We start from the raw sequence: 56,535 nt of genomic DNA, 5'->3' as shown, positions 1-56,535 counted from the left end.
CCCGAAACACTGGAATTCGTCCGCCGCCGCGCGAACGAGGCGGCACCCGTCCACGTCCTGCCGATGGCCGCTTTGACCAAAGGCCGCGATGGGCGCGAGATGACCGAGATCGGGTTCCTGATGGATGCCGGAGCCGTCGCCTTCACCGATTGCGACCGCGTGGTGCGGGATACCAAGGTGCTCAGCCGCGCGATGACCTATGCCCGCGCGCTTGGCGCGTTGGTCGTCGGTCACCCGCAGGAGCCTAACCTGTCCGCAGGTGCCGCGACCACATCCGGCAAATTCGCATCGCTGCGCGGTCTGCCCAGTGTCACGCCGATGGCGGAACGCATGGGTCTCGACCGGGATATCGCTTTGGTGGAAATGACCGGTGTGCGCTACCACGCAGACCAGATCACCACGACCCGCGCCCTGCCCGCGCTGGAACGGGCCAAGCGCAACGGGTTCGACGTGACCGCTGGCGTGTCGATGCACCACCTGACGCTGAATGAATACGACGTCGCCGACTACCGCACCTTCTTCAAGGTCAAGCCGCCATTGCGGTCAGAGGATGACCGACAGGCGGTGGTCGAAGCAGTGAAGTCCGGCCTGATCGACGTGATCGGATCGTTCCACACACCGCAGGACGAGGAAAGCAAGCGCCTGCCTTTCGAGGAAGCCGCAAGCGGGGCTGTGGGTCTTGAAACCATGCTGCCAGTGCTGATGCGGCTCTATCATTCGGGCGATCTGGACCTGCCAACACTGTTCCGCGCGCTGTCACTGAACCCGGCAAAGCGGCTTGGGCTGGACTGCGGTCGCCTGACCAAAGGCGCACCCGCCGATCTGGTTCTCTTCGATCCGGACAAGCCCATCGTGCTCGACCGGTTCAAGCTGCTGTCGAAGTCGAAAAACACGCCCTTTGACGGCGCGCGCTTGCAGGGTAAGGTTCTTGAAACCTTTGTCAGCGGAACCTCGGTCTACCGGAGCACATGATGCCAACGCTTGAGACAGGACTGGCCCTCTATGCGCTTTGGGCGCTGATCGGCTACCTGCTTGGGTCGATCCCGTTCGGCCTGATACTGACCAAAGCGATGGGCCTTGGCAATCTGCGCGAGATCGGATCCGGCAATATCGGCGCGACCAACGTCCTGCGCACCGGCAACAAGGGGGCCGCCGCAGCGACCCTTTTGCTCGACGGGGCAAAGGGCGCGGTTGCGGTGCTTCTGGCGCGCGAGTTCGCCGGTGAAGGTGCCGCACAGATCGCAGCTCTGGCCGCGTTCCTGGGTCATTGCTTCCCGGTCTGGCTGGGCTTCAAGGGAGGCAAAGGCGTTGCGACCTTTCTTGGCCTGATGCTGGCCCTCGCATGGCCCGTGGGCCTTCTGGCCTGCGCCACATGGCTGGCAACTGCCGTAATCAGCCGGATTTCGAGCCTGTCAGCCTTGGTGGCGGCGTCATGGTCGACGCTGTGGTGTCTGGTCGTCGGTCAGGGACAGGTGTTTTTCCTGACCTTGGCGCTTGCCCTGCTCATCATCTGGCGGCACCGCGAAAACCTGGCCCGCCTCAAGGCAGGGACAGAGCCGAGGATCGGCGGCAAGAAGACCTGACCCCGGAAAACAAAAAGGCCCGCGAACGGGCCTTTCCGTAGTCTCTCAGCAACCTTCACTCGGCCGCGTCGCGCTTGGGCAGGACCCAGTTGGCGCGCGGGAAGTGGCAGGTATAGCCGTTCGGGAACCGCTCCAGGTAATCCTGATGCTCGGGCTCCGCCTCCCAGAAATCCCCCACAGGCTCCACTTCGGTCACAACCTTCCCCGGCCAGATGCCGCTGGCGTTCACATCGGCGATGGTGTCCAGCGCGCAGTCTTTCTGCGCCTCGTCCACATAGTAGATCGCCGAGCGGTAGCTCAGACCACGGTCATTGCCCTGACGGTTCAACGTGGTCGGATCGTGGATCTGAAAGAAGAATTCCAAGAGCTTGCGATACGAGATCACCGACGGATCAAAAATGATCTCGATCCCCTCGGCATGGGTGCCGTGATTGCGATAGGTCGCGTTGGGCACATCGCCACCGGTATAGCCCACGCGGGTGTCCAGAACACCGGGCAGCTTGCGGATCAGATCCTGCATCCCCCAGAAACAGCCACCGGCCAAAACAGCACGTTCAGTCATGCCACATCCTCCACTTGATCCAGATAGTCGCCATAGCCTTCAGCCTCCATATCGTCACGATGGATGAACCGCAGGCTGGCGGAATTGATGCAATAGCGCAAACCACCCCGGTCGCGCGGACCGTCCGGGAACACGTGCCCCAGATGGCTGTCGCCATGGGCCGAGCGCACCTCGGTGCGGATCATCCCGTGGGACATGTCGCGCAGTTCATTGATATGCGCAGGTTCGATCGGCTTGGTAAAGCTTGGCCAGCCGCAACCGGACTCGTACTTGTCGGCACTCGCAAACAGCGGCTCACCGCTGACGATGTCCACGTAAATGCCGGGTTCCTTGTTGTGCAGGTATTCCCCGGTGCCGGGCCGTTCCGTTCCGCTTTCCTGCGTGACGTAGAACTGTTCCGGCGACAATGTCGCGATCACGTCCGGGTTCTTTTCGTATTTGGCCATGCGGGCACCTCCATGCGTCGAGTTGAGACTATAGATGGCGCGCATCGTGCCAAGTCCAACACTTGTTACAGCGCGGTCTCCACGTCGTGAGCCGTGATCCGTGGCCGACCGGTCGCTTCGACCACGATGCGTGCCTCGACAAACATCTCGCGCGCTTCGATCTCGGCCCGTTTGACCTCGCGCCAGACCTGCACATGGACCGATGCCGCACCTGCCGCTTCGGCGTCTTGGGTGGCCGCCGCACTCAGCCGCGCCTCCAGCATTGCCATAGCCGCATCTGCATCGCGGAAATCCTGCGGCGTATCGGGCAGATGCGCCCGGAAAACACCCTCGGACGGACTGCTCACCAAGCCTTCGCGCAGCATCCGGATCCGGCCCGTGACGGCACCAATGGCGTTGGCCACATCTCCATGGTCGGGCAAAAGCATCTCGGCATTCAGGTATTGCCCGACAGCAGGATAGGTCGTCTGCGCCGATGCACCCAACCCCACGACGGGAACGGAGAGCCCAGCCGTCAGATGCACCAAGCCCGGCGTCTGCCGCAACCCACGCGCCATCAGCGGATGTTGGGCAAGCGCGGTCGGGTCTTCCATTCCGTCCTCCGCAAACGCCGCTTCCAGCAGCACAGTGCCGGTGGCGCGGGTCAGCGCATCGACGATCTGTTCAGCCATCTCCTGCGCGGTTTGGGCGTGCCTCTCCCCCGATCCGGTGCGGTTGCGGGCCAGCAAGGCCAGCGCCTTTTCCGACGCGGTGGCATCCCAATGGGCGAACCGCCCCAGCACGTGCAGCGCATCCGTCGGTGTTGGCCCCGCGACCTGCACCAACCCACGCGACACGAGAAGCCGCAGCGACTGCGCCTCCAGCCGCGACTGCACCACAGCGCCCAAAGGCTGCGGCGCGACGGTGATCCGGTCGAGCACCGCCTGTGCACGCTCCGGCAGACCAACCGCATCCTGCCCCTCGACCCGACGCACAAACCGCGCGTCGTATTCGCCGGGAACGGGCCGGTTCATCTGCTCATCCAGCGCCTTATGGACAACCTCGGGCGCGTCCTGCGCCACAAGCGCCACCGGCAGCACGCGCCTTGGCCCAAGCGTCACACCCCCGGTCAAACCGCCACTTGCCAAATGCACCTCGCTGTCGCCGCCCAGCCCGTGCGTGCGCATCGCCACCGCCTCGACCATGGTGCGATGCGGCCCAACCCGCGCGCCATCGGGGTCGATCACCGGCTGACCGTTGCGCAGCACGGCGATGTCGGTTGTCGTCCCGCCAATATCCGACACCAGTGCCTGATCCGCCCCTGTCAACCAACGCGCGCCGACGATCGAGGCGGCAGGCCCGCTCAGAATGGTCTCGATGGGCCGCTCCTGCGCTTGCGCCGCTGACATGAGCGCCCCATCGCCGCGCACCACCATCAGCGGTGCGTCGATCCCCAAGTCGCGCAACGCCCCCTCGGCCCGCCCGATCAACCGATGGGTCAACCCGATCAGCCGAGCGTTCAGCACGGCGGTCAACGCGCGCTTCGGCCCACCAAGCTTGGCCGACAATTCATGCGAACAGGTCACCGGCCGCCCCGTCGCCGCCCGCACCGCGTCGCGCGCTGCCACTTCGTGCGCCGGATTACGTGTGCCGAACTGTGCCGCGATGGCAAAGGCCGACACGTCCTGCGCAGCCGCCCAATCTGCGATCTCCGCCACATCCAAGGGTGCCACCTCGGCCCCGCTGTGGCTGTGCCCGCCTGAGGTCACCAGCACAGGGTCACCCACCAAAGCCTCGGCCAGTCCCTGCGCCGCCAGATCGCGTTCGGAAAAGCCGATATAGATCAGCGCAACCCGTGCGCCCTGCCCTTCGACCAGCGCATTGGTGGCCAAGGTGGTCGACAGGGACGCCAAAGCGATATCCGCCGGAGACACAAAGGATTGCGCCAGCACCGCCTTGACCGCTTCGCTGACACCAATGGCCAGATCCTGCCGCGTCGTCAGCGCCTTGGCGCTTGCGATCACCGCGTCTTCGTCGCGCATGAGCACCGCGTCGGTATAGGTGCCGCCGGTGTCCACACCGAGTAGAATTGCCATAAACCCGCCTCCTGCGACTGACCTAGACTAGTCGCCAGCCCCGGCCCGCGTGTTTGCGACATCCGCAAGTCGCATCACGGCCCAGCGCGCCGCATCTGCCACGGTTTCGTCGGGATCCTCCACCAAGGCTTGCGCGACAGCCCGCAGGCGTGGCGACCCCGAATTGCCGATGGCATAGAGCACGTTGCGCACAAACCGATTGCGCCCGATCCGCTTGATCGGAGAGCCCGAGAACCGCTCCCGAAACCCCGCATCGTCCAGCCGCGCCAACTCCGCCAGATCAGGCGCAAGCAGATCCTCCCGCGCGTGATATTTCACCTCAGCCGCACGGCTGGCAAACTTGTTCCAAGGACAGACCGCCAGACAATCGTCGCAACCATAGATGCGATTGCCCATCAAGCCGCGCAGGTCTTCGTCCACCGGCCCATGATGCTCGATCGTGAGGTAGGAAATGCAACGCCGTGCGTCCAACTGATACGGCGCTGGGAACGCATCAGTCGGGCAGACATCCAGACAGGCCCGACACGATCCGCAATGGTCCACCTCCGCCGCGTCGGGTGTCAGATCGAGCGTCGTGAACACCGACCCGATAAAGAACCAAGACCCCAACTCGCGCGACACGAGGTTCGTGTGCTTGCCTTGCCAGCCCAGTCCCGCCGCCTGCCCCAAAGGCTTTTCCGGCACGGGTGCCGTGTCGACAAACAGCTTCACCTCACCCCCGGCCTCAGAAATCAGCCACCGCGCCAGTCGCTTGAGCCGCTTCTTCACCACATCATGGTAATCGCGGTTCTGCGCGTAGACCGAGATCGCCGCCTGCTCGGGATGCTCAAGCACGTCCAACGGATCATGCTCTGGCCCGTAATTCTCGGCCAACATGATGACCGACTGCGCCTCTGGCCAGAGCACTTGCGGCGCGCCGCGCCAATGCGCGCGGTCTTCCAACCACCCCATCTGGCCTTGATACCCTGAATCCAGAAACGCTTGCAGTCGCTCTGGAACCTCCGAAACATCCCACGGGCGACAGATGCGGCAGGCCGAGAACCCTTCGTTCAACGCCTGCGCTTTCAGTCGGGCCGTGAGGTCCATGCATGTCCCCATGTTCCGATTTTTCGGACGAAAAATCGGGTCCGCCTCAGAAATCCAGATCGGCATAATGCGGCGGTTGCGGGAAGCCCGGAACCTGATCAGCCAGGATCGACCGGAAAGCCGGGCGCGATTTGATCTTGGCGTACCAATCCTTGACCACGGCGCTGCGATTCCAGTCGACATCCCGGATGTAGTCCAGCGACGACAGATGCGCGGCAGCGGCGAAATCGGCAAGCGTCATGGTATCCCCCGCAAGCCAGCGGCGATGATCCAGAAGCCACGCCATGTAATCAAGGTGATACTTGATCGCCTTGGCCCCCGACTTGACGTTCGCGCTGTCTGGAAAACCCTGCTTGGTGACCTTCTTGTTCACCCTCTCATAAAGCAGCTTCGACGTCACTTCATTGTGGAACTTGTCGTCGAACCACCCCACCAGACGCCGCACTTCATAGCGCGCATCCAGCGACCGGGGCATCAGCGGTGGTTCGGGATATTTCTCTTCGAGATATTCGCAGATGGCCGCACTTTCCGCCATCGTCCGCCCATCGATCTTGAGAACAGGCACCTTCGCAGCGGGATTGCGGCGCAGGAAATCCGGGTCTTTCTCCCAGTATTTCTCTTCCACCAACTCGCACTCGATCTTCTTTTCCGCAAGGCTCAGCCGAACCTTGCGGCAGAACGGCGACAACGGAACATGATAGAGTTTGGCCATGCGAAACGAGTCTCGAAAATTGGGTGATCGGTCCCTTCTAATTGCCGCGAAGCGCCCCGCAATACAATGGGCCGGAGCCGGATTAATCCCCGACGCGCGGTTTTCGTCTCACCCAAGCAGGCTCAATTCTGGAAACATGCGGCCCGACCGTCCTGATTGATGGTCTCTGCCCCACCCCGGATCGAACGGGCGCGGCGGTCTACGAAATTGCTCGGGTTCGAGGCGGATCGTGTCTTGGGCGACGGCAGAACCGCGGCCAGCCGCGCCGCCTGAAGCGGGCTGAGATCGGCCGCATCAACGCCGAAATAATGCTGGGCGGCAGCCTGCACGCCAAACACACCCTCGTCGAATTCGGCAACGTTCAGATACAGCTCAAGAATACGCCGCTTCGACCACATCGCCTCGGAAACCGGCGTCAGCACCGCCTCCATGCCCTTGCGCACCCAGGACCGGTCCTGCCAGAGAAAGACGTTCTTCACGACCTGCTGCGAAATCGTCGAGGCGCCCCGCGCGCCGCCTGCTTCGATGGCGGCCTGAATGGCGTCTACATCAAAGCCCCAGTGCAGACAGAAATTTGCGTCTTCCGCCGCCACGGCAGAGCGGAACATCACTGGTGCGATCTGCTCGGCATCGACCCAGACCTGATCCACGGGCACCCCCAAACGGCGCCCCTCGGACCACATCGTGTGGGTCGTCGGCGGATTCACAATGCCAAAGAGGCCAACAATCCCCAAAACCAGAACGATCAGCGCCAGACCCGTGCGGAAACCCCATTTTACCAGCCAGCGATACGGGGCGAGGATCTTGTCGACCACGCCGGGTTCCTTGCGGGCACGCGTCCGCTTGGACTTCGGCTTGTCCAGCCGAGGCCCCTGTTGCGGTGTGGGTTTGGGTTTTCCGCCTGCCATCGCAGGCACATTAGGCGCAACTGCCATGCAAGAAAACATCCCCTCTGGTCTTGTCCGTCATCGCGGGTAATCGCAGAATCCGGTGCAAGCTGGGCCACAGAATGGCAACTTGGTGAAACTGGTTTACTTTTGCCCGATATCGCACAAGACCCAGAGCATGCTTCTCGTTCTCGCGCTTCTTGGCTTCTATTTGTGCAGCCTTTGGTTGGCCTCCGCCTTTACGCTTGCACAACAAGCTTTGGTGCAGGGCGTCGGTCTGTGTGCCGTGGCCGCTGTTGCCGCGCTGACGCTATGGCTTCTGGTTCAGACAGGTCTCGTTGAGCCTTGGCTCTCAATCGCGCTGGGGGGCGCGATCGCCCTTCCGGCGCTCATGATCGGTCTTGGCCTTGCGATGGGTGGACTGCTGCGGATCACCGGTCAGAACCGAGACTGGAAATATGGGCTGACCTGCCTTGGCGCGGGCGCACCCGCCGTTCTGGGCGTTCTTGCAGCCTTTGCAACTTGAATCGCTCATGACACGGACCTCCGATTCATCACTGGGACATGCGGTGCGAGACGCTCCCACGTTCTGACAAGAATCGCGCGATACTGGCGGATGGGACGTTCAAAGAGCGCGGCAAATCCGAAACAAATCGACAGCGTCAGCAGCAGGAACACGAGGTTATAGGCCGGCAAGGTTTCCGGCAGCGTTGCATCGAGCAGATGCAGCGTCGGGTAATGCACCAGGTAGAGCGAGAAACTGCCGCCCGCGACCCAACGCACCGTTTTGGCAATACCGCCTTCGGTCCGTTCCGGCCACGTGTCGGCCAGATACCGCACGCCCACCAGATGCAGCGCGAGGCACAGCGCGATCACCGTGTTCCAAAGCACCTCGTTCGAATAGACAAGAATCGCGTGGTGGTCATGCGGCGCAAGCAAGCGCGCGGTAAAGCTTTCCAGATCGGCAGGGATCGATGACATCTTCATCATCACCAGCGCGACAACGCTGCCCACTGCAAGCACCCAAGCGCGCCCGCGCCCGTGGCCATCGGTCAGCACCGTCGCATGCCGCCAGACCCAGACGCCGACCCACCACGCGGGCAGCAACGCCAAGGCTGGCACGCCCACCAGAAGAACCAGCAGCAGCAAGACCGCGATGCGCTGAACACCTTTCAAGAACAGCACCGCGCCGAAGATCAGATAGAACGCCACCTCGTAACTCAGCGACCAGATCGGACCGTTGCTGCCAAGGCGCACCCAGTCTCCGGTTCCGGTCCAAAGATTGGTGAGCGTCAGGCCGCGCCAGAAGAATTCGCCCAGCGGCACGTCCTGATAATAGGGCGCTTGATAGGCCGATATATCCTTGGCTGTGCCAACCGCATCAAAGACCAGCGTCAGCATCAAAGCCGGGATCAACACCGACATGATCCGTGTGATCCGGTTGAACGCATAGCGTCCCAATGTTCCGTCGCGCTGCGCAGCATAGGCAATGACCACACCCGACAGGACAAAGAACACGGCAACCGCATCGCTGGCCACGTTCCAATCGCGCAGGAACTGATAATCGCCGCCGGTAAAGCGCGTATGCGCCATATGTCCGAACAGCACCGTCAACGCGGCCCCGGCCCGCAGAGCATCCAGCCAAAGCGAAAACCCTTGGCTCATGCGTGCGGTACCCACGGTTTCGGTTGCGGCTGGCCGTCCCTTCCGCACCATGCCAAGAACGTTCTGTGCGCTTTCCACAAAAGGTTTGAACAAGGCGGCGCCAAGGGTCTCATAAGGTTGCTCGCGGCGTTGGCCCTTGGCATCGGACACGCCAAAGGTCAGGTCCTCGTAGCTTTCGGGAACGTAAAGCGTGCCAAACATCCAGTCCCAGACCGCAAAGATCGACCCGTAGTTCTTGTCATGGTGTTTGACGGCAACCGAGTGGTGAATCTGGTGCTGGGCAGGCGAGATCAGGATGTGCTCCATCACCCGGCCATAGCTGATCCAGATATGGCTGTGACGGAAGTTCGACCCGAGCGTATGGAACAGGAAATAGACAGCGTTGGCGCCGCCAATGGTGACCATGCTCAACTCACCAACAAGGAAGTAGAGCGCCAAACCCTGCGCGATGCCGACGAAAAGCGTCATCAACAGCGAATTGATCATTGGCTCCAGCGGATGAACCCGCTGCACCGTCAAAGGCGTCAGCACATCCGCCGAATGATGTACCGCATGGAACGGCCAAAGCGCGCGCCATTCATGATGCGCGCGGTGTGCCCAGTATTTGCAGAAGTCGCTGACGACCACGACGATCAGGGTAACGGCAGCGATGCGCATCCATGTGGTTTCAGGCGGCGCGTAATCGGCACCACCGAATTGCGCCAGAAGCCCGTAGGCGACCGTTGTCGGAAAGAACACCGCACCAAACACGCCCAATACGGCGAAAAAGCGCGATGCGAAAAACAGCTTGATATCCAGCAGGTTGGAGCGGTGCCGGTACACCTCTTTCGGCAACAGCCAAGAGGTGAACGTGCCCGGACTGCCCCGGTATTTCCAGATGCCAAAGGCGATCAGAACCGTGCAGGTCAGGTAGAAAATGGAGTACCGAACATTGAAATCGAAGGGCGCATCAAGCGTCGCTGCGATAAAGTTCTGCAGTGTTTCCATGTCCCGAACTCCGTACTGGGTCGGGATCGGCATAGAGGGGCAATTGGGCCGTATTGAGGCTCGTTTTTGTCGCCAATACGTAATCAATCCCCAAAAACGCAAACGACCCGGCCACAGGGCCGGGTCGCTGAATTTTGCGAAAGTCCGCCCTTATTCGGCAGGAACCGCTTTCTTTTCGATGCCCAGAGGATGGCTGATCTTGTCCAGCATCTCTTTCGGGCAGACCTGCATGAAGTTGCCCAGTTCAAGGTCCCAATGCTGCAGGATGTCCTGCGCCTTGCGGCTCATGGTTTCCTCGGCATGACGCTCGATCAGGCCCTTCAACTGGTCGATCCAGTGATCCACCGTCACCGGGCAGGTCACAATGCTCTCAGGGTTCATAAGCGCCTGCGCTTTGCCTTCGGGATCGTAGAGATAGGCCATGCCACCGGTCATACCCGCACCGAAGTTGGCACCGATATCGCCAAGGATCACTGCAACACCGCCGGTCATGTATTCACAGCCGTTCGACCCGCAGCCCTCAACCACCACTTTCGCACCCGAGTTCCGCACCGCGAAACGCTCGCCCGCGCGACCTGCGGCAAAGAGGTAGCCATCGGTGGCACCGTAAAGCACCGTGTTGCCAATGATCGTGTTCTGAGCAGCCACAAGCGGCGACATCATCGGCGGACGCACCACGATGGTGCCGCCTGACAGGCCCTTACCGACGTAGTCGTTGGCATCGCCCGACACTTCGAGCTTGAGGCCCGGAGCAGCAAACGCGCCCAGCGACTGGCCCGCAGAGCCGGTCAGCTTGACGGTCAGGTGGTTCGGTTGCAGCGCGTTGCGCATGCCGAACTTGCGGACGATATGCGATGAGGTGCGTGTGCCCACGGTCCGGTGCGTGTTCTGCACCGCGTAGGACAGCTGCATCTTCTCACCATCCTCAAGGAACCGCGCCGCATCGCGCACGATTTCCGCGTCGAGCGTATCCGGCACCGGATTGCGCGGGCGGTTGCGGTCATAGACGATGTCGTCCGACCCATCGACGCGGATCAGCAGCGGGTTGAGGTCGAGATCGTCAAGGTGATCCGACCCACGGCTGACCTGGCTCAGCAGATCGGCCCGGCCGATCACCTCTTCCAGCGACCGCGCACCAATCGACGCCAGCACATCCCGTACTTCCTGCGCGTAGAAGGTAATCAGGTTCACCACCTTGTCCGCGTTGCCGGTGAACTTGGCCCGCAGGGATTCGTCCTGCGTACAGACACCGACCGGGCAGGTGTTCGACTGGCACTGCCGCACCATGATACAGCCCATCGCGATCAGCGCCGCAGTGCCGATGCCGTATTCCTCAGCACCCAGCATCGCCGCCATGACAATGTCACGCCCAGTGCGCAGGCCACCATCGGTCCGCAGGGTCACACGATCCCGCAGCTTGTTCATCGACAGAACCTGATGCGCCTCGGTCAGACCCATCTCCCACGGCAGACCCGCGTACTTGATCGAGGTCGCGGGCGACGCACCGGTGCCACCGTTGTGACCGGAAATCAGGATCACGTCCGCCTTGGCTTTCGCAACACCGGCCGCAATCGTGCCAACACCAGAGGACGCCACCAGCTTGACCGTCACCTTGCAGCGCGGGTTGATCTGCTTGAGGTCGTAGATCAGCTGCGCAAGGTCTTCGATCGAATAGATGTCATGGTGCGGCGGCGGTGAAATCAGCGTCACGCCCTTGGTCGAATGGCGCAGACGGGCGATCAGGTCGGTGACCTTCATGCCCGGAAGCTGACCACCCTCACCGGGCTTGGCCCCCTGCGCGACCTTGATTTCAAGCTCTTCGCACTGGTTCAGATATTCGGCAGTCACACCAAACCGGCCCGACGCCACCTGCTTGATCTTCGCAGACGGGTTGTCGCCGTTCGGCTCCGGTACGAAATGCGCCGGGTCTTCGCCGCCCTCGCCGCTATCGGACTTCGCGCCGATCCGGTTCATTGCCACGTTCAGCGTCTTGTGCGCCTCGGGCGACAACGCGCCCAGCGACATGCCCGGAGTCACGAACCGCTTGCGGATGCTGGTGATGCTTTCCACCTGCTCCAGCGGGATCGGCTCGCCCAGCGGCTTGATTGCCAAGAGGTCACGCAGATGGATTGGCGGGTTCGCCTGCATCGCCTTGGAATAGGTCTTCCAGATCTCGTAGGACGCCTTGTTGCAGGCCATCTGCATGAGGTGCATCGTCTGCGCGCCCCAGGCATGGGTCTCGCCCGATTTACGCGCCTTGTAGAAGCCGCCGATGGGCAGAACATCCTGACCACCCCGGAAGCCCAACGCGTGGATTTCCTCGGCCTTGCGCTGCAGCCCGTTCAGTCCAATGCCCGAAATCCGGCTCAGCATACCGGGGAAGTATTCGGCGCACATGGCACGGCTCAGGCCCACAGCCTCGAAGTTCAGACCACCGCGATAGGACGAGATGACCGAGATGCCCATCTTTGACATGATCTTGAGCAAGCCCTGATCCACCGCTTCACGGTACTTGGCCACCGCCTCGGTCAAGGTCAGGTCCAGCAGACCGCGCTTGATGCGGTCGGCAAGGGAATCCTCGGCCAGATAGGCGTTGACCACGGTCGCACCCGCACCGATCAGAACGGCAAAGTAATGCGGATCGATACATTCCGCCGACCGCACGTTGATCGAACAGAAGGTCCGCAGACCCTTGCGGGTCAGGTGGCTGTGCACCGCGCTGGTGGCAAGGATCATCGGCATCGCCACCTTGCCTTCACCGCAATATTCGTCGGTCAGGGTGATGTGACCGGCACCAGACCGCACCGCGTCTTCCGCCTCGGAGCGGATCCGCTCCAACGCAACCTGCAAGGCACCCTGTTCGCCGTTTGCCGGGAAGGTACAGTCGATCTCGCAGAGACCGGCGTTGAAGTGGTTGGCCAATTCCTTGAACTGTGCATTGCCGACAAACGGGCTGTCCAGCACGAGGATCTCGGTCTGTGCGCTCGACTCGTCGAGCACGTTCTTCAGGTTGCCGAACCGTGTCTTGAGGCTCATCACACGATATTCGCGAAGCGAGTCGATCGGCGGGTTGGTCACCTGGCTGAAGTTCTGGCGGAAGTAATGCGACAAAGGCCGGTACTTCTTGGACAGAACGGCCGACGGCGTGTCGTCACCCATGGAGGCCACAACCTCTTTGCCATCCTCGGCCATCGGCGCAAGCACCTGCTCCAGCTCTTCGATGGTGTAGCCAGCGGCGATCTGACGACGGCGCAGTTCCGCGCCTTCGAACATCGGGGTCTCGGTGACCTTGGCCAGTTCCTCGTCCAGTTCGTTGATCTTGCCGACCCATTCGCCGAACGGCTGGCTGGCCGCGAGTTTGTTCTTGATCTCGACGTCGTGGTAGAGCTTGCCTTCCTGCATATCGACAGCCAGCAATTGCCCCGGCCCCAACGCGCCCTTTTCGCGCACGGTGCCTTCATCAATCGGAACCATGCCGGCCTCGGAACCCGCGATCAGCAGGCCATCACCCGTCACGACATAGCGCATCGGACGAAGGCCGTTCCGGTCCAGACCGGCGCAGACCCAGCGACCGTCGGTCATGGCAAGGGCAGCAGGGCCGTCCCACGGCTCCATTACCGAGTTGCAGTAGGAATACATGTCGCGCCACGCCTCGGGCAGTTCGATGGCTTGCTTTGACCACGATTCCGGCACCAGCATGGTTTTCGCCATAGGAGCATTCCGGCCCGCGCGCACCAGCACTTCGAACACCGCGTCCAAAGCGGCGGAGTCAGACGCGCCATTGGCGATGATCGGCTTGATGTCTTCCGCCATGTCACCAAAGGCAGACGACGCCATGCGAATCTCGTGGCTCTTCATCCAGTTGACGTTGCCCTTGAGCGTGTTGATCTCGCCGTTATGCGCCAGCATGCGGAACGGCTGCGCCAACCACCATTGCGGGAAGGTGTTGGTCGAATAGCGCTGGTGATAGATCGCGAACGCGCTCTCGAACCGGGTATACTGCAGGTCGGGATAGAATTCTGCCACCTGTTCGGCCAGCATCATGCCCTTGTAGATGATCGACCGGCAGGACAGCGACGCAATGTAAAGCTGGCCAATACCAACAGCCGCAGCCGCCTTTTCGATCCGGCGACGGATCACATAAAGCTCGCGCTCGAATGTTTCCTCGTCGACACCCTTGGAGTTCGAAATCAGGATCTGCTCGATCTCGGGGCGTGTTGCGTTGGCCTTTTCGCCAAGGCAGTCCACGCTGACCGGCACATGCCGCCAGCCGTAGATATAATAGCCCATGCGCAGGACTTCAGTTTCCACGATGGTCCGGCAGGTCTCCTGCGCACCGAAATCGGTCCGCGGCAGGAACACCTGACCCACAGCCATAAGCTCGTCCTTGCGTGGCTTGTGGCCGGTGCGTTCGATCTGGTCGTAGAAGAACGGTGCCGGAATCTGCACGTGGATGCCCGCGCCATCGCCTGTCTTGCCATCGGCATCCACAGCACCCCGGTGCCAAATCGCCTTGAGCGCATCAATGCCCGCCTCGACCACCTTGCGCGACGGTTTGCCATCCAGGCTGACCACAAGGCCCACGCCACAGGACGAATGCTCGTCCTCTTCCGAGTAGAGACCATTCTCGGCCATCCACTTGCGCTTGGCTTCCTCGGCGGCAACCCAATCTGCATCATACTTGGTCATGGCATGTCTCCTCAGTTAGCGGACAGAAGGGCGCGAACCTCTTCCGACGTCAGTGTTTCGTGGGGCTGGCTCAGATCGAACTGCGGCGGTCTCTGATCCGCGTAATATTCGACACCCAGCCGTAAATCGGTTCCGGCCGGGAACAACCCGGCAGAGAGTTTCAGCAATCCGTGGTTCGGCCCGTCTGCCGTGATCCGGTAGAACACGCCCGACCCGCAGTCGGCGCAAAAGCCCCGTTCGGCCCAGTCTACCACGGAAACGGTCTTCACAGGCCCGGTGATCTGCGCCGTGGTTTCATCCACCGCGAAGGTATAGTTCACACCCCCGGTCCAGCGGCGGCAATTCTCGCAATTGCAGGCGGTCATGAAATCCTTGGACGGCGTCGCCGCGACCCTGACAGCACCGCACATGCACTGACCCTGCAACGTCATGGCGCACGCCCTTCGACATGAAGGTTCTTGGCCTCGTATTCGGCTTGCGTCGCCCGCTTGTGATCGCCCTTGAGCTGCCCGTAGGCAGGCGCGCGGTCACAATAGATCTCGGAAATCACCGGGAACGTGTCTGCATCCCTGAACAGGGCCGGCACAAATTCATACTCATCGTCCGGCCCGTTGTTCCGCAGCCAGAGGTTGGTGCCGCAGACCTCGCAAAAGGCGCGCGACGCGAACGGCGTCGAGGCATAGGTCTTGACCGGTCCTTCCACTGTCACCGCGTCATGCGACGCCACGAAATAGCCGGTGATCGTGCCGGACCAGACCCGGCAAATGCGGCAATGGCAGATACCGACAGCAGCAACATAGTCGCCATCGACGCGAATGCGCGTGGCACCGCACACACAGGCCCCGTCCAGCGCGCCCGTGCGACGATACGGGGCGGCCAGATCGCTCATTCTGCCGCGACGGCGCTGGCACCGTTCAACTGCCGAAGCACCGCCTCTGCACAATCGCGCCCGTCCCGGATCGCCCAGACAACAAGCGACGCACCGCGCACGATGTCACCCACGGCATACACACCCGGCAGCGCGGTTGCACCCGTGGTGAATTCGGCCTTGATCGTGCCCCAGCGGGTCACTTCCAGTTCCGGCACACCCCAAAGCGTCGGGAGCTCTTCCGGCTCAAAGCCCAGTGCCTTGATCACCAGATCGGCGGGTTCGACATAATCGGACCCCTCGATCACTTCCGGCATCTGGCGTCCGGTCGCATCGGGCAGACCCAGACGCATCCGCTCTACGATCACGCCAGTCACCGGATCGCCGGTAAAGCCCTTGGGCGCGGTCAACCATTCGAACTGCACGCCTTCTTCCTCAGCATTCTGCACTTCGCGCTGCGAGCCCGGCATGTTGGCGCGGTCACGGCGATAGAGACATTTGACCGACTCTGCGCCCTGACGGATCGCGGTGCGCACGCAGTCCATCGCGGTGTCGCCACCACCGATCACGACAACCTTCTTGCCTTCCGCATTCAGCTTGCCGCTGTCGAACTCGGCAACCTCGTCGCCGAAACTCTTGCGGTTCGACGCGGTCAGGTAATCCAGCGCCTTGACGATGCCATCCGCCCCCGATCCCGGACCACCCAGATCGCGCGATTTGTAAACGCCTGTCGCAATGATCACCGCGTCATGCTGCGCGCGGATCTCTTCGAACGACATGTCCTCGCCAATGTTGCAGTTCAGGACAAAGCGAACACCGCCCTTTTCCAGCTGCTCGTTCCGGCGCATGACGACGGGCTTTTCCAGCTTGAAGCCGGGAATACCATACGTCAGCAGACCACCCGCGCGGTCGTAACGGTCATAAACGGTGACCTGCACACCCTGACGGCGCAGCACGTCGGCCGCAGCCAAGCCACCGGGGCCAGCGCCGATGATCGCAACGCTTTCCTTGCGCTCCCGTGCGGGCTTGATCGGCAGAACCCAACCTTCTTCCCACGCGGTATCTGTGATGTATTTTTCGACCGACCCGATGGTCACGGTGCCGTGGCCGGACTGCTCGATCACGCAATTGCCTTCGCACAGACGGTCCTGCGGGCAGATGCGGCCACAGATTTCCGGGAAGGTGTTGGTCGCCTGGCTGACCTCATAGGCCTCCTGCAACCGGCCTTCGGCGGTCAGGCGCAGCCAATCGGGAATATTGTTGTGCAGCGGGCAATGCGACTGGCAATACGGCACACCGCACTGGGAACAGCGGCTGGCCTGTTCCTTGGCCTTAGCATCGGCATATTCCGCGTAAATTTCGTGGAAGTCCTCGCGCCGCTCTTCGGCAGCACGCTTTGTGGGCATGTCGCGTTCAACTTTAACGAACTTCAACATCGGCTGCTTTGCCATAGCGCATGTCCTTCCCTTCATGTGGTCGCGCCTGATTACAGAAGACTAAAGAGAAAGAAAAGTCACTTATGCTGACCTATTTTTCCGAATTTCACCTGCGCCAATGCAATTTCATGCTGCAATGCAGCTATTTTAGGTCCGAACCGGACTTAAATTTATCCTTCCTATTGGTTTTAAAGGCTTTATACCCAAGCCAGAATTTGCACTCGGACATCACACCATGGCCTTGACCCATCTGCTTATCCTCGCGTTGATTCAGGGCATTACAGAATTTTTGCCGATTTCCTCGTCTGGCCACCTGATTCTCCTGCCGAATCTGACAGGTATGGCTGATCAAGGGCAGGCGCTCGATGTGGCTGTGCATGTCGGAACGCTGCTGGCGGTGATCCTCTATTTCTGGTCCGACGTGAAAATCGTGACACTTGGCGGAGGGCGTCTGATCCGGGGCAAGATCGACACCCAAGGCGCGTTTTGGGCGCTCTGCCTGATCATCGCCACCATCCCGGTCATCCTGGTGGGTCTGGCGCTCAAGCTGTCGGGCCTCAACGATCTGTTGCGTTCCACCGCCGTGATCGGCTGGACCATGCTGCTCTTCGGCATCGTCCTCTATTGGGCTGACCAGACCGGTCCGACAACCAAATGCGCCGAAAGCTGGAGCCTGAAAGACGCCACCATCATGGGCCTGTGGCAAGCGCTGGCGCTGATCCCCGGCACCTCACGCTCGGGCATCACCATCACCGCAGGGCGGCAACTCGGCTATGATCGCGAAAGCGCGGCACGGCTGTCCATGCTGATGTCGATCCCGACAATCCTCGCCTCAGGCGCGTTGCTCAGCATCGAAGTCGCGCAAGACGCGGATATGGGCATCATGCGCGACGCCGGTATCGCCGCGGTCTTTGCCTTCCTCGCCGCATTGGCTGCGCTGAAACTGATGTTCAAACTGCTGAAGTCCGTCAGCTTCACGCCTTACGTGATCTACCGCGTGATCCTTGGCGTGATCCTTCTGGTCATCGCCTACACCTGACCACAGGCGCTGGCTTTCGGTTGACCGAAAGCCGCGATGCGTCGTCGCATCGTGCCCCTAATCCCGATGATACGGCGTCCCCGCGATGATCGACGCCGCCCGATAAAGCTGCTCTGCAACCATCACCCGCACCAACTTGTGCGGCCAGACCATCTTGCCAAAGGACAGCAGCATATCCGCCTCGGCCCTGAGCGACGGGTCGATCCCATCTGCCCCGCCAATGACGAAACAGACATCCGACCGCCCCTGATCGGCCCAGCCCTGCAGCTTTTTGGCAAAGTCCGGCGAGGACATCAGCACGCCCCGCTCATCCAGACAGACCAGAAGAGACCCGGCAGGGATTGCGGCCCGCAGCAATGCCGCCTCCGCCACCATCCCACCGTTCTTCTTGTCTTCAACCTCGGTTTCGCCCTCGAAGCGCCAGCCAAGGCCGCGCCCCGTCTGGCCAAAGCGCGACAGGTAGTCGTCGGTTAGGGCGCGTTCCTCCGAGCGGCCCGCAAGCCGCCCGACCGCGCGAAGATACACACGCATCCTAGTTGGTCAGCGCGGTCCCTGCCGGGAGCCACATTTTTTCCAACTGGTAAAATTCACGCACTTCCGGCCGGAAGATATGAACGATCACATCACCCGTATCGATCAGCACCCAATCGCCGGTTTCCTTGCCCTCGACCTTGCACAGGATACCACGGTCGGCCTTGAGCTTTTCGACCAGCTTTTCGGCCAGTGCCGACACCTGGCGGGTCGACCGCCCCGAGCACACGACCATGTAATCGCCAATAGACGTTTTTCCGCGCAGGTCGATCTGCACGATGTCTTCGGCTTTGTTTTCGTCGAGTTCAGAAAGAATCACCGCGAGCGTCGCTTCGCTGGCTGATCCGGTTCCGGGTGTGCCGGTCATGGGCAGACCCCCGTCAGTGGCACGCGCCACATCCGTTTGAAAAGACAGGACATCGTCCTCCTAAGTATAAACGCCGTTCCGCCCCGGCGCTGGGTGATGCGAAAATAGCATTGCATTGCCGAATTCTCAATGACCCGCACGAAAATTGGCGGTCATGCGCCATAAGGAACCCACACAGTCTTGGTTTCCGTCGCCGCATCAAGGAATGCGTGCCCCTCGCCCTCGGCCCCAAGCCAGTCGCGAGTGCGCCCGTTATTGACCCATGTCCGCTTGAGGTTGAGCGCCGCACCGCGTTCAATCTCGGCCGACAGGTCCGTCGATGAGAACGACCAGACCGCTTCCACATCCATGTACTGCGCCAGTGTCGGCGCCAGCTCGGTGTGCCGCCCGGTGAGGATATTGACCACTCCGCCCGGCACATCCGACGTGTCCAGCACCTGATAGAAATCCGTCGCCGCCAGCGGGAAAGGTTCCGACGCGACCAGCACCACCCGGTTGCCCATCGCCATGGCCGGGGCCATCACCGACACCAGACCCAGAAGCGGATGATCGTCCGGACAGAATGCCCCGATCACGCCACAGGGTTCGCGCATGGCAAGCGCGACGCCCCGCAATGGCACCTGCGCCACGCGCCCGTCGAATTTGTCGGCCCAGGCGGCATAGGTGAAGAGCCGGTTCACCGACGCATCCACCTCTGTCGCGCCGGTCTTTGCGCCGGTCATCTGGTTGAGACGTGTGGCGAACTCGTCTTTCCGCGCCGCAAGGTTCTCTGCGATGTAGTACAGGATCTGCGCCCGCAGATGCGCCGTTGTCCCGGCCCAGCCGGCCGCCCCGCGCGCCGCCTCGACCGCATTGCGCACATCCTTGCGGTTGGCCAGCGGCGCCTGACCAATCAGCTTGCCCGCTTTGGTGTAGACCTCGTAGGCGTAGCCGCCATCAGGCCGCGCCTGCTTTCCCCCGACGTACAGCTTGGCTGTCCGGTCCACCGCCTGCGGCTCCGCATCCGGCCCGCTGCTGAACCCGGCAATCTTGCCCAGCGCCTTGCCGCTGCCCGACGGCTTGGTGTAGGCCATCATCCCTTCCGGCCCACCTTCGCGCCCGAACCCGCTTTCCCGAATGCCACCGAACGGTGCCGCAGCGTCGAACATATTGGTCCCGTTGATCCAGACCACCCCCGCCGCCAGCTTCGGCGCGATGTCCAACGCGACGTTGATGTTCTCGCTCCACAGCGTCGCCGCAAGCCCGTAGCGCGTGTTGTTCGCCAGATCGACCGCCTCGGACGGCGTGCGGAAGGTCGTGCCTACCAGCACCGGCCCAAAGATTTCTTCCTGCATCAGCGGATCAGCCGTGCTCAGCCCGGTGATAAGCGTCGGCGGGTAGAAACACCCGCTCTCCGGCATCTCGCAAGTCGCGCGATAGGTCTCACCCGCCGTGTTGCTGTCCACCAAACGTGTGATGGTCTCCAACTGCTTCGGATCGACAATCGCCCCCACGTCGATCGACTTGTCCAAAGGCGATCCGACACGCAGCTTGTCCATCCGCGCCTTCAGCTTGGCATAGAAGCGATCCGCCACACCTTCCTGCACCAGAAGCCGCGACCCAGCACAACAGACCTGCCCCTGATTGAACCAGATCGCATCGACGAGGCCCTCAACCGCAGAATCCAGATCCGCATCCTCGAACACGATGTAGGGCGACTTGCCGCCCAACTCCAAGGTCAGCGCCTTACCCGATCCTGCCGTCGTCTCGCGGATACGACGCCCCACGGCGGTCGATCCGGTAAACGCCACCTTGTCCACATCCGGGTGCGTGACAATCATTTCTCCGACAGAACCGTCACCCGTGACGATATTCACCACACCTTTTGGCAGCCCGGCCTGACGGCAGATATCCGCGAACAAAAGCGCGGTCAGTGACGTGTATTCCGCAGGCTTGAGAACGACCGTGTTCCCAGCCGCCAAAGCAGGCGCAACCTTCCACGCCAGCATGAGCAAAGGAAAGTTCCACGGGATCACCTGACCACAGACGCCATGCGCCTCGCGCCCGGCAAATTCGCTGTCGAACAACTGCGCTTGCCCGGCGTGATAATAGAAATGCCGCTGCGCCAAAGGCACATCGATGTCCCGGCTTTCGCGGATCGGCTTGCCGTTGTCCAAGGTCTCAAGCACCGCAAAGAGCCGCGCATGTTTCTGCATCAGCCGCGCCAGCGCATAGAGATACCGCGCCCGCCCCGCGCCACCCAACTTGGCCCAAGCCTTCTGCGCCTTGCGTGCCGCCGAAACCGCCGCATCCACATCCGCCTGCGTGCCTTGCGTCAGATGCGCCAACACCTCGCCATTAGCCGGATTGCGGCTTTCGAACACCTCACCGGGATCGGTCATCGCGCCATTGATGAAATGGCCGAACCGATCTCCCTGATCGACCAGCCACGCCAGCGCGTCGCCTGCCAATTCCGGCGCAGTCCCGTAGTCCATACTGTCGAAAATCTCTTGTACGGTCATTGGAAGGTGCCTTTCAAAAGCAGGAAAACAACATAAGCCAGCCAGATCAGCGCAGCCCCGCGGATGACCCATTCAACTTGCCGTGTCCGGCTGTGCAGATGCGCAAATCGCTGCAGGGCTTCGGGTGGGTCTGCAGGCGGGTCAAAGGCCGGTTCCGGCCCTAGCATCCGCTGCATCAGCGTCGGCAAATCGCGCGCAGCGCGCTTGAGCCTGCGCCGTCGCCAGTTCTGCGCCCCCAGCCACATCAGCGCAGAAAGGCCGAACAGCAGGACCATCGGGTTATTGCCCATCGTTTCGCCTCACCCGGCCGCGTGCCGCCACGAGGCCGAATAGGCACCCGTCAGATGATGCTCCAACTGCCGTTCGATATCGCCCAGCAGCGACGACGCGCCAAAGCGGAACAGATCATTCTGCACCCAACGGTCACCCAGCTCTTCCTTCATCAGCGCAAGGTACACCAGCGCATCCTTGGCCTTGGAAATCCCGCCCGCAGGCTTGTAGCCCACGCGGTAGCCGGTTTCCTCGAAATAGTCACGGATCGCCCGGATCATCACCAGCGACACCGGCAGCGTGGCGTTCACGCTTTCCTTGCCGGTCGAGGTCTTGATAAAATCCGCCCCCGCCATCATGCAAACGAGCGACGCCCGCGCGACGTTCTGCAAGGTGCCCAATTCACCCGTCGCCAGAATGGCCTTCACATGCGCCTCACCGCAGGCAGCGCGGAAGGCCCGCATCTCGTCATAAAGCGCCTGCCAATTGCCCGTCAGCACATGCCGACGCGAGATCACGATGTCGATCTCGGCAGCACCCGCTTTCACGCTCTCTTCGATCTCCGCCACCCGCAGGTGAAACGGCGACAGACCCGCCGGAAACCCCGTGCTGACCGCAGCAACGGGAATCCCTGTTCCCGCCAGTGCCTCCACCGCTGCCTCGACCATGTCGTGATAGACGCAGACCGCACCGACCTTGAGCCCGTCCATGCCCAGCGCCGCCAGCAGATCCGCCCGCACCGGCTGCCGCGCCTTGGCGCAAAGGCGCGCCACACGCCCCACCGTGTCATCGCCCGCCAGAGTGGTCAGGTCGATACATGTGATCGCGCGACACAGCCACGCCGCCTGATAGTCCTTCTTGACCGACCGCCGCCCCGGCAGCGTCGCCGCCCGCCGCTCAATCGCCGAGCGGTTTGCGTTCGCGCGCATCACCCAGTCCAGATCCAGCGCCATCCCCGGATTGCGCGGCTCAAGCGTCTGCGGCAAATGCACCGTCTCACGTGTCGTCGTCTGCATGGATCACTTACTCCTTGAACGCGAATGCTGACACGGCCACACGGCGCAGACAAGACACGACGCCGCGTAGCGCGTCCCTACCGGATCAGGTTCGAGAACCGCCTCTTCAGCGCATTCTTCTGTGGCCGCAGGATTGGCAAGTGCAGGATGCGCGGCTTCGGCTGGTCCGACCAGATCAACTCCGACGCCTCGAAGATCCGCTTGTTGAATTGCGGCGGGAACACGTAGAACCGCAGATCAGACTTCCACAACGTCTCGCGGAACGTTGGCTGATCGATCTTGAACCCTGCCGCATCATAGGCCGCCTGCCAGTCATCGAAGAACGCATCGGTCGCGGCATTCTTGCGATACAAAAGCACTCCGCAATTGATCTCGGGAAAAGTCTCCGGCACCTCGGTCTGCCACACCCGCTTGTGCCGGGGCCGATGCCACAGCATCACATGTGCCCCGCACAGATCGAACTTCTGCAAGAGGTCGAACAAAGACGACAGATCCGCCCGGATCATCGTGTCATTGTCCAGATACAGTGTCTCGTCGAACGGGCTGAACTTCAGCGCCCCCACCTTGGGCCGGGTCATCTCGGGCGGAATGACAAAGCTCTGGTCAAACCCGCTGGTGTCATCGCCCGCCGCACACCAGATCGCCGCCTGCAGTCCCGGATTGTGCCGTTTCACCGACGCCGCCGACCGCCGCGCGACATCCACATGCGCCTTGCCCCAGGCCACATACATCACGCCGCGTGTGCGGATTTCGCCTTGCATCGCACCACCTCCAGTTGACGCGCCAAGGACTAGTGCCGCCGGGACCCCAAGTAAATGCAACCTGATGGTTTTTTGCTTGACCAGATGCAGCGTTACAGGGATTGCAAACAGCCATGACCCATGCCCCCCTCATCGATATTCACACCCGGTCCGAGGGCTTCCTGTCGAAGATCGACATCGAGGACAGCCGCAGTCCCGGCGCCGTGCTGGTCACTGCATCCTTCCACCCCGGTGCCTTCGCAAAGTCCCTGTTCGACAGTCTGGACATCGTTTGCCCGACGCATCTGCTGGGCGCGGTTGAAAAACGCCGTGCCGAATATCTCGCAGGCCGGGCCATGGCACGGGCTGCGATGGCGCTTCTGGATCATCCACCGGCCCGCGTGACCACCGAACCCGGACGCGCACCGCTCTGGCCCAAGGGCTTGTCCGGCTCGATCAGCCATGCGCGAGGCCGCTGCGCCTGCCTGCTGTCCCGTGACACGACCCACAGCTACGGCGTCGACACCGAAGCCATCGCGTCGGGGCGCAGTCTGAACGCGATCCTTTCCGAAACCCTGAACGCAACCGAACGCGACAGGATCACTCAGGGCCCGTTTCCCTCGGCCACCAACGCCACGCTCACCTTCTCGGCCAAGGAAACGCTGTTCAAGGCGCTCTTCCCACAGGTCGGCCACCATTTCGGTTTCGACGCCGCCGAACTGACCGAAGCCCCCGGCCATTCCAGCCTGACCCTCGCCCTGACCACCGACCTGACGGAAATCCTGCCAACGGGACGCCGCTTCGAGATCCAGCACCGCCTGACGGGCACCCATGTGCTGACATGGCTTTCCGTGCCCATCGCCTGAACTTCTTCTCTTTCCAAATACGCAAACGCACCGCCTGCCAGGATGCAGGCCGCCTGACTGACTCGAATCACTGGAAAAAGAACAAAATAAGAACATAAAAGAGAGGTATGTTCGCAGAGCTGTCGATCACCTCCAATTTCACCTTCCTCACCGGGGCCTCCCACCCCGAGGAGTATATGGAGCGTGCCGCCACGCTGGGCCTCTCGGCCATCGCCATCACCGACACCAATTCGGTGGCTGGCATCGTCCGCGCCTGGACGGAAGGGAAAACCCTCCAACGTCTCATCCGCGAACGCACCGAGCTTAAATCGCGCAATGGCCCCATCGGCCCGCCCGTGCCCGCCCACATCGACCATCGGCGCAGCCACATCCTCACCCATGTGCCCCGGCTGATCCCCGGCGCGAAGGTCGTCACCGACACCGGCTTCACCGCCACCGCATTGGCCAGCACACGGCAAGGCTGGGCGCAGCTCTGCCGCCTGATCACCACCGGCCGCCGCCGCGCGCCCAAAGGCAACTGCCACCTGACACTCGACGATCTGGTCCAATGCACAGGCGGTCTCATCTGGCTCCTACACCCGCCAACACAGGTCCCAACGTCCAAAAGCGGCGCGGGCGACTGGCACTCACAGGCGGAACGGCTGTCGCGCCGCTTCCCCGGACAGACCCATCTCCTGCTCAGCCCGCTCTATGACGGGCAGGACAGCCCCCGCTTCGACCGGATCGCAGCGCTGGCACGCAGCTTGGGCCTGCCCACCGTGGCTTCGGCCAATCCGATCATGCATCACGGCCGCCGCCGCAAGCTCGCGGATGTGGTCACCGCCATCCGCCAGGGCTGCCGCGTCGACGAACTGGGCACCAAGGCGCTCGCCAATGGCGAACAGCGCCTGCGGTCTGTGGCCGAAATGCGCCGCATCCTCGGCCCCCATGCCGATGCGGTGGACCGCGCCGCAGAACTGGCCGAGACCTGCACCTTCGATCTCGGCCAGTTGCGCTACGAATATCCCAGCGAAATCACCGGAACCGAGACCGCGCCGCAACGCTTGTCCCGCCTCGCCCATGAGGGGCTGAAATGGCGCTACCCGCATGGCGCGTCCGAAAAGGTGAAAAAGCTGCTCGCCCATGAACTCACCCTGATCGGCAAGCTGAAATACGAACCTTACTTTCTCACCGTGCGCGACATCGTGGCCTTCGCCCGCGAACGTGGCATCCTGTGTCAGGGACGCGGGTCCGCCGCCAACTCGGTGGTCTGCTACTGCCTCGGCGTGACATCGGTCAGCCCCGAAATCGGCACCATGGTGTTCGAACGCTTCGTGTCAGAGGCCCGTGACGAACCGCCCGATATCGACGTCGATTTCGAACATGAACGCCGCGAAGAGGTGATCCAGCACATCTACGACCGCTATGGCCGCCACCGCGCCGGCCTCTGTGCCACCGTGATCCATTATCGCGGCAAACGCGCCATCCGCGAAGTTGGCAGCGCGATGGGCCTGTCCCAAGACACAATCGGCGCGCTCTCTTCCCAGCTCTGGGGCTTCTTCTCGACCAATGGCCTCGAAGAGCATCGCATGCGTGAAATCGGCCTCGATCCGAACGACCACCGCCTCAAGCTGACGATGGAGCTGATCTTCGAGATCATCGGCTTTCCCCGTCACCTCAGCCAGCATGTCGGTGGCTTCATCATCACCGAAGGGCGGCTTGACGAACTGGTCCCCATAGAAAACGCCACGATGGAGGACCGCACCGTCATCTGCTGGGACAAGGACGATATCGACGCTCTGGGTATCCTCAAGGTCGATGTTCTGGCCCTCGGCATGCTGTCCTGTATCCGCAAGAGCTTTGATCTGCTGAAACTGCATCACGGCCAAAGCTACAACCTCGCCACGCTCCCGCCCGAAGACCCAAGGGTCTACGATATGCTCTGCAAAGCCGACAGCGTCGGTGTCTTTCAGGTCGAATCCCGCGCGCAGATGAACTTCCTGCCGCGTATGAAACCCCGCACCTTCTACGATCTGGTGATCGAGGTCGCCATCATCCGCCCCGGCCCCATTCAGGGCGACATGGTCCACCCCTATATCCGCCGCCGCAACGGCGAAGAAGAGGTGAGCTTTCCCTCCGACGAACTCGGCGCAGTACTGGGCAAGACCCTTGGCGTACCGCTCTTTCAGGAACAGGCGATGCAGATCGCCATCGTCGGCGCGGGCTTCACCCCCGAACAGGCCGACCGCCTGCGCCGGTCTCTCGCCACCTTCAAGAAACACGGCAACGTGTCGGAATTCCGCACCCTCTTCATGCGCGGCATGCGCAACAAGGGCTATGACGACGATTTCGCCGAACGCTGTTTCTCGCAGATCGAAGGCTTCGGCTCCTACGGCTTCCCCGAAAGCCACGCCGCCAGCTTTGCCCTGCTGGTTTATGCGAGCGCATGGATCAAACACCACCACCCCGGCATCTTCGCCTGCGCGCTCTTGAACTCCCAGCCGATGGGCTTCTACGCCCCTGCGCAGATCGTCCGCGATGCCCGCGAACATGGCGTGACCGTCCTGCCTGTCTGCATCAATGCCAGCTTCTGGGACAACGTGATGGAACCCGACGCCAAGGGTGGCCTCGCCCTACGTCTGGGCTTCCGCCAGATCAAAGGGTTGAACGAGGAAGACGCGTCATGGATCGCCGCCGGGCGCGGCAATGGCTACCAGAGCATCGGTGACCTCTGGCGTCGCGCCGGGCTTGACCCCGCGGCCATCGCCCGTCTGGCCGAGGCCGACACCTTCCGAGAGATCGGCCTCACCCGCAGGCAAGCCCTGTGGGAAGCCAAGGCACTCACCACCCGCAAGACCCTGCCGCTCTTTGACGGCGACATCGACGGCGAGGCAATCCATGAACCCGCAGCCCACCTGCCCGCCATGACCGAGGGCGAACAGGTGGTCGAAGATTACGTCGCCCTTCGCCTCACCCTGCGCCGCCATCCGGTGGCGCTCCTGCGGCACATCCTGACGCCCGATCCGTCCCGTACGGTTCAACCTTACGTTTCAACGACCAAACCGTACAAACCACCAATGCCGCTGCCCTTCACCCGCGCGAACCCGGATTGACGGGAAACGCCATGTTGAACTGCCGCAACCCCTCGCTTGTAAACGAAATGATCCGCGTGTCCCGCACCCGATGCGCCCAGCCCATCATCTCGAACCGCTTGAGCAGCGCGCGCCCCAACGACCCCGCCAAATGCGGCCGCCGCGCGCTCCAGTCCAGGCAGGTCAGACACACCGGTGCGCGGGATTTGACCAAATGGTCAAAATCCACCCCAAGATCGCGCACGAAACCCTCACCGGCTTCTGTCAATCGCGGGTCATCTCCGTCCAACATCATGAAACCCCGCGCAAAAAGACTGTCATACAGCTGTATCCCACGGGCCCCAGCCAAATGGTTGTAACAGACCCGAGCCTCGCGCAGTTGTGCATCCTTCGGTCCAGTCCGTGTCCTCAGATGCCCCTGACCAGCGGCAAATCCCATAAGCACCTCGAGCACCTGCGCCACGTCTTCCCCCGCCAAAGCGAAATATTTGTGCCGCCCCTGCCGCGCTTCTTTGACCAGCCCACCCTCCAGCAACCGCCCCAGATGCGACGACGCGGTTGAGGCAGACACCCCCGCCCTCTCCGGCCAACTCACTGGCCGTCAACGCTTTTCCGCTCATCAGCGCCGTCAGGATGTTCGCCCGCGCGGGATCGCCGATCAACGCCGCAATCCGGGCAATGTCAGGTCCGTGTTTCATGACGATCACCTTACACGGATGATCAACACGCACAATTCGATCCAGATCGAAATATCAGCGTCGCAATCCATGCCACAAACAGGTCAGTAACCGGAAAGGACCCTCCATGCTCACCTGCATCATCCGCTACGAAATCGACCCGACCAAGAAAGCCCAGTTCGAAACCTACGCCCGCAACTGGGGTCAGGCGATCCCCCGCTGCGGCGCTGACCTGATCGGCTATTTTGCCCCACACGAAGGGTCGAGCACGCTGGCCTACGGCATCTACAATATTGAAAACCTTGCGGAATACGAAGCCTACCGCGCCCGCCTTGCCGCTGATCCACTGGGACAGGAAAACTACGCCTTCGCGCAATCCGAAAGGTTCCTCTTGCGCGAGGATCGCACCTTCCTGAAACTCTGCTCGACGCCACATGGGAACCCAAAATGATCGCCATCATCTTCGAAGTCACGCCGGCAGACGGCCAAAAAGACGCCTATCTCGACATCGCTGCCACCATGCGCCCGATGGTCGAACAGGTCGAAGGCTTCATCTCGGTCGAACGCTTCCAAAGCCTGACCAATCCCGACAAGCTTCTGTCGATCAGCTTTTTCGAAGACGAAGACGCCGTCCACCGCTGGCGCAAACTCGCGGCCCACCGCAATGCCCAATCCAAGGGTCGCAATGGCATCTTCTCGGACTACCGCCTGCGCGTCTGCCATGTGATGCGCGACTACGGCATGTTCGACCGGGAACAGGCACCGGAAGACAGCGTAAAAGCGCACAGTTGACTGCTTCTTCTCTTTGCAAATACGCACATGCGACTTTGCAAACGGAACAGCGCCCGATACCGTGTCACCTCACCATGAGCCCGAGGACAGAGCCGAAGGCGGCGGACGAGACAAACAGAATGGGCGCCCGAAGGCGCCCATGCAATTTGGTCAAACGGTCAGGTCAAATCCCGACGTCGAGCATCGCCTTTGCAAGGATCGGCACCAACTCCTTGTTGAGACCCGCGATGTTCAGACGGGAATCCCCGACAAGATAAATCGCATGCTCGTCGCGTAGGCGATCCACCTGTTCGGGTGTCGCCCCAAGCCGCGAGAACATGCCCCGGTGCTGGGCGATGAATCCGAACCGGTCAGAGCCTGACAGGCGCTGCAGCTCGGCGGCCAGTTGTTCGCGCAGGCCAAGCATGCCGTTCCGCATCTCTTCCAGTTCTGCAGCCCATTCCGTGCGCAGCGCATCGTCGGTCAGCACCATCGTCACCAGACGCGCGCCATGATCCGGCGGGAAGGAATAGTTCTGGCGGTTCAGATACGCCAAAGTGCCCTGATTCAGCTTATGAGCCGACGGATTGGCCGCGACGGCCATGAGCAGACCGGTGCGTTCCCGGTAGATACCGAAGTTTTTGGAACAGCTTGCTGCGATGATGGTCTCTGGCACCGACGCCGCGATCAGGCGGGTCGCTGCCGCATCTTCCTCGAGCCCGTCCCCAAAGCCCTGATAGGCGATGTCGACCATCGGAGTCGCACCCGTCTTGATCAGCAGATCAACCAGTGCCTTCCACTCGGTCATGTTCAGGTTGGCCCCGGTCGGGTTGTGACAGCAGCCATGCACCAGAATGATGTCGCCCGGACCCGCCTTGGCGAGGTCCTCCATCATCCCGTTGAAATCCACACCGCGCAACTCGTCGTCGAAATAACGATAGGGCACCATGTTCATGCCCATGTGCTTGAGGATCGACAGGTGGTTCGGCCAAGTCGGATCGCTGACGAAGACCTTGGCCTCCGGGTTCGCCATCTTCACCATGTCAAAGCCCTGACGGACGGCACCCGTGCCACCGGGCGTGGCAACTGCGGCCACGTTGGCACGCGGCACGGCATCGCCCAGAACCATTGCGATCATCGCGTCGGCAAAGGCCGGATCGCCTGCAAGACCGGTATAGGCCTTGGTGGTTTCGGCTTCCCAAAGCTGATGCTCGGCGTTCTTGATTGCGCGCATGATCGGCGTGTTGCCGGACGCATCCTTGTAGACACCGACGCCAAGGTCGATTTTCCCATCGCGCGGATCGTCGCGATAGGTCTGCATCAGGGCAAGGATTTTGTCAGCAGGTTGTTCCTTGAGGGTCTCGAACATCAATTGTCTCCAGTGGCAACGGGAACCGTGGGGAACATCCCCCATTCGGACCACGAGCCGTCGTAAAGGGAATGGTCGTCTTTGCCCATGCGCGCCATGGCAAGTGACAGGATCGCCGCGGTGACGCCAGAGCCGCATGTGGTGATGGCCGGTTTCGACAGATCCACGCCAGCCGCCTCGAAAATCGCGCGGGTTTCTTCGGGCGTCTTCATCGTCTGATCGGCGTTGAGCAGGCTGGCGTAATGCACGTTCTTTGATCCGGGGATATGCCCGCCGCGCATGCCGGGACGCGGTTCAGGCTCTTCACCGCGGAACCTTCCGGGCGAACGTGCGTCGATGATCTCCTGATCGCGCAGCTTGGAGGCGGCAGAGACCTGCGTGACGTCCTTGACCAGATGCGCCTGACGCCGCACCGTCATGTGCCGATCGCGAATGATCGGCGGCATGTCTTCAAGCTCGCGGCCTTCGGCGACCCATTTCGGCAGGCCGCCATCGAGAACCGCGATGTCGTTCTGACCCATCAGTTTGAACAGCCACCAGACACGCGCAGCAGAAAACAGGCCCGCGCCGTCATAAACCACCACCTGATGGCCATCGCCCACACCCATCGCCCGCATCCGCGACATGAACTTTTCGATCGGGGGCGCCATATGCGGCAGGTCAGAGCGGCTGTCAGAGATCTCGTCGATGTCAAAGAACCGTGCGCCGGGGATGTGGCCCTGGGCATATTCGGCCTTTGCGTCCCGTTCGCTTCCCGGCATGTACATCGACGCGTCCAGAATGCGCAGATCGGGGTCGCGCATATGCGAGGCAAGCCAGTCTGTCGAGACCAGCGTTTTCGGGTCGTCCTGTGCCATGTCTGTCGCCGCTTCTTAATGTGATCGGTTCTGCATAGAACTCACCGCCCTGACTCGCAAGGGACAGGACTGGATCGACGCGGATGTGACTTTCGGCTCTAGCGCGACGCCAGATTGCGCAGCGCACCGTATACCACGAGCAGGATCGCACCACCAACTCCGCCAACCACAAGCAAATCGACAAATACATCGAGTTCAAGGCTGGGCGCAGGGTCGGTATGCTCTGAATTGTTGGACGAGGCCCCCCGTCTGATTGCCTGATAACCGGCTGCGCCACCCGCCAGGCCGACCAGCGCATTAACCAGTACTCCATAGTCTATATGCTTGAACATCGCTCCGGCGATCACCCCACCCAACAGGCCGGACATCATCGATATAAAAAGTTCCAAAGATCAGCGCCTCCCTCACACCCCGCATGTGTGAGAGAGCGTGGCTGAAACCTGGTTCGGATTTCAGCGGAAAAGCTGTGTGAAATTCCCCGTCAGCCGGCGGTCTTGAGCAGACGTTGCTTCTGACGGCTCCAATCCCGCTTGGCTTCGGTTTCGCGCTTGTCGTGGTTTTTCTTACCCTTGGCGATGCCGAGCTTCATCTTCACCTTGCCCTTGTCGTTGAAGTAAAGCACCAGCGGCACAATCGTCATGCCCTTGCGCTGGGTCTCGTTCCAGAGGCGTGACAATTCCTTGCGCGACACCAAAAGCTTGCGGCGGCGGCGTTCCTCATGCGGGAACATCGCGCGGTTGTAAGGCGCGATATACGAGTTCACCAACCACAGCTCGCCCTCTTCGACCGCCGCGTAACATTCGGTGATGTTCGCGCTGTTCTCGCGCAGGGACTTTACTTCGGAACCTTGCAGCACGATCCCCGCTTCGAGATCGTCCTCGATGGCATAGTCAAACCGCGCCCGACGATTGTCGGCGATCACCTTGTAGTTCGGATTGTCCTTCGGCTTGGCCATCGCTGCGGTCTCCTTTGCCCGCGAGAGGGCTAGATATAAGATGTCGCGCGGGTTTTGAAACCGCTTTTGCGATGCGGACACGGAAAAGGGCGGACCAGATGGCCCGCCCTTTCGCATTTCAGGTCCGTTGAACGGTTCAGGAGAACTTCTTGATCTCACCCGACTTGAGACGCGACCAGTAGCTGTTCAGCTCGCGCTTCACGATGGGCATCAGGACGTAAAGACCGATGATATTGACCACCGCCATGGCAAAGATCGCGGCATCCGAGAAGTCGATGACCGGGCCAAGGCTGGCTGCCGCGCCGATGACGACGAAGAGGCAGAAGATCACCTTGAAGGTCAGTTCCTGACCCTTGCCTTCGCCAAAAAGGTAGGTCCACGCCTTGAGGCCATAGTACGACCACGAGATCATTGTAGAGAAGGCAAAGAGGATCACCGCCAGCGCCAACACATACTTGAACCACCCGATGGAGGACGAGAACGCCGCAGAGGTCAGCGCCACGCCGGATGTGTCGCCCACGGTGCGGATCGCGGTGCCCGCTTCATTGAGCACGTAAAGGCCAGTGTTCGGATCCGAGATCAACTGACCGGTGATGATGATCACAAGTGCCGTCATGGTGCAGACAATTACCGTGTCGATCAGCGGCTCAAGCAGGGACACGAACCCTTCGGTGATGGGTTCCTTGGTGCGCACCGCCGAGTGGGCAATCGCGGCCGAGCCCACACCTGCCTCGTTCGAGAACGCGGCGCGCCGGAAGCCCTGGATCAGCGCGCCGACAAGCCCGCCAGCCACGCCAAGCCCGGTAAACGCCCCGGCAAAGATCTGGCCAAGGGCCCAGCCGATCTTGTCGTAATTCATCAGGATGATGATCAGCGCGGTGCCGACATAGATGATCCCCATGAAGGGCACGACCTTTTCGGTCACGCGGGCAATGGATTTCAGACCACCCACGATCACCGCGAACACGATCCCGGCAAAGATAACGCCAGTGATCCAACCCGGGTATTCGCCAAACACATTGGTCAGCTGCGCATGGGCCTGATTGGCCTGGAACATGTTACCGCCGCCGAGCGCCCCGAGAATACAGAAGATCGAGAACATCACCGCAAGGAACTTGCCGCCACCAACGCCGCGTTCGGCGAACCCTTTGGTCAGGTAGTACATCGGACCACCGGACACCGTACCGTTCGGGTATTCGTTGCGGTATTTCACGCCCAGCGTACATTCGGTGAACTTGGACGCCATGCCCAGAAGACCGGCAAGGATCATCCAGAACGTGGCCCCCGGCCCGCCGATGCCGATGGCCACCGCCACACCGGCGATGTTGCCCAGACCCACGGTGCCCGACAACGCGGTTGCCAGCGCCTGAAAGTGGCTGACCTCACCTGCATCGTTCGGGTCCGAATAATCGCCTTTGACCAGCGCGATGGCGTGACCGAAGGCGCGGAACTGGATCAACCCGAAATAGACGGTGAACACGGTTGCAGCGACAACCAGCCAGCCGACGATCCATGGAAAGCTTGTGCCGGGGAAATTGCTGAAGATCAGGTTGACGAACCAGCCTGTGGAGCTTGCGAAGATGCCGTTGATGGTTTCGTCGATGGATTGTGCCGATGCCGAAAGGGCTGCGACCATGGTGAAACAGACGGCCAGAACCGCCGTTGGAACAAGACGTGTCATCTTATGGATTTCCTCTGCGGTTATGGAACGATTGTGCAGGGCACCGGAGCGACCTGAACCAGAGAGCCGGCAACCGAGCCGAACACCCGGCTGGACAGTCCGCCATCGCCATCACGGCCGATGACCATCTGAGTGGCGCCTTCCTTCTTGGCGACTTCGCACAACGTTTTGGCGACGTGGCCGTATTTGATCTGGGTTTCCACAGGGACACCTGCGGCTGCGATCGTGGCTTTCAGAGGCGCCATCAGCGCCTTCTCCGCGCGATCCAGCTCTTCTTTTCGGCGCGCATGGCGCTCTTCAATCTCTTCTGGTGTCAGGAAGGAGTAAGGCGACCATTCCAGAACATGAACGATCAGGATGCTGCCCCCTTGGGCCTGGGCCCGTGATACGGCGAAATCGAGAGCACGTTTTGCAACATCGCTCCCGTCGTATCCCACGACGAATTTCTCAGACATAATGTCCCCCTTTGGAGTGTTCCCGGTCTAACTGCCGGTGCCGACACTCTACCATTAATTGAAAAGTCCATTTGCCTCTATTTCTGCTCAAGGACACCCAAACGCCGCAAAGATCTTTCTTTGAGAGGACATTTTGTGCAAAAATGTCCCGCAACGAAGTGATTTTGAACAAGACACAACCTCAAATAGATTTTGTGCCAAGGCATCGTTCAGAGATCGGTGTGCAATGCTGTCGCAGGAGCGGGGAAACCTGCATCTGCGCCCTATCTATCGAGGTAACAGAATAAATCTCCTTAAAGGATGGCCTTTCATGGACACTCTCATCCTCTCGCGCATTCAGTTTGGTGCGAACATCTCGTTTCACATCCTTTTCCCGACGATCACGATCGCATTGGGCTGGGTTCTGCTGTTCTTCAAACTGCGTTTTGCCGGAACAGGTGACCAGAAATGGGTTGAAGCCTATCGCTTCTGGGTCAAGGTCTTTGCCCTCAGCTTTGCAATGGGCGTGGTGTCCGGCATAACCATGTCGTTCCAGTTCGGCACCAACTGGCCGGGCTTCATGGAAAGCGTCGGCAATATCGCAGGCCCACTGCTGGCCTATGAGGTCATGACCGCCTTCTTCCTTGAGGCGGTATTCCTCGGGATCATGCTGTTCGGAATGTCGAAGGTGCCAAGCTGGCTACACACGCTGTCGACCTTTCTCGTGGCGTTCGGCACGACAATGTCAGCGTTCTGGATTCTCGTCCTGAACAGTTGGATGCACACACCCGCCGGGTTCGAGATGCGCGATGGCGTGGCCTTTGCGACCGACTGGTGGGCCATCATCTTCAACCCGTCCATGCCATACCGCTTGGTCCATATGCTGCTGGCCTCTGGCCTGACCGTGGCCTTCCTTCTGGCTGGCCTGAGCGCATTCCGTTGGTTGATCGGAGATCGGTCCAATGGTGTCCGTGCGACGCTCAAGACCGGCATGACCATCGGTGCGGTGCTGATCCCGTTGCAAATTCTTGCAGGTGACTTCCACGGCCTGAACACGCTAGAGCATCAGCCCCAGAAAGTGGCCGCGATGGAAGGCAACTGGGAAACCGGGCCGAACGTGCCGCTCGTTCTGTTTGCCATCCCGAACGAGGAAACCCGTTCCAACGATTTCGAGATCGGCATCCCCAATGGCGCATCACTGATCCTCAAACACTCGATTAATGGCGTTGTCCCGGGCCTGAATGACTTCGTGGCCGAAGACGGCACCGTTCAGCACCCGCCCGTGGCACCCGTGTTCTTCAGCTTCCGCATTATGGTTGCGACGGGTATGGCGATGCTGCTGCTCAGTTGGGCGAGCGTCTTCTTCATGGCCCGCAAGAAGCGCGGTGTCGAAGGTCTTCCCAAGCCGCTGCTTTGGGCGATGGTGCCGATGGCCTTTTCCGGCTGGGTGGCAACGCTTGCCGGCTGGTACACAACCGAGATCGGTCGTCAGCCATGGCTGGTGCAGGGCGTGCTTACTACGGAAGCCGCTGTGGCAGATGTACCGGCTCCGCTCGTCGCCTCGACCCTGATCGTCTACCTCGCGATCTACGCAGCGCTGCTTGCGGCCTATATCGGGGTGCTCTTCTACCTTGCCCGCAAGGCCGCCAAGGGCGAACCGCTCGGCCCCCGCATACCAGCGTCGGGCGAAGCCCAAGTCACTGTTGCGGCGGAGTAAGCCATGTACCTGTTCGGAGATCCCGCAACCTGGTTGCCTCTCGCCTTCGCAGCCCTCCTGGGCCTGTCCATCCTGATCTACGTTGTTCTGGACGGGTTCGACCTTGGCGTTGGGGTTCTTTTTCCCTTCGCCGACAAGGATGAAAAGGATCGCATGATCGCATCCATCGGCCCGTTCTGGGATGCGAATGAAACATGGCTGGTTCTGGCCATCGGCATCCTGCTGGTGGCGTTTCCATCCGCCCATGGCACCATCCTGACCGCGCTGTATCTTCCCGTCGCGGTGATGCTGGTCGGCCTGATCCTGCGCGGCGTCTCGTTTGAATTCCGTGTCAAAGCCCCGTCGCATCACAAGAAGGCCTGGGATTGGGCGTTCTATATCGGGTCGATGATGACCTCGCTCAGCCAAGGTTACATGCTGGGCATGTATATCATGGGGCTGGAGGTGACCGCCTTTACGCTGGCCTTCTCGGCGGTGACGGCCGTGTTTCTCACGGTCGCCTACAGCTTCATCGGCGCGACCTGGCTGATCCTTAAGACCGAAGGCGCTTTGCAACTCAAAGCCGTGCAATGGTCCAAAGGCGGGATTTGGGGGGTTGTGCTTGGCATGGGCGCGGTTTCGCTGGCCTCACCTTTTGTCAGCCCGCGCATCTTCGACAAATGGTTCTCCATGCCGGAGTTCTTTTTGCTCCTGCCGCTGCCGCTGATGTCGGGTGCGTTGATCGTGCTTCTGTGGCTGGCGCTGCGCCGCCTGCCGACCAGCGATGACAGCTTTGCTTGGTTCCCCTTCGCCGCAACCATCGTGCTGTTCGTACTGGGCTTTTTCGGGATGGCCTATTCGTTCTACCCATTCATCGTGCCCGACCAGTTGACCATCTACGAGGCAGCCAGTGCCCCCGAAAGCCTGTTCATCATCCTGATTGGCACGCTCTTCGTGCTACCGATGATCATGGGATACACCGCGTTGGCCTATACGGTGTTCCGGGGCAAGGCGACCACGCTCAGCTACGACTAGGGATGCGTTCGCGGCCTGCCTTGGTCAATCGGAACACCTCATCCCCCTCGAACACCGCAACGGTGAGCGGGCGCCCATAACCGGCGCCCGTGTCCAGGTTGATCCGGTTCGCATAGCGCTCCGGCGCATCCACGGGGGTATGGCCGTGCACAACGATGGACCCGTGGTTGCGCTTGTCGCTGTGAAACTCCTGCCGGATCCAAAGCAGGTCGTTTTCGACCTGCTGATCCAGCGGAACACCGGGGCGAATGCCCGCGTGGGCGAAGAACAACCCGTCTTCACGATGCGACGTTTTCAACGCCCGCAGGAACGCTTTGTGCGTGTCCGGCACCTCTGCGTGCAAGAGATCGGCCAGATCGGCCTTGCGGATGCGGTCCGGCAGGTAGACGCCATAGGACGCGATGGTTTCCGTACCGCCAATGGCCGGGTGAAACCAGTGATATCCCACAAGAAGATGCGGATCAAAGCGAGGACCATCAGGGGCGAGATACCACTCAAAGAACCGGTCATGGTTGCCCTTGAGGCACACCCAATCCAGCCCTGTGGACTGCCCCTGAACAAGTATGTCGATCACGCCTTTGCTGTCAGGCCCGCGATCCACATAATCGCCGAGAAAGACCACGCGTGCGTTGGTGCCACCGTCAGCGTCGATCATCGCCAACGCGTCTTCGAGCATGCCAAGCTGGCCGTGAATATCACCGATCGCGTACAAGGTGCGTGTCATGTCCGGTGTGTGGCATGAGGTTGGGAGCGGCGCAATCAGAACCGCCCCCGAAAAGCTTGGATACCGGCGTCAGGCAACATCAAACTGTAGCGGTTTGACTTGCTTGAAAAGCCCGGTCGCCTTGAGCTTGTCCACCACCTTGGTCGGCACCGGTTCATCAACATACAGCAGCGCAATCGCCTCACCTTTGGCGGCAGACCGCCCCAGCGTGAAGTTCGCGATGTTGACGTTGTTTTCGCCCATTGTTGTGCCCAGCGTCCCGATGATGCCCGGCACGTCTTCGTTGGTGGTATAGACCATGTGTGCCCCGATCTCGGCGTCGATATTGATGCCCTTGATCTGGATGAAACGCGGTTTGCCGTCACTGAACACAGTGCCCGCGATCGAGCGTTCGCGCTCTGACGTGACGACGGTCACCTTGACGTAGCCGTCAAACGCACCGGATTTCGCCTGATTGGTCGTGCTGATCTTGATGCCTCGCTCCTTGGCGATGAGCGGTGCGCTGACCATGTTCACGTCCGGGTTCACGCGCTTCATGATCCCGGCAATCGCAGAACAGTTCAGCGCCTCGAGATTCATCTCGGCGACCGACCCGTCATAGAGGATGTTGATCGCCTTGATCGGCTCGTCGGTCATCTGGCCGATAAAGCTGCCCAGATGATCGGCCAGCTTGATCCACGGACCCATGATCTTGGCTTCCTCGGCTGTCACCGACGGCATGTTGAGCGCGTTTTCGACGGCACCGGTCAGCAGGTAATTGGCCATCTGCTCGGCCACCTGAAGTGCCACGTTTTCCTGCGCTTCGGTCGTTGCCGCGCCAAGGTGCGGGGTGCAGACGACGTTGGGCAGGTTGAAGAGCGGGTTCTCTGTCGCCGGTTCTTCGCTGAACACGTCAAACGCCGCGCCTGCGACGTGCCCGGATTTCAGCAGATCGGCCAGCGCTTCCTCGTCTACCAGACCGCCACGGGCACAGTTGATGATCCGCACGCCCTTCTTGGTCTTCTCAAGGTTCTCGCGGCTCAGAATGTTGCGGGTCTGATCCGTCAGCGGAACGTGCAGCGTGATGAAATCGGCACGCTTGAGCAGGTCGTCCAGTTCGACCTTTTCCACCTGCATCTGCTTGGCCTTGTCTTCACCTAGGAAGGGATCATAGGCGATGACCTTCATCTTCAGACCACGCGCCCGGTCGCAAACGATGCCGCCGATATTGCCTGCACCGATCACACCGAGCGTCTTGCCGGTAAGTTCGACACCCATGAATTTCGACTTTTCCCACTTGCCTGCATGTGTCGAAGCAGACGCTTCCGGGATTTGACGCGCACAGGCGAACATCATGGCAATTGCGTGTTCGGCGGTGGTGATCATGTTGCCAAAGGGCGTGTTCATGACGATCACGCCTTTCTTCGAGGCGGCGTCCTTGTCGATATTGTCGGTGCCGATCCCGGCGCGGCCGATAACTTTGAGGTTGGTCGCGTTTTCAAGGATCGTCGGCGTGACCTTGGTGGCCGAACGGATCGCAAGTCCGTCATATTGTCCGATGATCTCGGCCAGCTTTTCCTTGTCTTTGCCAAGTTTGGGCTGGAAGTCGACATCGATGCCGCGGTCCTTGAAGATCTGGACGGCTGCATCGGAAAGTTCGTCAGAGATGAGTACACGGGGAGCCATGTCAGTGGTCCTTTGAAAATATGGGAAGAGTGGCGGGCAAACGCCCGCCCTACGCATTTTGGGGAAGCCGGGCTTCAGCCCGGCATATGTCAGGCCGCTTGGGCGAGCGCTTCGATCTCGGCGTGGAACGCCCAATCGAGCCACGGCAGCATCGCGTCGATGTCCGCCGTTTCGACCGTGCCACCACACCAGATCCGCAGACCAGCAGGCGCGTCACGATAAGCCCCGATGTCCAGCGCGACGCCTTCGGCCTCGAGCCGCTTGGCGACCGCCTTGGCGAATGCCGCGCCATCGGTGATCCGGTTATCGGTGAACTTCAGGCAAACAGACGTGTTCGACCGCGTTGCCGGGTCTTCGGCAAGGTTGGCGATCCAGTCGTTGGCCTCGCAGAAATCCCAGACAGCCTTGGCGTTGGCATCCGCCCGCGCCATCAGCCCATTTAGGCCACCAACCGACCGCGCCCAATCGAGCGCCAGCAGGTAATCCTCCACCGCCAACATGGAGGGCGTGTTGATGGTCTCACCAACAAAGATGCCTTCGATCAGCTTACCGCCTTTGGTCATGCGGAAAATCTTGGGCATCGGCCATGCCGGTGTGTAGGATTCGAGCCGTTCGACCGCACGCGGGGACAGGATCAGCATCCCGTGCGCCGCTTCGCCGCCCAGCACCTTCTGCCAGGAGAAGGTCGTGACATCGAGCTTGTCCCACGGCAGGTCCTGCGCAAAGGCCGCTGATGTGGCGTCGCAAATTGTCAGGCCTTCGCGGTCCGCCGGAATCGCGTCGCCGTTGGGCATCCGCACGCCGGAGGTGGTGCCGTTCCATGTGAACACGACATCCGTGTCGTAATCGACTGTCGCCATATCGACGATCTGTCCGTAGTCTGCAGTCTTCACCTCGGCGTCGATCTTGAGCTGTTTCACAACGTCGGTGACCCAGCCAGCGCCAAAGGATTCCCAAGCGACCATGGTGGCCTTGCGGGCGCCGAGAAGCGACCACATCGCCATTTCAACCGCGCCGGTATCGGACGCGGGAACAATGCCGATCTTGTAGTCGGCGGGCACGCCAAGAAGTGCGCGTGTCTCTTCGATCGCGGCTTTCAGCTTGGCCTTGCCGACACCAGCGCGGTGCGAGCGACCCAGCGGCGCGTCGGCGAGATTTTCGAGTTTGTAAACGGGGGGTTTGGCACAGGGGCCAGAGGAGAAACGCGGGTTAGCCGGCCGCGTTGCCGGTTGTGCAATAGCCATTATGCTATCCTTCCAGATAAGCGCCCCTCGTTGGGGAGGGGTGTCCCGCTGCTGCGTTTATGCGGGCGTCGTGAGCCAAGCAAGTCGGAAAATGCGACCAATGCGGCGCATTTGTCATTTCCTTTGCGGCACCTGTTGCGGATCGGAAACTTTGGTCAGTTCCCCATAGGTCGCGACGGCTGGTGGCGCAGACCGGGCGAATTTGGAAAGAGAAGTAGAGGTCTGTGCCGTACTTCTGACTGGTCTTTTTTCCGGACCGTCGGTACATCGCCGCCTACCCTGCCTGGAGTCTCTTTATGTTCACAGCCACGTTGATTGCCCGTCCGGGAACCCTTGATTCCGCGCTTGCCGAAGCGCTGCGCAACGCATGGGGCGGCGGTGATCTGGTCTGGCTGTCCCCGGACGAAGCGGCGGAATTCGACATGCCCTCGGTGCCCGACACCGCCGAGTCCAGTTGGACGGCGCTTCAGGATCAGGGCGTCGATCTGGCGATCCAGCACAGCGCGAATCGGCGCAAGAAGATGCTGCTGGCCGACATGGACAGCACCATGATCCAGCAGGAATGCATCGACGAACTGGCCGAGGTGGCTGGCGTCGGCGCGCATGTGAAAGCGATCACCGCGCGGGCCATGAATGGGGAATTGGATTTCGAAGGTGCGTTGATCGAACGGGTCGCACTTCTCAAAGGGCTGCCCGAGTCGGTGATCGACGACGTTCTTGCCACACGCATCACCCTCATGCCCGGTGGCCCTGTCTTGCTGGCAACCATGAAGTCGCACGGGGCGCATGCCGCGCTTGTATCGGGCGGGTTTACTGCGTTCACCTCGCGGGTGGCCGCAACGCTTGGCTTTGACGAAAACCGCGCCAACACACTGCTTGTCGAAAACGGCACGCTGACCGGTGATGTATCGCGTCCGATCCTTGGCCGCGAAGCCAAAGTGACGGCGCTGGAAGAGATCACAGCGCGACTGGGGATCACCGAGGCCGACGTGCTGGCCGTGGGCGACGGGGCCAATGACCTCGGCATGTTGCAACGGGCCGGTGCCGGGGTTGCGCTGCACGCCAAGCCCAGCGTGCAGGCACAAGCCAAGCTGCGCATCAACCACGGCGATCTGACAGCCCTGCTGTTCCTGCAGGGCTACGGCCGCGCCGACTTCGTTACGCCAGAAGCCCCGGCGCTGGCCTGATCTCGCCGGTCACCAGACCGTCCCAGTTGTGAACGGTCGGAGTCAGGAAGGCTTTGACTTCGGGATTGTCGGCGTCGAGCACATCCAGCTTCACGAGGATCGCAGCAATCGCACATTCCGCGGCACGGGTCGCACCATCGGCGGCTTTCACTGCCACACCCAGCCCCCGCGTCGGCAGGATGGCGATGAAGTACCCCTCGGCACCCGTCTTGAGAGCAACCGGCTCTTTGGCAACCCGCATCAGCCGCGTACAGGCCCGGACTTCGCCAGCGACAAGTTCGGGATGGGTGTGCATCGCCTCGACCAGCCGCGCCCCAGCGGTACTCATCGTATCGGAGCGCTGCGCGGCAGTCGCAAACCATGCCATCGCACGGGCCATACCGTGCATCGTGGTCGCAAAATTGGGTGCCGAACAGCCATCGATGCCGAAGCCCGGACTTGTCTGATCCGTGACCGTCTCGAACGCCTCAAGGCAGGCTTTCTGAACCGCATGTTCAGGGTCGACATAGTGCGGACCCGCGCCAAGATGCTTGGTCAGGGTCAGGAAGCCCGCGTGTTTTCCGGAACAGTTGTTATGAACACGGCAGGGCGACTCGTGCGCGCGGATCATTTCGAGCTTGAGATCGGTGTCGCGACTGACCTGCGGCCCACAGCACAGCGCATCGTCGGACAGACCCAGATCGGCCAACCAGCGATTCACTCGCTCCACATGGATCTTCGCCCCCTGATGCGACGCGCAGGCCAAGGCCAACTGTTCGGTCGTCAGTCCCCGCGCATCAGCCGCGCCGGATGTCAGCAGAGGTAGCGCCTGGATCATCTTCGACGAACTGCGCGGCAGCACGACAGCGTCAGGATCCCCCCAGGCAGAAACGATCTGCCCCGATCCGTCACAAATCACCGCGTGACCGCTATGGTGGCTTTCGAGAAACGGGCCGCGCCAGACCTCGGCCAAAGCAGCAGGCTGTGCCATGGGTTGCTCCTCTAGGGTTGGGCAAAAAACTGCCAATTGGGCTTTAAAGATCCCCATAAATCAGGCTATTCTGACGCCGTCGAGGGCAAAGTTGCAGTGACATAAGGGGGGTTAACCCCATACTGTGGCAAACAAACGAGTTGAGGCTAAGGACAGTCTGGAGGCTGGACGCATGAATTCATGGATTGGCGGGGCAGTGATCGGTGCGGTGGCGCTGGTGACGGCAGGTATGGGCGCGGCGCAGGAAACAAGCACGAACCGCGTGAATGCCATTACCGACTGGAGCGTGTTCGAAGGACAGGATCCGCGCGAATGCTGGGCGGTGACGACTTACAAGGAAAGCGTGAACACCAAGGACGGACGCGTCGTGGCCGTGACGCGCGGCGAAATCCTGTTGATGGTGTTCTACCGTCCGGGTGCCGAAGTGCAGGGCCAGGTGGCCTTTACCGGCGGCTATCCGTTTGCGCCGGGGTCGACGGTCAATGTCAACATCAGCGGCACCGAGTTCGAGTTTTTCACCGAAGGCGAATGGGCATGGCCCGCCACACCACAGGACGATTCCAAGATCGTCACCGCGATGAAACGCGGGGCTGATGCGGTGATTACGGCGCGTTCGGCACGGGGCACCACGACCAAGGACACGTTTTCGCTTTTGGGGTTCACCGCTGCGGTCGAAGACGCGGAAAAGCGCTGTTCCGGCGGGTAAGCCATCGGCGAGGCAGGGCGATCTGTCTTGGCCCCTTCATATCGATGTCGGTATTTTGGCAGGTCGGGCCGGTGTGTCCGACCTTTTTCTTTCACCGCTGAAATTTGGTCCTTGCAACAAAACTACATTTCTAGTTTTATAGTTTCATGAATCAGATCCAACTTCACGCGCGCGCATTGTCGGCCTTGGGCCATGAAGCCCGGCTTCAGATTTTCCGCGTTCTGGTCAAGGCCGGGCATTCCGGTCTGACAGTCAGCCAGATCGCCGAACACCTTGGCCTGCCTGCCTCGACCCAAGCACATCACCTCAAGATGCTGGTCGACGCCGGATTGGTCGCACAGACGCGACAGGGACGCGAAGTGATCAACACGGTCGATTTCGACAGGATGAACAACGTGATTGGCTTCCTGTCGGACGAATGCTGCACGGGGTTTGGCGCAAAGGCCGACACCGACGCCGCGTAATCAAGGACATACAGAATGGCCGACCTCTCATCGAACGCCCCGCCGAACCAGACCTGGATCGCGATCAAGAAGCAGAAGGTGTGGATCACCTCGGGTATCCTCTTGATGCTGGTCGCCCTGATATCGCCCTCTCAGGCCCAGGAAAGCCTTGGGTTTGTGGTTCAGGCACTTGTGAAAACCGGCCCCTACCTTCTGTTGTCCATCGGCATAGCCGCATGGGCAGTTGCGACCGGGGCCGACAACCTGATCGCCCGCGCCTTTACCGGATCGCCCGCGCTGATGATCTTTCTGGCCGCGCTGGCGGGTGGTCTGTCGCCCTTCTGTTCCTGCGGCGTCATTCCATTGATCGCCGCACTTTTGACGATGGGCGTGCCCTTGTCGGCGGTGATGGCCTTCTGGCTGGCGTCACCGGTGATGGACCCGTCGATGTTCCTGCTGACCTCTGGGGTGCTTGGGTTTGAATTTGCGGTGGCCAAGACTCTGGCGGCGATTGGCCTTGGCGTCGCGGGTGGCTTCATCGTGTACTTTTTAGCTGGCAGCCATGTCCTGCATGACGCCCTGCGCGAAGGTGTGGGCAATGGCGGCTGCGGATCGGCCAAGATCCGCAACCCCAAGCCTGTCGTCTGGCGCTTTTGGGATCACGCTGACCGGGTTGAGAAGTTCGGCAAGGAGGCGCTGAAAACCACGCTGTTCCTCGCGCAATGGCTGACACTGGCATTCCTGCTGGAAAGCCTGATGCTGGCCTATATCCCGGCGGAAACCATCACCTCTGTTCTTGGCGGCACCGGCATTGGCCCCATCGCCATCGCAACGGTTGTGGGTGTGCCCGCCTATCTGAACGGCTATGCAGCCCTGCCGCTGATCAGCGGACTGATGGAGCAGGGCATGGCACAGGGCGCAGGCCTTGCATTCCTTGTGGCCGGGGGCGTGACATCGCTGCCCGCAGCCATTGCGGTCTGGGCCTTGGTCAAACCCCGGGTGTTCACGCTTTATATCGCCATCTCGCTGGGCGGCGCATTCCTGATCGGGTTGGCCTATCAGGGCTGGACGATGATCTAGGCTCAGGGAAGCGTCTTCGAAGACGCTTCCCAAGGCTCTTACAAGAGCCTTTCCCCCGCATTCCCCTTTGGCAAAGCCCAAAGAATCCTATATGTGGCCCATCTCTTTTCGAGAAAGGCTGACCCCATGACCGGCTCTGCACCGATCACGCAAGACGTTCTGACCATCCCCCGCAAACTGCCGGAAGGGGGCAAGACGAATATTGTCGGCCTGACCCGCGACAAGCTGCGCGACGCCTTGATCGCCATGGGCACGCCGGAAAAGCAGGCCAAGATGCGGACGGGTCAGATCTGGCAATGGGTCTACCAGTGGGGCGTGCGCGATTTCCACGCCATGACCAACCTCGCCAAAGCCTATCGCGCTGATCTTGATGCGCATTTCGAAATCGCCCTGCCCGAGATCGTGTCGAAACAGTTCTCGGCGGATGGCACCCGCAAATACCTCGTCCGCATCGCAGGTGGTCACGAGGTCGAGGTGGTCTACATCCCCGAAACCGACCGAGGCACGCTCTGCATCTCGTCCCAAGTGGGCTGCACGCTCACCTGTTCCTTCTGCCACACAGGCACGCAGAAACTGGTTCGCAACCTGACCGCCGGGGAAATCATCGGGCAGGTCATGCTCGCGCGCGACGATCTGGGCGAATGGCCCGAACCCGGTGTCGGCACCGGTGAAAACGGCCCGCGCCTGTTGTCCAACATCGTGCTGATGGGCATGGGGGAACCGCTCTACAATTTCGACAACGTGCGCGACGCGATGAAGATCGCGATGGACGGCGAGGGCATCGCCCTGTCGCGCCGCCGTATCACGCTGTCCACGTCTGGCGTTGTGCCGGAGATTGCCAAGACGGCCGAGGAAATCGGTTGCCTTCTCGCTGTCAGTTTTCACGCCACCACGGACGAAGTGCGCGATATGCTGGTGCCGATCAACAAGCGCTGGAACATCGAAACGCTGCTGGACGCGCTGCGGGAGTACCCGAAGAAATCGAACTCCGAACGGATCACGTTTGAATACGTGATGCTCAAGGACGTGAACGACAGCGACGCTGACGCCCGCCGTCTGGTCAAACTGATCTCGGGCATCCCGGCCAAGATCAACCTGATCCCGTTCAACGAATGGCCCGGTGCGCCCTACCAGCGGTCTGACTGGTCGCGCATCGAATCCTTTGCCGACATCATCTACAAGGCCGGCTACGCGTCCCCGATCCGCACCCCGCGCGGCGAAGACATCATGGCAGCCTGCGGTCAGTTGAAGTCGGCCACCGAACGCGAGCGCAAGTCCAAGGCGCAGATCGCGGCGGAAAGCGGGATTTCCTAACCCAAGAGGCAGTAATCTGTGTTGGGCACGTCCGGCGGTAGCCGGGCAATTGGTCATTTGATCAACAAAACAGCCGGTTTTCGTGATTTTTGAACCAAGACCCCATCATTCGCCTTGATTGCCCAAGGCTCGTTCCTCTATGAAGGAATAATCCTGATTGTTTTAATTAGGTATTAGCTCACCGCGTCCAAACCCGATCCAACAAGGTTCGCCCATGCACCACACTCACATTCTTCTGCCGGACGATGACCTGCGTTCCGCCGAAATCCGCGTGATTGCGCTTCTTCGTGCATGGAACACCAATTTGGACGCGCAAACTGAGATGTGGGATGATCTGAAAACCTCGATGGGAGAGGCCCGCGCGAAATCCTGTCTGCAAGCCTTCGAACAGATGCTTCAGTTGCTGGAGAAACACGGCTGGCGTCCCCTGACGATCATGCCCATGGAGACCAAGGGTATGTCGCCCGACGAAGCCGCCTTGGCGCGTTTCGTGATGGCGTCAACGGAACAAAGGCGCGACGCTGCGTTGGCCGAGGCTGGGTTTCTCGTAGCCCCCAATGCTCTTCTTCCGCTGCTCTGCGCGGCGTCGCGGTTTGGCCTGCCGCTCTTGTGCGAAGAATGCCGGGCGCGGATTTTTGCACCGGCTGCAAAAAGCCCGTTGAACTAGGCGTCCAGCTCCTGCCGCATGATTTCTTGACCTGCCCCCTTGACCTTCCAGCGACTGGAAGCCCTATCTGATCCTTGAACCACAAGGATTCCCACATGACCACGCTTCGTTTCGCCGTCGACAACATGAGCTGCGCAGGCTGTGCAGGCCGCGCCGAACGCGCATTGGCAGCCTCCCCCGGCGTGTCTGAGGCGTCCGTCAACATCGCCAACCACATGGCGCAGGTTACAGGAACCGCTTCGCCCGAAACATTGCGCGCCGCTCTAAAGAGGGCGGGCTACCCTGCACGCGAAGCCACCCACCGCCTGTCCATCGAAGGCATGACCTGCGCCTCCTGCACGGGCCGCGTTGAACGCGCGCTCGAGGCGATGCCCGGTGTCTTGTCCGCAAATGTGAACCTCGCCACGCAGACCGCAAGTGTCCGTGTGCTGGATGGCGCAGTAAACATCGACGCGCTGGCCCAAACGGTGACGGACGCAGGCTATCCGGCCAAAGCGGTCGACAACGACACCCAGTCGGAACCACCTTCCGAAATCGAACCGCTGCGCCGCGACACGATGATCGCCGCAGCACTCACGCTGCCTGTTTTTCTGACAGAAATGGGTGGCCACCTCTACCCGCCGCTGCATCACGCGATCATGGGCAGCATCGGGATGCAGAGCTTTTGGGTGCTGCAATTCCTTCTGATCACACTGGTTCTTGCATGGCCGGGGCGTCGGTTCTTCCGTATCGGATTGCCGCTCCTGGCCAAGGGCAGCCCGGACATGAACAGCCTCGTGGCCCTTGGGACGCTCGCGGCGTGGAGCTATTCAACCATTGCCACGTTTGCCCCGGCGCTCCTGCCCGATGGCACCCGTGCCGTGTATTTCGAAGCCGCCGGCGTGATTGTCACACTGATCCTTGCTGGCCGCTGGATGGAAGCCCGCGCGAAAGGGCGCACCGGCGCTGCCATTCGGCACCTGATCGGGTTGCGTCCTGACACTGTTCTGCTGTCACGGGATGGGGTCTTTACCGAAGTTCCCCTGTCCGAGATTTCCGTCGGCGATGAGATCAAGGTGCTGCCCGGCGGACGCATCGCGGTCGATGGCGTCGTGATCGAGGGCGATTCCTATGTCGATGAATTGATGATCACAGGCGAACCGGTACCCGTCGCAAAAACAACAGATGACAGCGTGACCGGGGGCACGATCAACGGACGCAAGGCGCTCATCTACCGCGCGACGGCGGTCGGTGCGAACACGGTGCTGGCGCGCATCATCGACATGGTCCAGACCGCTCAGGGCGCGAAACTGCCGATACAGGCGCTGGCCGACAAGGTGGTGCGCATCTTCGTCCCCGTCGTACTTGGCATCGCGGCGATCACCGTGGCCATCTGGCTGGCCTTCGGGCCGCAGCCGTCGCTGGGATACGCACTGGTGGCCGGAGTTGCCGTGCTCATCATTGCCTGCCCCTGCGCCATGGGGCTCGCGACCCCAACCTCCATCATGGTGGGCACAGGACGTGCTGCCGAACTGGGCGTGCTCTTCCGCAAGGGAGATGCGCTGCAACGGCTCGACAGCGCCAAGGTTGTGGCCTTCGACAAGACCGGCACCCTGACCGAAGGGCGCCCGACTCTCGCCGATCAGTACACTGCCCCCGGTTGCGATGCGGCAGAGATGCTCCGGCTGGCCGCCGCGGTGGAACAGGGATCGGACCACCCCATTGCGCGCGCCATCCTGTCGGCTGCGCCCACCGATCTTCCCGATGTCACGGACAGCGAGACGATCCCCGGATCGGGTCTCATCGCATCGGTGAGTGGGCAGACTGTGCTCGTGGGGTCAGAGCAGCACCTGTTGGATCACGGCGTGAAGACCGCTCCTCTCAAGGACAGCATCGCGCGGTTCGCCGAGAAAGGCCAAAGCCTTGTCTGCCTTGCCCGTGACGGAAAAGCCCTCGCCGTCTTCGCTGTGGCCGACCAGATCAAACCCAGCGCAAGACCCGCCATAGACGCACTGCACGCGGCAGGTCTCAAGGTCGCGATGATCTCGGGCGACAACGCTGCGGCAGCCAATGCCATCGCGCACCAGCTGGGCATTGACCACGTCACAGCGGGCGTCCGCCCCGATGGCAAGGTCGATGCGATCAAGACCCTGCGCGACCAGTTCGGCACGGTGGCCTTTGTCGGCGACGGGATCAACGACGCCCCCGCCCTTGCCGAAGCCGACATCGGTCTGGCCATCGGCACCGGCACCGATGTGGCGATCGAAGCGGCCGACATTGTTCTGTCCTCCGGTCGGGTGTCCGGCGTCGTGAACGCGGTCGACGTGTCAAAGCACACGATGAGCAACATTCGGCAGAACCTCTTTTGGGCCTTTGCCTACAACACCGCGCTGATTCCGGTCGCAGCCGGTGTGCTTTACCCAGCCTTTGGCATCCTGCTCTCGCCGATGCTGGGCGCGGGCGCGATGGCGCTGAGTTCCGTGTTTGTCCTGACCAACGCCCTGCGCCTGCGCAAGATCGCGCCCGTGCAGGAAGACCTGCCCACACCGCGCTACACGGAGGCACCGGCGTGAATATCGGAGACGTGGCTCAGAAAGCCGGCCTGCCGCCCAAGACCATTCGCTATTACGAAGACATCGGCCTCATCACGCCTCTGCGGGATACCAACGGCTACCGTGTGTTCCGCGAGAGTGACCTGCACAAGCTGGCTTTTCTGGGTCGCGCCCGCGCCCTAGGCTTCACCATAGAAGACTGCCGCACATTGCTGGCCCTTTACGAAGACGACACCCGCGCCAGTGCGGATGTGAAGGACCTCGCCCAAGCGCATCTGGCCAAGATCGAAGACAAGATCGCGCATCTGGAATCGATGCGCCGCACATTGTCCGACCTTGTGAAAAGCTGTGCCGGGGACAATCGCCCCGATTGCCCGATCCTCAGCGATCTGGCGACGGGACAGCATTGATCTGCCTGCTTCTTCTCTTTCCAAATACGTCATGCAAGGTCGACACGGTCCGAAACATCTGGACACCGCGCGCCGCTGCCGCTGGCGGCATTCCGTGAACGGAAAGCTGCGATGCGTCGACGCATCGCCTGCCCGGACCTAGCCGATCTCGATGGAGGTCACCTGTCGATACGGGGCATCCGGGGAGCACAGGATCGACCCGAACGCAGGATCATTCACCGCGTTCGGAAAATCCTGCGCTTCAAGGCAAAGCCCGGCAAACCGACCATGAGCCGCGCCGGGGCCTTTGGGCAGGGCAGGGGCAAGCGTGTTCGACGTGTAGACCTGCAATCCGGGTCGGTCGGTCCACAGGCGCAGTCCAAGACCATTCGGCGCCACCACTCTGGCTGCCGGACCCGCACCCTTGGTCAGAATTAGATTCCCGTCCCAACCCTCACCGTCACCAAGGCGGACAGGTGTTCGGAAATCGAAATCCGTGCCCTGCACCGGATCTATCCGGCCGACAGGCACAAGATCCGGGCCATTGGGCGTATACCGATCCGCGGCGACCGTCAGGGTATGATCGGCCACTGTCCCCTGCCCCATCAGGTTGAAGTAGAGATGCTGCGCAAGGTTGATCGGCGTCACCCGGTCGGGCAGCGCGTCCATCTCCCAGGTCAGACGCCCACCCTCCAACCGCATGACAACGCGGAAGTCCACTTTTCCGGGATAGCCCTGATCGCCGTTGTCCGAAACCAAGCGCAGTTCCACGGCACGATCGCCCTCAGGCGACATCTGCCAGTTGCGTTTGCCGATTCCGCCCGGTCCACCATGTAGGTGATGCGGCGGGTTATTGACCGGCAGGGCATATGCCACACCGTCCATCACGAACCGCGCCTGCGCGATCCGGTTCGCCACGCGGCCGCAGATCACTCCCATCCAGGCCGGGTTCTGACGGTAATGCTCCGGCTCTGCGTAACCAAGCACAACGGGAATGTCCCTGACACGCCAGTCCATTACGGCGCAGCCCAGAGACAAGACCTTTATCTCGGTATCGGCGTCCCGCAGCACATGTGTCGTAATCTGGTCCATTGGGCCCTCCTGCAGCGCACCTGACCGAAGCGACCGAGCAGCGTCAACCCGTACCTGCAGTGACTCACTTCGTGCGGGACAGGCTCAGCACCGTCCAGACCCGGCGATCCAGGATCACGCGACCCAGCGCAATCAGGGCCAATCCCGAAAGCAGCCATTTTGAGACGGTCTCCATGGTGCCGTCGATTTGCACCGCATGCACGACTGTGCCGATCACGATCACGCAGGCCAAGGCGCTGTGCAACACACGCCACAGTCGCAACCGCGCCGCGAACCGTCTACGCAACAGGCCAAGCAGGGCCGCCGCAAACACCGCCCACATGGCGATCACGCCCCATGTCGAAAACGGTGTCGGTGAAACGAACAGCAGCGCGTCGACCACATCGGGAGGGCTGGTGATCCAAAGTCCTGCAACATGTACAACGACAGCGAGAACCAGAAAGGCCCCGATGAAGCGATGCAGGCTGCGCCCCCGCATTCCCCTCAAACCGGGCAGATGACCCCCGACCAGCAAAGGTTGCAAAAGCAGCAAGGTCATCCCGGCCACCCCGGCAAACCCCGCCACGATGTAGATCGGATCGCGCCATTGCAGCAGATCACTGGTCAGCGCCCAGACACAGGGCACCAGGATCGCTGCGCCAAGCAGAACCCAGATCAGGGTCGCGCGCAGTTCCGGCATGTCGACCGATCCGTGGATCAGATCGGCTGCAGGACGAAATGGGCGCTCAGGCTGGTATCTCGCGGGCTGGCCATCAGAGGACGCAGAAACACGGTCTCGAAACCGTCCCCGTCAAAGGCAAGATGGCCATGCGCCTGACCAAACGCCGGGACGATCTGCGGCATTTCGAGACGGAACTCCCCCTTGGCATTTGTCAGGGTCGCGCCATGGCTGTGCCAATCGCGCTCATGCCCCTCGGTCGTATGTGCCCAGATCTGGATGCGTTGACCCGGCAACGGGGCCCCATCCCCGGCGCGGCGCACAGTTCCGGTCATCCAGAACCCGCCGCCTCCAATCCTGTCTACGATGGGCGCACCGGGGCGGTAATTGTTCGACCCACCACGCATTGTGGGTGTTGGTGCCAATCCCGCAGCGCGGGCGGGAACCATCAACCCGCTGGCGGTTGTAACAAGGGCCGCTGCGCCAGTCGTTACAAGCGTACGGCGGGTGAGCTTGGAGATCGTCATGTCTAGCCTCCTCTGCGGTCTGAAGGCGTAATGCGTATCGCATGCACGCCTGTCGTCGTTTTGTCTATGATACCGAAACTAGGCCCCACGATGGTCTCAAAAAAGCGAACCCACGGCTTCGTGAACCTCAAGTTCGGATTTTGCAGGGACCATAGCGCAGGATCACGCGCAAAATTCCGCCGGTCAGATCACCCAATCAACCCCGTGATCTCGCTTCAACATATTCAAAATACGCTATTATAAAGTGTCTTTCCATGCATGAAACAACCTTAAGGCTTGGCGAGCGGTCATGAATGGGATGGTCTGCAGATATTGTTCACAACCAATCATGGAGAAAGCACGTGGCCAAATCTGCAACCCTAGACCTGATGAAATTCTTCAGCGTCTGCCTCACAACCCTCGAAGAAAAAGGCATCACCGTCGAAGCCTCATCTGACTTCGAAGCCTGCGAAGACAGGATGCGCGCCATCGGAAAAAATTCGATAACTCCGATGATCTCGTACGAACACAACGATCTGTCCAAAGACAATGCCGGCTGGCTGATCCTTCAGAAGGATGGTCACGACATCGGCGGCGTCGCGGCGCGGCACGACATGTTCGTGACAGAAACGCTGTCCAGCTTTTGGACCCGCAGTTATGCAAGACTTTACAAGGGCAAAGGCCATTTGCACGTGGTCTCTGACGGACCGCGCCCATGCGATGAAATCTCGGGCAGCGTGATCTACATGGGCGAGTTCTTTATCGCCGAAAGGATGCGGGGATCCCGTCATCTCCTGTCGCTCTACACGCATCTGCTCTTTACATATTGCCAACTGCGCTGGCATCCGGACTGGCTCTATGCCTTTGTCCGCGCCGATGACGCGAGATTGGGATATGCGACAGAGTATGGCTTTACCCGCCAATATCCCGGTGCCCATGTTTGGGGTGCGCTTCCAAAAGGTCGTGCCGTTGGCGAATACCTTGTTGCGCTGCAATCAAGTGAGCTGGCCGACATGGCACGATTCTTCAATCATCACCCGTCCTGTCTTCTGGGTGTCGATTTGCTCAAGAGAGTGGAATAGTTCAGGACGAAAAGGGTGCCCGAGGCATCCCTGACGGGGAGCATGAGGCGAACGAAGCTGACCTCTACGGTTTCGTTCGTCTCGGGGAATGGCACGATCCGTTTGAGCGGCGTGATCATCCCGACACCGGAATGCGCAACTGACCTGATCTGACCGTTCAGCTCGGCCAGATCAGATGTGCTGAGCGTTTCCAGAAAGTTCTCAAGACGCGAGTTTTCAGCTGACCCAAGCGTCGTCGCGGACAGGCCCAGCGCACCGACATGGTGAATGCGGGGGATCGACGTTAACGCTTCTGCCGCGCTGACCAGATCGAAATGCGGCGCGATCTGATCGCTCTTGGACAGGTCACCGTCGGTTTCCTTCCACCAGGAAATGATCGAATCCAGCGTTGGACGGTCTCCCATCCGATCCAAAGACCGTTCAGTCGCCTTGAACACTGCCGACAGAAGCCGCGCCGCCTGGCGGTCCACTTCCTGCACCGGAAGAGCTTCGAAATGCTGTTGAAGGTGCTCGTTTCGGTCTCTCAGCAGAACATCGACCGGAACGCCCAAGGCATCTGCCAAACGAACGGGGGCCACCATACTTGGGAGGGCCCGACCACGCATGATGTCGGCAATGGCGTGTTCCTCATCGAAACCGGCCCGAACGGAAAGCTCGGCTTCAGTCAGGTTCTGCGATTTCATGATGCTTTTCAGATTGGCCCGGAAGTTATCCAGAACCTCCAGTTCGGTTATGTTTGACACCATGTTGCAGTCCGATTGTTACAGCATTCACCCGCACCCATGCTCATGGGTAACGTCGCGATGGTGGTGTGTATAGTAAAAATTCATCCTAAAGCTGATTTAACCTACGACCGAACCGCAGCGTGTTTTAGGTTCAAATCAGTCGCAATGGGAATGTCACGCCCGTCCCATCAGCTTGCCAGCACGTTCCTGAACAGCCACGGATCACTTTCGTCGATGTCTTCCGGGAAATGCTCCCACCGGTCCTGCAGCGGAGTCCAATCGGTGTAATGCGCTTCGACCGGCCCAAGGTAGGGACGCTGGACCTCAAGGCATCGCGCATGATCCATCTCGTCCGTTTCAACGATCCCGGCCTCGGGATTCTCCAACGCCCAGACCATTCCCGCCAGCACGGCACTCGTGACCTGCATTCCGGTCGCGTTCTGATAGGGTGCGAGATCGCGGGTTTCTTCGTTCGACAGTCGCGAACCGTACCACATGGCGTTTTTTTCGTGCCCGTAGAGCAGCACCCCCAACTCGTCGATGCCCTCGACAATCTCATCCTCGGTCAGGATGTGATGAACCTGCTGCTGTTTGCCAGAGCCGAACATCTCGTGCAGCGACAGCACGGCGTCATCGCAGGGGTGATAGGCATAGTGGCAGGTCGGTCGGTACTCTGGCGCACCGGCCTCACCCACGGTGTAATAATCCGAGATCGAAATCGCCTCGTTATGCGTCACCAGAAACCCGAATTGCGGACCAGGTGTCGGGCACCACGTGTGGACCCGCGTGATGGCACCGGGACGTTCCAGCCAGATCGCAGCCTGACACCCAGCCTCATAGGAATGGCCGTTCTCCGGAAACCATGTCTCGTGCGTGCCCCACCCCAACTCGGCCGGCTGAAACCCTTCAGCGATGAACCCTTCGACCGACCATGTGTTCACGAACACATTGCGCGGGCGCGGCGTTCGGCGGGCCTGAGTGTCCCGCTCCGCAATGTGCACACCCTTGACACCAAGCGACTGCATCAGGCTCGCCCACCCGGCTCGATCCTGCGGGACGGCGACATCACGTCCGGTGTCCTTGGCCAACGTCAACAGTGCCTCCTTGACGAACCACGACACCATCCCGGGGTTCGCGCCACAGCAACTCACAGCGGTGGTGCCGCCCGGATTGGCCACCTTTTCGTCGCGCACCGCTTGGCGCAGCGCATAATTCGTCCGCGCGGCATTGTCGGTCGTGTCGAAGTAGAAACCCGCCCAAGGCTCCACGACAGTGTCGATGTACAGCACGCCCAGTTCGCGGCAGAGCTTCATGAGGTCCAGTGAAGACGTATCGACCGAAAGGTTGACGCAGAACCCCTTGCCCTCGGCGAACAGGTCTTCCAGCACCTCGCGATAATTCTCGGGGGTCAGCGCGACCTGAAGATGCCTCAGTTTGTGCTGACGCAGAAAGTTCGCCTGACGCGCATCCGGTTCGATCACGGTCAATTTGTCGGCATCATATTCGAAATGCCGCTCGATCAGAGGCCAGGTGCCTTTCCCGATAGAGCCGAAGCCGATCATCACGATCGGCCCTTCGATGCGACCGTAAACTGGATGGTTTCGCGTCATGATTACTCCTTGTCGAGCCTGAACCGGGTTGGGACCTGCAGATCCTATCAGCATGGCCTGCAACGGAATTTCTATCGCGCCATACGGACAGAGTCCAAGACACTCTCAATGTTCGGTTGAACCAAGTCATGCACACCACCACGACGTTTGCGGTGTTGCGACAACAGATCGGCCACTTGCCGCCGACTTCATCGAAGATCGGTTGCGAACGTGGCTGAAAGTGATAGGGCAAAACCCGAAAAAAGTCTGAACAAGCGTCAAGCAATGACGGGCCGCGAGCAGCACATCCCGCGATGAGCGCCAATCCAGTGTCGCGAAATACCGCGCACTTGGCTGCCCGCAATCTTGCACGCAGTTTCAGGCAGTCTTGAAATTCCGGTGCCGCCAAAGCCCCGCTGTTGAACGATGAGTAGAAGACCAGGTCATGTCGACGATCTTGAGCACAAACAACACACCAAAAGGCCCGGTCACAGTTCTGGGTCAAGCCTATGTTGGCGAAACGTTGATCGCGCGCCCGAACGGGATCGGGGATGCGGACGGCATTGACTACACCACCGCGACATTCCAATGGCTTCGAGACGGCGAGGTCATCGAAGGCGCGACTGACCGCACGTTTGAGGTGTCCGAGGCCGACGTGGGCGCACGTCTCAGTGTGCGGTACAGCTATGTCGACTTTGGCGGCACTCTCGAAATACTGACCAGCGACCCTGAAAACGCCGTGCCTCCCGCCGGAACACCTGTCCCGGACGACACTGGCGCGAACAATCCGCTGATTGTTCTCGGGGACGCGATTGTCGGTGAAAGCCTGACAGCGCGCCCCAACGCGGTCAGCGACGTCAACGGGATCGACACATCCACGATCACATACCAATGGTATCGGGACGGAACTGCGATCAGCGGAGCCACGTCGCAAGTCTATGAGGTGACCGATGGCGACATTGATGCTCAGATCACTGTTCAGTTCTCGTACTTGGACCTGCGAGGCATTGCCAAGTCGCTGACAAGCAATCCCAAGGCTCCTGTTCCGATTCCTGTCGTCGAAGAGGTGACGCCTCCAATAGTGGACGTCC

Annotated in this window: 53 protein-coding genes (2 of these 53 cut by a window edge); 20 read left to right on the top strand and 33 right to left on the bottom strand. The window is 61.0% G+C overall.

Annotated features, from left to right (window positions below):
• Nucleotides 1-972: the 3' portion of a dihydroorotase gene (pyrC, locus tag ACMVPR_RS18895; protein WP_416884133.1), read on the top strand. The gene continues 324 nt to the left of window position 1, outside the view; 972 of the gene's 1,296 nt are visible here — the last part of the coding sequence; its start codon lies beyond the left edge, outside the window; its stop codon occupies nt 970-972.
• Nucleotides 972-1,583, top strand: a complete 612-nt coding sequence (plsY, locus tag ACMVPR_RS18890) for a glycerol-3-phosphate 1-O-acyltransferase PlsY (RefSeq protein ID WP_416884132.1) — start codon at nt 972-974, stop codon at nt 1,581-1,583. Before pyrC ends, plsY begins: the two co-directional genes overlap by 1 nt.
• A gap of 55 nt (nt 1,584-1,638) precedes the next feature.
• On the opposite strand, the gene msrA is transcribed toward plsY, so the two are convergent.
• The 6 genes from msrA to mtgA all read right to left on the bottom strand — a co-directional run bounded on the left by msrA (nt 1,639) and on the right by mtgA (nt 7,372).
• Nucleotides 1,639-2,145, bottom strand: a complete 507-nt coding sequence (gene msrA / locus ACMVPR_RS18885; protein ID WP_300588175.1) for a peptide-methionine (S)-S-oxide reductase MsrA — start codon at nt 2,143-2,145, stop codon at nt 1,639-1,641.
• The gene (msrB, locus tag ACMVPR_RS18880; protein ID WP_292271208.1) at nt 2,142-2,591 is read right to left on the bottom strand and encodes a peptide-methionine (R)-S-oxide reductase MsrB; all 450 of its coding nucleotides are present in this window, start codon (nt 2,589-2,591) and stop codon (nt 2,142-2,144) included. The genes msrA and msrB overlap by 4 nt, the downstream gene beginning before the upstream one ends.
• A gap of 65 nt (nt 2,592-2,656) precedes the next feature.
• Nucleotides 2,657-4,666 (bottom strand): hydantoinase/oxoprolinase N-terminal domain-containing protein, encoded by a 2,010-nt coding sequence (locus ACMVPR_RS18875; RefSeq protein ID WP_416884131.1) that lies wholly within the window; start codon nt 4,664-4,666, stop codon nt 2,657-2,659.
• Nucleotides 4,667-4,693: 27 nt separating this feature from the next.
• A complete protein-coding gene (gene queG / locus ACMVPR_RS18870; protein ID WP_416884130.1) occupies nt 4,694-5,752 on the bottom strand; it encodes a tRNA epoxyqueuosine(34) reductase QueG in 1,059 nt (352 codons plus the stop codon).
• A gap of 46 nt (nt 5,753-5,798) precedes the next feature.
• Nucleotides 5,799-6,464, bottom strand: a complete 666-nt coding sequence (locus ACMVPR_RS18865; protein WP_292264566.1) for a glutathione S-transferase family protein — start codon at nt 6,462-6,464, stop codon at nt 5,799-5,801.
• Between the two features lie 122 nt (nt 6,465-6,586).
• The gene (mtgA, locus tag ACMVPR_RS18860) at nt 6,587-7,372 is read right to left on the bottom strand and encodes a monofunctional biosynthetic peptidoglycan transglycosylase (RefSeq protein WP_416884684.1); all 786 of its coding nucleotides are present in this window, start codon (nt 7,370-7,372) and stop codon (nt 6,587-6,589) included.
• Between the two features lie 157 nt (nt 7,373-7,529).
• Between mtgA and ACMVPR_RS18855 the strand changes: the two genes are divergently transcribed.
• A complete protein-coding gene (locus ACMVPR_RS18855) occupies nt 7,530-7,877 on the top strand; it encodes a hypothetical protein (protein WP_416884129.1) in 348 nt (115 codons plus the stop codon).
• A gap of 5 nt (nt 7,878-7,882) precedes the next feature.
• Here ACMVPR_RS18855 and ACMVPR_RS18850 read toward each other — a convergent pair whose 3' ends face one another.
• The 5 genes from ACMVPR_RS18850 to ACMVPR_RS18830 form a co-directional block, all read right to left on the bottom strand.
• Nucleotides 7,883-10,003, bottom strand: coding sequence for a sterol desaturase family protein (locus ACMVPR_RS18850; protein WP_416884128.1), 2,121 nt, complete (start codon nt 10,001-10,003; stop codon nt 7,883-7,885).
• Nucleotides 10,004-10,153: 150 nt separating this feature from the next.
• Entirely contained in the window at nt 10,154-14,692 is a 4,539-nt protein-coding gene (gene gltB, locus ACMVPR_RS18845) for a glutamate synthase large subunit (protein WP_416884127.1), read from the bottom strand.
• Nucleotides 14,693-14,703: 11 nt separating this feature from the next.
• A complete protein-coding gene (locus ACMVPR_RS18840; protein ID WP_416884126.1) occupies nt 14,704-15,123 on the bottom strand; it encodes a GFA family protein in 420 nt (139 codons plus the stop codon).
• Entirely contained in the window at nt 15,120-15,581 is a 462-nt protein-coding gene (locus ACMVPR_RS18835) for a GFA family protein (protein WP_416884125.1), read from the bottom strand. The genes ACMVPR_RS18840 and ACMVPR_RS18835 overlap by 4 nt, the downstream gene beginning before the upstream one ends.
• Nucleotides 15,578-17,011 (bottom strand): NAD(P)-dependent oxidoreductase, encoded by a 1,434-nt coding sequence (locus tag ACMVPR_RS18830; RefSeq protein ID WP_416884124.1) that lies wholly within the window; start codon nt 17,009-17,011, stop codon nt 15,578-15,580. The genes ACMVPR_RS18835 and ACMVPR_RS18830 overlap by 4 nt, the downstream gene beginning before the upstream one ends.
• Before the next feature lie 220 nt (nt 17,012-17,231).
• Here ACMVPR_RS18830 and ACMVPR_RS18825 point away from each other — a divergent pair, with 220 nt between their 5' ends.
• Complete coding sequence (locus ACMVPR_RS18825) at nt 17,232-18,035, top strand: undecaprenyl-diphosphate phosphatase (protein WP_416884123.1); 804 nt, start codon at nt 17,232-17,234, stop codon at nt 18,033-18,035.
• A gap of 57 nt (nt 18,036-18,092) precedes the next feature.
• On the opposite strand, the gene rlmH is transcribed toward ACMVPR_RS18825, so the two are convergent.
• The 6 genes from rlmH to ACMVPR_RS18795 all read right to left on the bottom strand — a co-directional run bounded on the left by rlmH (nt 18,093) and on the right by ACMVPR_RS18795 (nt 23,481).
• Nucleotides 18,093-18,566, bottom strand: coding sequence for a 23S rRNA (pseudouridine(1915)-N(3))-methyltransferase RlmH (rlmH, locus tag ACMVPR_RS18820; protein ID WP_416884122.1), 474 nt, complete (start codon nt 18,564-18,566; stop codon nt 18,093-18,095).
• A 1-nt stretch (nt 18,567) separates the two neighbouring features.
• Nucleotides 18,568-18,933: a ribosome silencing factor gene (gene rsfS / locus ACMVPR_RS18815; RefSeq protein ID WP_292264575.1), complete on the bottom strand. Its 366-nt coding sequence runs from the start codon at nt 18,931-18,933 to the stop codon at nt 18,568-18,570.
• A 152-nt stretch (nt 18,934-19,085) separates the two neighbouring features.
• Entirely contained in the window at nt 19,086-21,434 is a 2,349-nt protein-coding gene (locus ACMVPR_RS18810) for an aldehyde dehydrogenase family protein (RefSeq protein ID WP_416884121.1), read from the bottom strand.
• Nucleotides 21,431-21,724 (bottom strand): hypothetical protein, encoded by a 294-nt coding sequence (locus ACMVPR_RS18805; RefSeq protein ID WP_416884120.1) that lies wholly within the window; start codon nt 21,722-21,724, stop codon nt 21,431-21,433. The genes ACMVPR_RS18810 and ACMVPR_RS18805 overlap by 4 nt, the downstream gene beginning before the upstream one ends.
• Before the next feature lie 9 nt (nt 21,725-21,733).
• Nucleotides 21,734-22,720 carry a deoxyribose-phosphate aldolase gene (gene deoC / locus ACMVPR_RS18800; protein WP_416884119.1) on the bottom strand — a complete coding sequence of 329 codons (987 nt, stop codon included), beginning with the start codon at nt 22,718-22,720 and terminating at the stop codon, nt 21,734-21,736.
• 77 nt (nt 22,721-22,797) lie between these two features.
• Nucleotides 22,798-23,481, bottom strand: coding sequence for a hypothetical protein (locus tag ACMVPR_RS18795; protein ID WP_416884118.1), 684 nt, complete (start codon nt 23,479-23,481; stop codon nt 22,798-22,800).
• Between the two features lie 113 nt (nt 23,482-23,594).
• On the opposite strand from ACMVPR_RS18795, the gene ACMVPR_RS18790 reads away from it, so the two are divergent.
• Nucleotides 23,595-24,326, top strand: a complete 732-nt coding sequence (locus ACMVPR_RS18790) for a 4'-phosphopantetheinyl transferase family protein (protein WP_416884117.1) — start codon at nt 23,595-23,597, stop codon at nt 24,324-24,326.
• Nucleotides 24,327-24,433: 107 nt separating this feature from the next.
• Nucleotides 24,434-27,418 carry an error-prone DNA polymerase gene (locus tag ACMVPR_RS18785; protein WP_416884116.1) on the top strand — a complete coding sequence of 995 codons (2,985 nt, stop codon included), beginning with the start codon at nt 24,434-24,436 and terminating at the stop codon, nt 27,416-27,418.
• On the opposite strand, the gene ACMVPR_RS18780 is transcribed toward ACMVPR_RS18785, so the two are convergent.
• The gene (locus tag ACMVPR_RS18780; RefSeq protein ID WP_416884115.1) at nt 27,396-27,968 is read right to left on the bottom strand and encodes an ArsR/SmtB family transcription factor; all 573 of its coding nucleotides are present in this window, start codon (nt 27,966-27,968) and stop codon (nt 27,396-27,398) included. The two genes, ACMVPR_RS18785 and ACMVPR_RS18780, sit on opposite strands and share 23 nt — an antisense overlap.
• 233 nt (nt 27,969-28,201) lie before the next feature.
• Between ACMVPR_RS18780 and ACMVPR_RS18775 the strand changes: the two genes are divergently transcribed.
• On the top strand, nt 28,202-28,525 hold the full coding sequence (locus ACMVPR_RS18775; RefSeq protein ID WP_416884114.1) for an NIPSNAP family protein: 324 nt from the start codon (nt 28,202-28,204) through the stop codon (nt 28,523-28,525).
• On the top strand, nt 28,522-28,866 hold the full coding sequence (locus ACMVPR_RS18770) for an antibiotic biosynthesis monooxygenase family protein (protein WP_416884113.1): 345 nt from the start codon (nt 28,522-28,524) through the stop codon (nt 28,864-28,866). Before ACMVPR_RS18775 ends, ACMVPR_RS18770 begins: the two co-directional genes overlap by 4 nt.
• 163 nt (nt 28,867-29,029) lie before the next feature.
• Here the strand turns inward: ACMVPR_RS18770 and ACMVPR_RS18765 are convergent, their stop codons facing one another.
• From ACMVPR_RS18765 to ACMVPR_RS18740, 6 genes are all read right to left on the bottom strand, one after another.
• Nucleotides 29,030-30,214: an aromatic amino acid transaminase gene (locus ACMVPR_RS18765; protein WP_416884112.1), complete on the bottom strand. Its 1,185-nt coding sequence runs from the start codon at nt 30,212-30,214 to the stop codon at nt 29,030-29,032.
• A complete protein-coding gene (gene sseA / locus ACMVPR_RS18760; RefSeq protein WP_292264584.1) occupies nt 30,214-31,071 on the bottom strand; it encodes a 3-mercaptopyruvate sulfurtransferase in 858 nt (285 codons plus the stop codon). Before sseA ends, ACMVPR_RS18765 begins: the two co-directional genes overlap by 1 nt.
• A 98-nt stretch (nt 31,072-31,169) precedes the next feature.
• The gene (locus ACMVPR_RS18755; RefSeq protein ID WP_416884111.1) at nt 31,170-31,460 is read right to left on the bottom strand and encodes a hypothetical protein; all 291 of its coding nucleotides are present in this window, start codon (nt 31,458-31,460) and stop codon (nt 31,170-31,172) included.
• Between the two features lie 92 nt (nt 31,461-31,552).
• Nucleotides 31,553-32,026, bottom strand: a complete 474-nt coding sequence (smpB, locus tag ACMVPR_RS18750; RefSeq protein WP_292264586.1) for an SsrA-binding protein SmpB — start codon at nt 32,024-32,026, stop codon at nt 31,553-31,555.
• Nucleotides 32,027-32,162: 136 nt separating this feature from the next.
• Nucleotides 32,163-33,707: an alanine/glycine:cation symporter family protein gene (locus ACMVPR_RS18745; RefSeq protein WP_416884110.1), complete on the bottom strand. Its 1,545-nt coding sequence runs from the start codon at nt 33,705-33,707 to the stop codon at nt 32,163-32,165.
• Nucleotides 33,708-33,727: 20 nt separating this feature from the next.
• A complete protein-coding gene (locus tag ACMVPR_RS18740) occupies nt 33,728-34,162 on the bottom strand; it encodes a universal stress protein (RefSeq protein WP_300588219.1) in 435 nt (144 codons plus the stop codon).
• A gap of 310 nt (nt 34,163-34,472) precedes the next feature.
• Here ACMVPR_RS18740 and ACMVPR_RS18735 point away from each other — a divergent pair, with 310 nt between their 5' ends.
• Both ACMVPR_RS18735 and ACMVPR_RS18730 read left to right on the top strand, forming a co-directional pair.
• Complete coding sequence (locus tag ACMVPR_RS18735) at nt 34,473-35,858, top strand: cytochrome ubiquinol oxidase subunit I (RefSeq protein WP_416884109.1); 1,386 nt, start codon at nt 34,473-34,475, stop codon at nt 35,856-35,858.
• Between the two features lie 3 nt (nt 35,859-35,861).
• Complete coding sequence (locus tag ACMVPR_RS18730) at nt 35,862-36,872, top strand: cytochrome d ubiquinol oxidase subunit II (RefSeq protein ID WP_300588223.1); 1,011 nt, start codon at nt 35,862-35,864, stop codon at nt 36,870-36,872.
• Here the strand turns inward: ACMVPR_RS18730 and ACMVPR_RS18725 are convergent.
• The 3 genes from ACMVPR_RS18725 to ACMVPR_RS18715 all read right to left on the bottom strand — a co-directional run bounded on the left by ACMVPR_RS18725 (nt 36,859) and on the right by ACMVPR_RS18715 (nt 40,505).
• On the bottom strand, nt 36,859-37,596 hold the full coding sequence (locus ACMVPR_RS18725; protein WP_416884108.1) for a metallophosphoesterase family protein: 738 nt from the start codon (nt 37,594-37,596) through the stop codon (nt 36,859-36,861). The two genes, ACMVPR_RS18730 and ACMVPR_RS18725, sit on opposite strands and share 14 nt — an antisense overlap.
• A gap of 69 nt (nt 37,597-37,665) precedes the next feature.
• Nucleotides 37,666-39,261: a phosphoglycerate dehydrogenase gene (gene serA / locus ACMVPR_RS18720; RefSeq protein WP_416884107.1), complete on the bottom strand. Its 1,596-nt coding sequence runs from the start codon at nt 39,259-39,261 to the stop codon at nt 37,666-37,668.
• Between the two features lie 89 nt (nt 39,262-39,350).
• Nucleotides 39,351-40,505 (bottom strand): phosphoserine transaminase, encoded by a 1,155-nt coding sequence (locus tag ACMVPR_RS18715; RefSeq protein WP_416884106.1) that lies wholly within the window; start codon nt 40,503-40,505, stop codon nt 39,351-39,353.
• Nucleotides 40,506-40,801: 296 nt separating this feature from the next.
• On the opposite strand from ACMVPR_RS18715, the gene serB reads away from it, so the two are divergent.
• Nucleotides 40,802-41,692 carry a phosphoserine phosphatase SerB gene (gene serB, locus ACMVPR_RS18710; protein WP_416884105.1) on the top strand — a complete coding sequence of 297 codons (891 nt, stop codon included), beginning with the start codon at nt 40,802-40,804 and terminating at the stop codon, nt 41,690-41,692.
• Here serB and ACMVPR_RS18705 read toward each other — a convergent pair.
• The gene (locus ACMVPR_RS18705) at nt 41,664-42,662 is read right to left on the bottom strand and encodes an asparaginase (protein WP_416884104.1); all 999 of its coding nucleotides are present in this window, start codon (nt 42,660-42,662) and stop codon (nt 41,664-41,666) included. The genes serB and ACMVPR_RS18705 overlap by 29 nt on opposite strands.
• A gap of 172 nt (nt 42,663-42,834) precedes the next feature.
• Here ACMVPR_RS18705 and ACMVPR_RS18700 point away from each other — a divergent pair, with 172 nt between their 5' ends.
• The 7 genes from ACMVPR_RS18700 (at nt 42,835) to cueR (ending at nt 49,813) form a co-directional block, all read left to right on the top strand.
• Nucleotides 42,835-43,368, top strand: a complete 534-nt coding sequence (locus ACMVPR_RS18700; protein ID WP_416884103.1) for an invasion associated locus B family protein — start codon at nt 42,835-42,837, stop codon at nt 43,366-43,368.
• Between the two features lie 146 nt (nt 43,369-43,514).
• Nucleotides 43,515-43,832: an ArsR/SmtB family transcription factor gene (locus ACMVPR_RS18695; RefSeq protein ID WP_416884102.1), complete on the top strand. Its 318-nt coding sequence runs from the start codon at nt 43,515-43,517 to the stop codon at nt 43,830-43,832.
• Between the two features lie 15 nt (nt 43,833-43,847).
• On the top strand, nt 43,848-44,891 hold the full coding sequence (locus tag ACMVPR_RS18690) for a permease (protein WP_416884101.1): 1,044 nt from the start codon (nt 43,848-43,850) through the stop codon (nt 44,889-44,891).
• A 126-nt stretch (nt 44,892-45,017) separates the two neighbouring features.
• Nucleotides 45,018-46,205, top strand: coding sequence for a 23S rRNA (adenine(2503)-C(2))-methyltransferase RlmN (gene rlmN / locus ACMVPR_RS18685; protein WP_416884100.1), 1,188 nt, complete (start codon nt 45,018-45,020; stop codon nt 46,203-46,205).
• Nucleotides 46,206-46,419: 214 nt separating this feature from the next.
• Nucleotides 46,420-46,872: a hypothetical protein gene (locus ACMVPR_RS18680; RefSeq protein WP_416884099.1), complete on the top strand. Its 453-nt coding sequence runs from the start codon at nt 46,420-46,422 to the stop codon at nt 46,870-46,872.
• A gap of 95 nt (nt 46,873-46,967) precedes the next feature.
• Nucleotides 46,968-49,424: a heavy metal translocating P-type ATPase gene (locus tag ACMVPR_RS18675; RefSeq protein ID WP_416884098.1), complete on the top strand. Its 2,457-nt coding sequence runs from the start codon at nt 46,968-46,970 to the stop codon at nt 49,422-49,424.
• Complete coding sequence (cueR, locus tag ACMVPR_RS18670) at nt 49,421-49,813, top strand: Cu(I)-responsive transcriptional regulator (RefSeq protein WP_416884097.1); 393 nt, start codon at nt 49,421-49,423, stop codon at nt 49,811-49,813. Before ACMVPR_RS18675 ends, cueR begins: the two co-directional genes overlap by 4 nt.
• A 138-nt stretch (nt 49,814-49,951) precedes the next feature.
• Here cueR and ACMVPR_RS18665 read toward each other — a convergent pair whose 3' ends face one another.
• The 3 genes from ACMVPR_RS18665 to ACMVPR_RS18655 form a co-directional block, all read right to left on the bottom strand.
• Entirely contained in the window at nt 49,952-50,884 is a 933-nt protein-coding gene (locus ACMVPR_RS18665; RefSeq protein WP_416884096.1) for an aldose epimerase family protein, read from the bottom strand.
• Between the two features lie 64 nt (nt 50,885-50,948).
• Nucleotides 50,949-51,563 carry a ferric reductase-like transmembrane domain-containing protein gene (locus ACMVPR_RS18660; RefSeq protein WP_416884095.1) on the bottom strand — a complete coding sequence of 205 codons (615 nt, stop codon included), beginning with the start codon at nt 51,561-51,563 and terminating at the stop codon, nt 50,949-50,951.
• 17 nt (nt 51,564-51,580) lie between these two features.
• Entirely contained in the window at nt 51,581-52,069 is a 489-nt protein-coding gene (locus tag ACMVPR_RS18655) for a twin-arginine translocation pathway signal (protein ID WP_416884094.1), read from the bottom strand.
• A gap of 341 nt (nt 52,070-52,410) precedes the next feature.
• Here ACMVPR_RS18655 and ACMVPR_RS18650 point away from each other — a divergent pair, with 341 nt between their 5' ends.
• Nucleotides 52,411-53,130 (top strand): hypothetical protein, encoded by a 720-nt coding sequence (locus ACMVPR_RS18650; RefSeq protein WP_416884093.1) that lies wholly within the window; start codon nt 52,411-52,413, stop codon nt 53,128-53,130.
• On the opposite strand, the gene ACMVPR_RS18645 is transcribed toward ACMVPR_RS18650, so the two are convergent.
• Both ACMVPR_RS18645 and ACMVPR_RS18640 read right to left on the bottom strand, forming a co-directional pair.
• Nucleotides 53,082-53,876, bottom strand: coding sequence for a helix-turn-helix domain-containing protein (locus ACMVPR_RS18645; protein WP_416884092.1), 795 nt, complete (start codon nt 53,874-53,876; stop codon nt 53,082-53,084). The two genes, ACMVPR_RS18650 and ACMVPR_RS18645, sit on opposite strands and share 49 nt — an antisense overlap.
• A gap of 167 nt (nt 53,877-54,043) precedes the next feature.
• Nucleotides 54,044-55,465: a homospermidine synthase gene (locus ACMVPR_RS18640; RefSeq protein WP_416884091.1), complete on the bottom strand. Its 1,422-nt coding sequence runs from the start codon at nt 55,463-55,465 to the stop codon at nt 54,044-54,046.
• A 424-nt stretch (nt 55,466-55,889) separates the two neighbouring features.
• Between ACMVPR_RS18640 and ACMVPR_RS18635 the strand changes: the two genes are divergently transcribed.
• On the top strand, nt 55,890-56,535 hold the beginning of the coding sequence (locus ACMVPR_RS18635; RefSeq protein ID WP_416884090.1) for a DUF4214 domain-containing protein. The gene runs 893 nt beyond the window's last position; the window shows 646 of its 1,539 coding nt (coding positions 1-646); its start codon is at nt 55,890-55,892; its stop codon lies off the right edge, out of view.

It is taken from the genome of Marivita sp. (genome assembly GCF_048006345.1).
In the GTDB taxonomy this organism is placed as follows: domain Bacteria; phylum Pseudomonadota; class Alphaproteobacteria; order Rhodobacterales; family Rhodobacteraceae; genus Marivita.
Note: the sequence above shows the minus strand (reverse complement) of the source record. Positions and strands in the feature narration are given on the sequence as shown.

Excerpts from the sequence above, each read along its gene's own strand:
- plsY (WP_416884132.1), top strand. The coding sequence starts at position 972 with ATGCCAACGCTTGAGACAGGACTGGCCCTCTATGCGCTTTGGGCGCTG.
- msrA (WP_300588175.1), bottom strand. The coding sequence starts at position 2,145 with ATGACTGAACGTGCTGTTTTGGCCGGTGGCTGTTTCTGGGGGATGCAG.
- msrB (WP_292271208.1), bottom strand. The coding sequence starts at position 2,591 with ATGGCCAAATACGAAAAGAACCCGGACGTGATCGCGACATTGTCGCCG.
- ACMVPR_RS18875 (WP_416884131.1), bottom strand. The coding sequence starts at position 4,666 with ATGGCAATTCTACTCGGTGTGGACACCGGCGGCACCTATACCGACGCG.
- queG (WP_416884130.1), bottom strand. The coding sequence starts at position 5,752 with ATGGACCTCACGGCCCGACTGAAAGCGCAGGCGTTGAACGAAGGGTTC.
- ACMVPR_RS18865 (WP_292264566.1), bottom strand. The coding sequence starts at position 6,464 with ATGGCCAAACTCTATCATGTTCCGTTGTCGCCGTTCTGCCGCAAGGTT.
- mtgA (WP_416884684.1), bottom strand. The coding sequence starts at position 7,372 with ATGGCAGGCGGAAAACCCAAACCCACACCGCAACAGGGGCCTCGGCTG.
- ACMVPR_RS18855 (WP_416884129.1), top strand. The coding sequence starts at position 7,530 with ATGCTTCTCGTTCTCGCGCTTCTTGGCTTCTATTTGTGCAGCCTTTGG.
- ACMVPR_RS18850 (WP_416884128.1), bottom strand. The coding sequence starts at position 10,003 with ATGGAAACACTGCAGAACTTTATCGCAGCGACGCTTGATGCGCCCTTC.
- gltB (WP_416884127.1), bottom strand. The coding sequence starts at position 14,692 with ATGACCAAGTATGATGCAGATTGGGTTGCCGCCGAGGAAGCCAAGCGC.
- ACMVPR_RS18840 (WP_416884126.1), bottom strand. The coding sequence starts at position 15,123 with ATGACGTTGCAGGGTCAGTGCATGTGCGGTGCTGTCAGGGTCGCGGCG.
- ACMVPR_RS18835 (WP_416884125.1), bottom strand. The coding sequence starts at position 15,581 with ATGAGCGATCTGGCCGCCCCGTATCGTCGCACGGGCGCGCTGGACGGG.
- ACMVPR_RS18830 (WP_416884124.1), bottom strand. The coding sequence starts at position 17,011 with ATGGCAAAGCAGCCGATGTTGAAGTTCGTTAAAGTTGAACGCGACATG.
- ACMVPR_RS18825 (WP_416884123.1), top strand. The coding sequence starts at position 17,232 with ATGGCCTTGACCCATCTGCTTATCCTCGCGTTGATTCAGGGCATTACA.
- rlmH (WP_416884122.1), bottom strand. The coding sequence starts at position 18,566 with ATGCGTGTGTATCTTCGCGCGGTCGGGCGGCTTGCGGGCCGCTCGGAG.
- rsfS (WP_292264575.1), bottom strand. The coding sequence starts at position 18,933 with ATGACCGGCACACCCGGAACCGGATCAGCCAGCGAAGCGACGCTCGCG.
- ACMVPR_RS18810 (WP_416884121.1), bottom strand. The coding sequence starts at position 21,434 with ATGACCGTACAAGAGATTTTCGACAGTATGGACTACGGGACTGCGCCG.
- ACMVPR_RS18805 (WP_416884120.1), bottom strand. The coding sequence starts at position 21,724 with ATGGGCAATAACCCGATGGTCCTGCTGTTCGGCCTTTCTGCGCTGATG.
- deoC (WP_416884119.1), bottom strand. The coding sequence starts at position 22,720 with ATGCAGACGACGACACGTGAGACGGTGCATTTGCCGCAGACGCTTGAG.
- ACMVPR_RS18795 (WP_416884118.1), bottom strand. The coding sequence starts at position 23,481 with ATGCAAGGCGAAATCCGCACACGCGGCGTGATGTATGTGGCCTGGGGC.
- ACMVPR_RS18790 (WP_416884117.1), top strand. The coding sequence starts at position 23,595 with ATGACCCATGCCCCCCTCATCGATATTCACACCCGGTCCGAGGGCTTC.
- ACMVPR_RS18785 (WP_416884116.1), top strand. The coding sequence starts at position 24,434 with ATGTTCGCAGAGCTGTCGATCACCTCCAATTTCACCTTCCTCACCGGG.
- ACMVPR_RS18775 (WP_416884114.1), top strand. The coding sequence starts at position 28,202 with ATGCTCACCTGCATCATCCGCTACGAAATCGACCCGACCAAGAAAGCC.
- ACMVPR_RS18770 (WP_416884113.1), top strand. The coding sequence starts at position 28,522 with ATGATCGCCATCATCTTCGAAGTCACGCCGGCAGACGGCCAAAAAGAC.
- ACMVPR_RS18765 (WP_416884112.1), bottom strand. The coding sequence starts at position 30,214 with ATGTTCGAGACCCTCAAGGAACAACCTGCTGACAAAATCCTTGCCCTG.
- sseA (WP_292264584.1), bottom strand. The coding sequence starts at position 31,071 with ATGGCACAGGACGACCCGAAAACGCTGGTCTCGACAGACTGGCTTGCC.
- smpB (WP_292264586.1), bottom strand. The coding sequence starts at position 32,026 with ATGGCCAAGCCGAAGGACAATCCGAACTACAAGGTGATCGCCGACAAT.
- ACMVPR_RS18745 (WP_416884110.1), bottom strand. The coding sequence starts at position 33,707 with ATGACACGTCTTGTTCCAACGGCGGTTCTGGCCGTCTGTTTCACCATG.
- ACMVPR_RS18740 (WP_300588219.1), bottom strand. The coding sequence starts at position 34,162 with ATGTCTGAGAAATTCGTCGTGGGATACGACGGGAGCGATGTTGCAAAA.
- ACMVPR_RS18735 (WP_416884109.1), top strand. The coding sequence starts at position 34,473 with ATGGACACTCTCATCCTCTCGCGCATTCAGTTTGGTGCGAACATCTCG.
- ACMVPR_RS18730 (WP_300588223.1), top strand. The coding sequence starts at position 35,862 with ATGTACCTGTTCGGAGATCCCGCAACCTGGTTGCCTCTCGCCTTCGCA.
- ACMVPR_RS18725 (WP_416884108.1), bottom strand. The coding sequence starts at position 37,596 with ATGACACGCACCTTGTACGCGATCGGTGATATTCACGGCCAGCTTGGC.
- serA (WP_416884107.1), bottom strand. The coding sequence starts at position 39,261 with ATGGCTCCCCGTGTACTCATCTCTGACGAACTTTCCGATGCAGCCGTC.
- ACMVPR_RS18715 (WP_416884106.1), bottom strand. The coding sequence starts at position 40,505 with ATGGCTATTGCACAACCGGCAACGCGGCCGGCTAACCCGCGTTTCTCC.
- serB (WP_416884105.1), top strand. The coding sequence starts at position 40,802 with ATGTTCACAGCCACGTTGATTGCCCGTCCGGGAACCCTTGATTCCGCG.
- ACMVPR_RS18705 (WP_416884104.1), bottom strand. The coding sequence starts at position 42,662 with ATGGCACAGCCTGCTGCTTTGGCCGAGGTCTGGCGCGGCCCGTTTCTC.
- ACMVPR_RS18700 (WP_416884103.1), top strand. The coding sequence starts at position 42,835 with ATGAATTCATGGATTGGCGGGGCAGTGATCGGTGCGGTGGCGCTGGTG.
- ACMVPR_RS18695 (WP_416884102.1), top strand. The coding sequence starts at position 43,515 with ATGAATCAGATCCAACTTCACGCGCGCGCATTGTCGGCCTTGGGCCAT.
- ACMVPR_RS18690 (WP_416884101.1), top strand. The coding sequence starts at position 43,848 with ATGGCCGACCTCTCATCGAACGCCCCGCCGAACCAGACCTGGATCGCG.
- rlmN (WP_416884100.1), top strand. The coding sequence starts at position 45,018 with ATGACCGGCTCTGCACCGATCACGCAAGACGTTCTGACCATCCCCCGC.
- ACMVPR_RS18680 (WP_416884099.1), top strand. The coding sequence starts at position 46,420 with ATGCACCACACTCACATTCTTCTGCCGGACGATGACCTGCGTTCCGCC.
- ACMVPR_RS18675 (WP_416884098.1), top strand. The coding sequence starts at position 46,968 with ATGACCACGCTTCGTTTCGCCGTCGACAACATGAGCTGCGCAGGCTGT.
- ACMVPR_RS18665 (WP_416884096.1), bottom strand. The coding sequence starts at position 50,884 with ATGGACCAGATTACGACACATGTGCTGCGGGACGCCGATACCGAGATA.
- ACMVPR_RS18660 (WP_416884095.1), bottom strand. The coding sequence starts at position 51,563 with ATGCCGGAACTGCGCGCGACCCTGATCTGGGTTCTGCTTGGCGCAGCG.
- ACMVPR_RS18655 (WP_416884094.1), bottom strand. The coding sequence starts at position 52,069 with ATGACGATCTCCAAGCTCACCCGCCGTACGCTTGTAACGACTGGCGCA.
- ACMVPR_RS18645 (WP_416884092.1), bottom strand. The coding sequence starts at position 53,876 with ATGGTGTCAAACATAACCGAACTGGAGGTTCTGGATAACTTCCGGGCC.
- ACMVPR_RS18640 (WP_416884091.1), bottom strand. The coding sequence starts at position 55,465 with ATGACGCGAAACCATCCAGTTTACGGTCGCATCGAAGGGCCGATCGTG.